At 61.5% G+C, this 49,993-nt stretch carries 45 protein-coding genes (1 of these 45 cut by a window edge); 34 read left to right on the top strand and 11 right to left on the bottom strand.

Going from position 1 to position 49,993, the window contains the following annotated elements:
* The first annotated feature begins 137 nt into the window (after window positions 1–137).
* The 3 genes from FHS49_RS14455 to FHS49_RS14445 all read left to right on the top strand — a co-directional run bounded on the left by FHS49_RS14455 (window position 138) and on the right by FHS49_RS14445 (window position 3,770).
* Window positions 138–1,403, top strand: a complete 1,266-nt coding sequence (locus tag FHS49_RS14455) for a CaiB/BaiF CoA transferase family protein (RefSeq protein WP_184019754.1) — start codon at window positions 138–140, stop codon at window positions 1,401–1,403.
* A complete protein-coding gene (locus tag FHS49_RS14450) occupies window positions 1,403–2,023 on the top strand; it encodes an isochorismatase family protein (protein WP_184019752.1) in 621 nt (206 codons plus the stop codon). The genes FHS49_RS14455 and FHS49_RS14450 overlap by 1 nt, the downstream gene beginning before the upstream one ends.
* 244 nt (window positions 2,024–2,267) lie before the next feature.
* Window positions 2,268–3,770 (top strand): aldehyde dehydrogenase family protein, encoded by a 1,503-nt coding sequence (locus FHS49_RS14445; RefSeq protein WP_184019750.1) that lies wholly within the window; start codon window positions 2,268–2,270, stop codon window positions 3,768–3,770.
* 91 nt (window positions 3,771–3,861) lie between these two features.
* Here the strand turns inward: FHS49_RS14445 and FHS49_RS14440 are convergent, their stop codons facing one another.
* Both FHS49_RS14440 and FHS49_RS14435 read right to left on the bottom strand, forming a co-directional pair.
* The gene (locus tag FHS49_RS14440) at window positions 3,862–4,662 is read right to left on the bottom strand and encodes an alpha/beta fold hydrolase (protein WP_184019748.1); all 801 of its coding nucleotides are present in this window, start codon (window positions 4,660–4,662) and stop codon (window positions 3,862–3,864) included.
* A 10-nt stretch (window positions 4,663–4,672) separates the two neighbouring features.
* On the bottom strand, window positions 4,673–5,914 hold the full coding sequence (locus FHS49_RS14435; protein ID WP_221240510.1) for an MFS transporter: 1,242 nt from the start codon (window positions 5,912–5,914) through the stop codon (window positions 4,673–4,675).
* Window positions 5,915–6,112: 198 nt separating this feature from the next.
* Here FHS49_RS14435 and FHS49_RS14430 point away from each other — a divergent pair, with 198 nt between their 5' ends.
* Window positions 6,113–6,418, top strand: a complete 306-nt coding sequence (locus tag FHS49_RS14430; RefSeq protein WP_184019746.1) for an REDY-like protein HapK — start codon at window positions 6,113–6,115, stop codon at window positions 6,416–6,418.
* 60 nt (window positions 6,419–6,478) lie between these two features.
* Here the strand turns inward: FHS49_RS14430 and leuD are convergent, their stop codons facing one another.
* The 3 genes from leuD to FHS49_RS14415 form a co-directional block, all read right to left on the bottom strand.
* Window positions 6,479–7,111: a 3-isopropylmalate dehydratase small subunit gene (gene leuD, locus FHS49_RS14425; protein ID WP_184019744.1), complete on the bottom strand. Its 633-nt coding sequence runs from the start codon at window positions 7,109–7,111 to the stop codon at window positions 6,479–6,481.
* Window positions 7,108–8,541 (bottom strand): 3-isopropylmalate dehydratase large subunit, encoded by a 1,434-nt coding sequence (locus tag FHS49_RS14420; protein WP_184019742.1) that lies wholly within the window; start codon window positions 8,539–8,541, stop codon window positions 7,108–7,110. Before FHS49_RS14420 ends, leuD begins: the two co-directional genes overlap by 4 nt.
* A 122-nt stretch (window positions 8,542–8,663) precedes the next feature.
* Window positions 8,664–9,866, bottom strand: a complete 1,203-nt coding sequence (locus FHS49_RS14415) for a CaiB/BaiF CoA transferase family protein (protein ID WP_184019740.1) — start codon at window positions 9,864–9,866, stop codon at window positions 8,664–8,666.
* 89 nt (window positions 9,867–9,955) lie between these two features.
* Between FHS49_RS14415 and FHS49_RS14410 the strand changes: the two genes are divergently transcribed.
* The 4 genes from FHS49_RS14410 to FHS49_RS14395 are packed head-to-tail and all read left to right on the top strand — an operon-like array spanning window position 9,956 to window position 13,405.
* Window positions 9,956–10,900: a hydroxymethylglutaryl-CoA lyase gene (locus tag FHS49_RS14410; protein WP_184019738.1), complete on the top strand. Its 945-nt coding sequence runs from the start codon at window positions 9,956–9,958 to the stop codon at window positions 10,898–10,900.
* Window positions 10,897–11,580, top strand: a complete 684-nt coding sequence (locus tag FHS49_RS14405) for an isochorismatase family protein (RefSeq protein WP_184019736.1) — start codon at window positions 10,897–10,899, stop codon at window positions 11,578–11,580. Before FHS49_RS14410 ends, FHS49_RS14405 begins: the two co-directional genes overlap by 4 nt.
* Entirely contained in the window at window positions 11,580–12,476 is an 897-nt protein-coding gene (locus tag FHS49_RS14400; RefSeq protein ID WP_184019734.1) for a polysaccharide deacetylase family protein, read from the top strand. The genes FHS49_RS14405 and FHS49_RS14400 overlap by 1 nt, the downstream gene beginning before the upstream one ends.
* Window positions 12,477–12,478: 2 nt before the next feature.
* A complete protein-coding gene (locus tag FHS49_RS14395; protein WP_184019732.1) occupies window positions 12,479–13,405 on the top strand; it encodes a polysaccharide deacetylase family protein in 927 nt (308 codons plus the stop codon).
* Here the strand turns inward: FHS49_RS14395 and FHS49_RS14390 are convergent, their stop codons facing one another.
* Both FHS49_RS14390 and FHS49_RS14385 read right to left on the bottom strand, forming a co-directional pair.
* Window positions 13,406–13,816 carry a polyketide cyclase gene (locus FHS49_RS14390; protein ID WP_184019730.1) on the bottom strand — a complete coding sequence of 137 codons (411 nt, stop codon included), beginning with the start codon at window positions 13,814–13,816 and terminating at the stop codon, window positions 13,406–13,408.
* A gap of 164 nt (window positions 13,817–13,980) precedes the next feature.
* On the bottom strand, window positions 13,981–15,156 hold the full coding sequence (locus tag FHS49_RS14385) for an acyl-CoA dehydrogenase (protein WP_184019728.1): 1,176 nt from the start codon (window positions 15,154–15,156) through the stop codon (window positions 13,981–13,983).
* Window positions 15,157–15,242: 86 nt separating this feature from the next.
* Here FHS49_RS14385 and FHS49_RS14380 point away from each other — a divergent pair, with 86 nt between their 5' ends.
* From FHS49_RS14380 to FHS49_RS14350, 7 genes are read left to right on the top strand one after another with little or no spacing between them, the layout of a single operon-like run.
* Window positions 15,243–17,546, top strand: a complete 2,304-nt coding sequence (locus FHS49_RS14380) for a bifunctional salicylyl-CoA 5-hydroxylase/oxidoreductase (protein WP_184019727.1) — start codon at window positions 15,243–15,245, stop codon at window positions 17,544–17,546.
* Complete coding sequence (locus FHS49_RS14375; RefSeq protein WP_184019725.1) at window positions 17,543–18,304, top strand: SDR family NAD(P)-dependent oxidoreductase; 762 nt, start codon at window positions 17,543–17,545, stop codon at window positions 18,302–18,304. The genes FHS49_RS14380 and FHS49_RS14375 overlap by 4 nt, the downstream gene beginning before the upstream one ends.
* On the top strand, window positions 18,301–18,795 hold the full coding sequence (locus FHS49_RS14370) for a MarR family winged helix-turn-helix transcriptional regulator (RefSeq protein WP_343052988.1): 495 nt from the start codon (window positions 18,301–18,303) through the stop codon (window positions 18,793–18,795). The genes FHS49_RS14375 and FHS49_RS14370 overlap by 4 nt, the downstream gene beginning before the upstream one ends.
* On the top strand, window positions 18,779–19,594 hold the full coding sequence (locus tag FHS49_RS14365) for an enoyl-CoA hydratase family protein (protein WP_184019723.1): 816 nt from the start codon (window positions 18,779–18,781) through the stop codon (window positions 19,592–19,594). Before FHS49_RS14370 ends, FHS49_RS14365 begins: the two co-directional genes overlap by 17 nt.
* A gap of 4 nt (window positions 19,595–19,598) precedes the next feature.
* Window positions 19,599–20,762: an acyl-CoA dehydrogenase family protein gene (locus tag FHS49_RS14360; RefSeq protein WP_184019721.1), complete on the top strand. Its 1,164-nt coding sequence runs from the start codon at window positions 19,599–19,601 to the stop codon at window positions 20,760–20,762.
* Window positions 20,759–21,175 (top strand): thioesterase family protein, encoded by a 417-nt coding sequence (locus FHS49_RS14355; RefSeq protein WP_184019719.1) that lies wholly within the window; start codon window positions 20,759–20,761, stop codon window positions 21,173–21,175. Before FHS49_RS14360 ends, FHS49_RS14355 begins: the two co-directional genes overlap by 4 nt.
* The gene (locus FHS49_RS14350; RefSeq protein WP_184019717.1) at window positions 21,172–21,573 is read left to right on the top strand and encodes a RidA family protein; all 402 of its coding nucleotides are present in this window, start codon (window positions 21,172–21,174) and stop codon (window positions 21,571–21,573) included. The genes FHS49_RS14355 and FHS49_RS14350 overlap by 4 nt, the downstream gene beginning before the upstream one ends.
* Before the next feature lie 26 nt (window positions 21,574–21,599).
* Here FHS49_RS14350 and FHS49_RS14345 read toward each other — a convergent pair whose 3' ends face one another.
* On the bottom strand, window positions 21,600–22,004 hold the full coding sequence (locus FHS49_RS14345) for a MarR family winged helix-turn-helix transcriptional regulator (RefSeq protein WP_184019715.1): 405 nt from the start codon (window positions 22,002–22,004) through the stop codon (window positions 21,600–21,602).
* A gap of 407 nt (window positions 22,005–22,411) precedes the next feature.
* Between FHS49_RS14345 and FHS49_RS14340 the strand changes: the two genes are divergently transcribed.
* From FHS49_RS14340 to FHS49_RS14315, 6 genes are all read left to right on the top strand, one after another.
* Window positions 22,412–23,875 carry an aminotransferase-like domain-containing protein gene (locus tag FHS49_RS14340; protein ID WP_184019713.1) on the top strand — a complete coding sequence of 488 codons (1,464 nt, stop codon included), beginning with the start codon at window positions 22,412–22,414 and terminating at the stop codon, window positions 23,873–23,875.
* 80 nt (window positions 23,876–23,955) lie between these two features.
* Window positions 23,956–25,623, top strand: coding sequence for an amidohydrolase (locus FHS49_RS14335; protein WP_184019711.1), 1,668 nt, complete (start codon window positions 23,956–23,958; stop codon window positions 25,621–25,623).
* Between the two features lie 92 nt (window positions 25,624–25,715).
* Window positions 25,716–27,905 (top strand): TonB-dependent receptor, encoded by a 2,190-nt coding sequence (locus tag FHS49_RS14330; RefSeq protein ID WP_184019709.1) that lies wholly within the window; start codon window positions 25,716–25,718, stop codon window positions 27,903–27,905.
* A 58-nt stretch (window positions 27,906–27,963) separates the two neighbouring features.
* Entirely contained in the window at window positions 27,964–30,150 is a 2,187-nt protein-coding gene (locus tag FHS49_RS14325) for a S9 family peptidase (RefSeq protein ID WP_184019707.1), read from the top strand.
* Window positions 30,147–30,770 (top strand): FMN-binding negative transcriptional regulator, encoded by a 624-nt coding sequence (locus tag FHS49_RS14320; protein WP_184019705.1) that lies wholly within the window; start codon window positions 30,147–30,149, stop codon window positions 30,768–30,770. The genes FHS49_RS14325 and FHS49_RS14320 overlap by 4 nt, the downstream gene beginning before the upstream one ends.
* On the top strand, window positions 30,760–31,716 hold the full coding sequence (locus tag FHS49_RS14315; RefSeq protein WP_184019704.1) for an alpha/beta hydrolase fold domain-containing protein: 957 nt from the start codon (window positions 30,760–30,762) through the stop codon (window positions 31,714–31,716). Before FHS49_RS14320 ends, FHS49_RS14315 begins: the two co-directional genes overlap by 11 nt.
* Before the next feature lie 197 nt (window positions 31,717–31,913).
* Here the strand turns inward: FHS49_RS14315 and FHS49_RS14310 are convergent, their stop codons facing one another.
* Both FHS49_RS14310 and FHS49_RS14305 read right to left on the bottom strand, forming a co-directional pair.
* Window positions 31,914–32,405, bottom strand: coding sequence for a nuclear transport factor 2 family protein (locus tag FHS49_RS14310; RefSeq protein ID WP_184019702.1), 492 nt, complete (start codon window positions 32,403–32,405; stop codon window positions 31,914–31,916).
* Entirely contained in the window at window positions 32,402–34,174 is a 1,773-nt protein-coding gene (locus tag FHS49_RS14305; RefSeq protein WP_184019700.1) for a DUF885 domain-containing protein, read from the bottom strand. Before FHS49_RS14305 ends, FHS49_RS14310 begins: the two co-directional genes overlap by 4 nt.
* Before the next feature lie 351 nt (window positions 34,175–34,525).
* Here FHS49_RS14305 and FHS49_RS14300 point away from each other — a divergent pair, with 351 nt between their 5' ends.
* From FHS49_RS14300 to FHS49_RS14265, 8 genes are all read left to right on the top strand, one after another.
* Window positions 34,526–35,830: an amidohydrolase family protein gene (locus FHS49_RS14300; RefSeq protein ID WP_184019698.1), complete on the top strand. Its 1,305-nt coding sequence runs from the start codon at window positions 34,526–34,528 to the stop codon at window positions 35,828–35,830.
* A gap of 14 nt (window positions 35,831–35,844) precedes the next feature.
* Entirely contained in the window at window positions 35,845–37,104 is a 1,260-nt protein-coding gene (locus FHS49_RS14295) for an amidohydrolase family protein (RefSeq protein ID WP_184019697.1), read from the top strand.
* 22 nt (window positions 37,105–37,126) lie between these two features.
* A complete protein-coding gene (locus FHS49_RS14290) occupies window positions 37,127–38,437 on the top strand; it encodes an amidohydrolase family protein (RefSeq protein WP_184019695.1) in 1,311 nt (436 codons plus the stop codon).
* A gap of 140 nt (window positions 38,438–38,577) precedes the next feature.
* On the top strand, window positions 38,578–39,051 hold the full coding sequence (locus FHS49_RS14285) for a hypothetical protein (protein WP_246350729.1): 474 nt from the start codon (window positions 38,578–38,580) through the stop codon (window positions 39,049–39,051).
* A 100-nt stretch (window positions 39,052–39,151) separates the two neighbouring features.
* A complete protein-coding gene (locus tag FHS49_RS14280) occupies window positions 39,152–41,401 on the top strand; it encodes a TonB-dependent receptor (RefSeq protein WP_184019693.1) in 2,250 nt (749 codons plus the stop codon).
* An 86-nt stretch (window positions 41,402–41,487) separates the two neighbouring features.
* Window positions 41,488–43,299 (top strand): DUF885 domain-containing protein, encoded by a 1,812-nt coding sequence (locus tag FHS49_RS14275; RefSeq protein WP_184019691.1) that lies wholly within the window; start codon window positions 41,488–41,490, stop codon window positions 43,297–43,299.
* Window positions 43,296–43,553, top strand: a complete 258-nt coding sequence (locus FHS49_RS14270; RefSeq protein ID WP_184019689.1) for a DUF3311 domain-containing protein — start codon at window positions 43,296–43,298, stop codon at window positions 43,551–43,553. Before FHS49_RS14275 ends, FHS49_RS14270 begins: the two co-directional genes overlap by 4 nt.
* Window positions 43,550–45,013 (top strand): sodium:solute symporter family protein, encoded by a 1,464-nt coding sequence (locus tag FHS49_RS14265; protein WP_184019687.1) that lies wholly within the window; start codon window positions 43,550–43,552, stop codon window positions 45,011–45,013. Before FHS49_RS14270 ends, FHS49_RS14265 begins: the two co-directional genes overlap by 4 nt.
* On the opposite strand, the gene FHS49_RS14260 is transcribed toward FHS49_RS14265, so the two are convergent.
* Entirely contained in the window at window positions 44,973–45,893 is a 921-nt protein-coding gene (locus FHS49_RS14260; protein WP_184019685.1) for a LysR family transcriptional regulator, read from the bottom strand. The genes FHS49_RS14265 and FHS49_RS14260 overlap by 41 nt on opposite strands.
* Before the next feature lie 155 nt (window positions 45,894–46,048).
* Here FHS49_RS14260 and FHS49_RS14255 point away from each other — a divergent pair, with 155 nt between their 5' ends.
* The 5 genes from FHS49_RS14255 to FHS49_RS14235 form a co-directional block, all read left to right on the top strand.
* Window positions 46,049–46,972, top strand: a complete 924-nt coding sequence (locus tag FHS49_RS14255; RefSeq protein ID WP_184019683.1) for a dihydrodipicolinate synthase family protein — start codon at window positions 46,049–46,051, stop codon at window positions 46,970–46,972.
* A gap of 4 nt (window positions 46,973–46,976) precedes the next feature.
* Window positions 46,977–48,167: an NAD(P)/FAD-dependent oxidoreductase gene (locus FHS49_RS14250; RefSeq protein ID WP_184019681.1), complete on the top strand. Its 1,191-nt coding sequence runs from the start codon at window positions 46,977–46,979 to the stop codon at window positions 48,165–48,167.
* Between the two features lie 3 nt (window positions 48,168–48,170).
* Entirely contained in the window at window positions 48,171–48,446 is a 276-nt protein-coding gene (locus FHS49_RS14245; protein ID WP_184019679.1) for a (2Fe-2S)-binding protein, read from the top strand.
* Window positions 48,439–49,806, top strand: coding sequence for an FAD/NAD(P)-dependent oxidoreductase (locus FHS49_RS14240; protein ID WP_184019677.1), 1,368 nt, complete (start codon window positions 48,439–48,441; stop codon window positions 49,804–49,806). Before FHS49_RS14245 ends, FHS49_RS14240 begins: the two co-directional genes overlap by 8 nt.
* 93 nt (window positions 49,807–49,899) lie before the next feature.
* Window positions 49,900–49,993 carry the start of a VOC family protein gene (locus FHS49_RS14235; protein WP_184019675.1) on the top strand. Its footprint extends 392 nt past the window's final position, so only the first 94 of its 486 coding nucleotides appear in the window; it begins with the start codon at window positions 49,900–49,902; its stop codon lies beyond the right edge, outside the window.

Raw genomic sequence — 49,993 nt, 5'->3', positions numbered from 1 at the left:
GCTGCGACCACCGCGCTGCGCAATACCCTGCGCACAGACCGCGGCACGATCGACGTGTTCGACTTCGGCCCCACCATGGAAAACCTCCGCGCCAACTGCTCCGAAGAAACCGGTCTCCCAGCCCCCATCCAGCCAAAATGGACGCACAATCTGAACGCCGCGGCGTAACAGACGTGACGGACGGCATTGAAAATAATGGGGCGCTCAAGGATATCCGGGTGATCGAGCTGGGGCAGCTCATCGCCGGACCTTTTTGCGGTCAGTTGCTGGGCGATATGGGGGCCGAGGTGATCAAGGTCGAGCCGCCACAGGTGGATGGCCCGAATGGAAAGACCGGCGGCGGCGATCCGATGCGCAATTGGGGGCATGGGGACGCCAAGCTCTGGTGGGAAGTCGTTGCGCGCAACAAGAAATCGGTTTCCGCCAATCTGCGCGTTCCGCAGGGTCAGGAGATCGTGCGCAAGCTGATCATCCATGCCGATATCCTGATCGAGAATTTCAAGCCGGGCACGCTGGAGAAATGGGGTCTCGGCCCCGAAGTGCTCCACGCCATCAATCCGCGGCTGATCATCGTGCGGGTTTCCGGCTATGGTCAGACCGGGCCTTATTCATCCCGCGCCGGTTTCGGCGGGATCGGTGAAGCCATGGGCGGATGGCGCTATATCGTGGGCGACGCCGATCGCGCGCCCAGCCGTATGGGCGTCTCCATCGGGGATAGTCTGGCCGCGACCTATGGCTGCATGGGTGCGCTCGCCGCACTTCACGCGCGCGAAAGCACGGGCAAAGGCCAGGTGGTTGACAGTGCTCTCTATGAAGCGGTGCTCCAGGTGATGGAGAGCCTCGTTCCCGAATATATGGTTTCCGATCATGTGCGCAGCCGCACCGGATCTGTGCTGGAGGGAATCGCGCCCTCCAACGTCTATCCCTGCAGCGATGGTGAATTTCTGATCGGTGCCAATCAGGATGCAGTGTTCGGCAGGCTGTGCACCGCGATGGGCCGTCCCGAGCTTGCGACCGATGAGCGTTATGCCACGCATCTTGCGCGCGGCGTCCGCCAAAAGGAGCTGGACGATCTGATATCGGATTGGACCCGCACGCTGACCGTGGACACGGTGGAGGCGCTGATGATCGAACACAGCATTCCGGCAGGCGCGATCTATCGCGCGGCGGATATGCTGGCGGATCCCCATTTTGCCGCGCGCGACGCGCTGGTCGAGGTGGACAGCCCGCGCTGGGGCAAGTTCAAGATGCAGAACAGCTTCCCCAAATTGTCCGACACGCCGGGCTCGATCCGCAGCCTCGCCCCCGCCACGATCGGGCAGGACAATGAAACCGTCTATCGTGATCTGCTGGGGCTCAGCGCCGAGGATCAGGCCAGGCTCGCCGATGAAGGGGCTATCTGATGGACGAACTGACTGCCAATTATGCAGGCGCTTTCGATGGCCATCTGCGGCCGGGCCGGAAAGCCGCGTTGCTGATCGTGGATGTGGTGGTCGCCTATCTCGATCCCGCCTCCAATCTCTATGCACAGGCCGAACCGGCGCTGGCATCCAATGAAAGGCTGTTGGCGGCGGCACGCGCTGCGGGCGTCCCGGTGGTGTTCACCAATGTGGAATATCAGGCGGGTGGCGCGGATGGCGGCTATTTCTATCGCAAGGTGCCCGCGCTCAAGGCATTTCTGAAAGGGTCCCCCATGGGTGCCTTTCCCGACACGCTCCAGCCCGACGCCAATGACATCGTGGTCACCAAGCAATATGCTTCCGCTTTCTTCGGCACCTCGCTCGCGGCGACGTTACATAGCATGGGCGTGGATACGCTGTTCATCACCGGCTTTTCCACATCGGGCTGCGTGCGTGCATCCGCGCTGGACGCGCTGCAATATGGCTTCATCCCCTTCGTGGTGAAGGACGCCTGCGCGGATCGTCATCCGGGGCCACATGAAGCCAATCTGTTCGATCTCCAGGCCAAATATGCCGAGGTCGTTGACGAAGCCGAAGCGCTGCTGCTGATCGGCTCGATCTAGGCGGCAGCGGGAAGCGCCGGATGATCTCCTCCGCCGGGCGGACGACGGGGAACCCCGCGCACAGACATCGATTGACCGCTTTCGACTATCCGAGCAGCGGAGAAGGGTACCGCCCGCGATGCCCGTCGTGCGGATCGCGTCTAGCCTGTCATCGTGCCGGACGCATGGTTTATGCGCTCGCCATGGCCGGCGTTGCGCTAAGATCCGGTTCCAGATTTCGGTCATTTCCAGCAGGTGCTTTTCGATGAATAACCCGGTCACCCCGCAACTCAGCCCTGCAACACGCCAATTCCTAAAAGGACCGCTCGAACTGTTCATCGACGGCCGATGGGGGGCGGGCGTTGCGGAAAATTCTGTTGCCAGCCATGATCCGGCGACGGATGATCTCCTGGCTCATGTCGCGATCGGCGACGGTGCGGACATCGACCGCGCGGTGGCAGCGGCGCGCAAGGCGTTCGAAGGGCCATGGTCGCGTCTGTCGGGCTTTGAGCGCGCCGATCATCTGCGTCGCCTTTCCCGCCTGATCGATGAGAATGCGCAGACCTTTATCGAACTCGAAGTGCTCGACAACGGAATGCCGCTCGCCATAGCGCAATTGACCGTGAGCAGCACAGCGCGGCTGTTCGAATATTATGCGGGCTGGGCGGAGCGCATCGAAGGCACCACGACCACGCCGCCGCCGCATGTGTTGGCGGCCGGTGAAGCGCTGACCTATACCACAAGGGAGCCGGTCGGCGTGGTTGGGCAGATCATTCCGTGGAACGTGCCGCTGTCGATGGCCGGGCTCAAACTCGCGCCGGCGCTGGCTGCTGGGTGCACCGTGGTGCTGAAACCCGCCGAGGATACGCCGCTTTCCGCTATCCTGCTGGCCCGGTTGATCCAGCAGGCCGGTTTTCCCGACGGCGTGGTCAATGTCGTCAATGGCTATGGCCGTGATGCCGGTGCCGCATTGGTGGCGCATAAGGATATCGACAAGATCTCGTTCACGGGCTCCACCGATGTGGGGCGCGCCATCATCCGGTCTGCGGCGGACAATCTGAAGAAGGTGTCGCTCGAACTCGGCGGGAAATCCCCGGTGGTGGTGTTCGACGATGCCGATCTGGACCTCGCCGTGCCGGGTGTGGCGATGGCGACATTTTTCCTGCAGGGCCAGAACTGCATGGCGGGGACGCGCATTTTCGTCCACGAGCGTATCCATGATGAATTCGTGGCGCGCCTGGTCGCTTTCGTCGGCGCTTTCACGCTGGGGCACGGCCTGGATCCCGCCACCCAGATGGGGCCGCTCATTTCGAAGCGGCAGCGGGAGCGGGTGCAATCCTATATCGCCAGCGGCATCGAAGAAGGGGCCAAGCTGGTCTTGGGCGGCATAGCGCCGGAAGGCGCGGGCAATTTCCTGCAGCCGACGATCTTTACGGAAACGCGCCCCGATATGCGGATCGTGCGCGAGGAAATTTTCGGTCCGGTCATGGCGATCCAGCGCTTTTCCGATCCCGATCTGGATGTCGTCGCGCGTCAGGCGAATGACAGCGTTTTCGGATTGTCGGGCAGCGTATGGACGCAGAATCTGTCGATCGCCCACCGCATGGCGGCGCGCATCCGATCCGGCCATGTGTCGATCAACTGTCACGGCGCGGTGGGACCGAACATCCCGTTTGGCGGCTTCAAGCAATCGGGCTGGGGTCGCGAGTTCGGCCGCGATGGGCTGGATCTCTATCTCGATACCAAGGCCGTGACCGTCAAACTCTGAGAGCGACCATCTCCTGCCGCGGCCGATGGCGAAATGGGCTGGTCGCGCAAGCCGCTTCCGAACGGATCAGCCGGGATTGCCGCTCGACGCCTTAGCTGCGGAGAAAGGCGCTGACGGCATCCGCCCAGGCTTCCGGCTGCTGATCGACGATATCGATGCCGCCGCCCTCCAGCGCCGCATAAGCGAAATCGGGGCGGATCGCCCGGGCGCGCTGGGCCAGATCGAAGATCACATCGCCGGTGTTGGTCAGGATCAGCGTGCGATGCTCGATCGCGGCGAGCGTTTCGTCATGGCGATATTGGTAGGCGGCATGATGGCCGTGCCAATAGGCACCCTTGCCCACCATGGCCTGGATCACATAATCGCTGAGACGCGCATCCGATATCGTGCCTTCGGCCAGGTCGTCGCGAATGTCGAATAGCTCCACCATATGCTGCGCATGGGGCTTGGCCTTGTAATCCAGTTCGCGGCGATGAAGGCCGTTCATGAAATCCTGCCGTTCGGCTTCGGTGATCGGCAATGGTCCATTGAGAATGAGGGCGCTGAACCGATCGGGAAACTGGAGCACGGCCTCGGTTGCCGCCAGTGCGCCGGTGTGGTGGCCGAGGATGGCGCACGCAGAGATGCCGAGTGCGTTCAGGACCGGCGGCACGGCCTTGGCATAATCGCCGACGCCCGGCACGAAAGGGACGGGATCGGAGAGACCGAAGCCGGGCATGTCGATGCCGATCGCATGGAAGCCGCGCGCGGCCAGCGGCGCATAGACATTGTCGAACTGGCCCGATGTCATCGGTGCCTGGTGCAGCAGAACGACGGGATCGCCCTCCCCCAGATGCTGGAAATGGACCTGGCCGAACGGGCCATCGGCATAGCCGCGCCGCGGTGTCGTCATCGGTATATCCTCAGCTATTCTGGTGGTGGGCCGGATAGCGGCCGAGTGTGAGCAATAGGACGCCGCCAGTAACGAACAACGCCATATCGGCCATCAGCATCGGATCATAGCCGCCGGTGCGATCGCGCACCATGCCATAGACGATGGGGGAGATCGCCGCACCGATGCCAAAGGGCATGTAGAGTACGCCATAGATCCGGCCATAATGGGCCATGCCGAAATATTTGGCGGCCAAAAATGCGATGACATCCGATTCTGCGCCCGCCGCAAAGCCGAGCAGGAAGGCGGCCATCATGATGAAGGGCAGAGTGGTGGTCGTCCCGATCAGGATCCAGCACGCCATCGCGGGCATGATCAGCGCGGGAAAGGCGACGCCCGGAGCCCACAGGCGATCGAACAGAAAGCCGATCAGCAGACGCCCGGTCAAGATTCCGATCGCGACCACGCTCATGATGCCGGCAGCCACATCGGCGGAAAAGCCATGCAATTGGACGATCTGCGCCATATGGATATGGGCGCCGCCATAAGCGAAGGCGACCAGCAGGATCGATCCGAACAAGGCCCAGAATCTATAGGTATTGATGGCTTCGCGCAGCTTCAGTCCCCAAAGCGCGCCGCCCGCACCCGTCATGCTGGCGGGGCGCTCTTCAGGCTTTGGTTCCCTGAACCAGGCAAGGCCGATCGGCAGCGCGATGAGCAGCGGCAGCAACGCGACCACCGGGAAACCCATGCGCCATCCGCCCGCCGCGATCGCCCTTTGCGCGATCTGCGGCACGATCAGCGCCGTAAGACTGGTGCCCAGCAACATGATCCCCAGTGCAAGGCCGCGACGCTTGTCAAACCACATGCTGATCGCGCGGCTCCAGGTGACGGGTGTCGAACCGATGCCGATCAGGCCGAGCGCGGCCCAGGATAGAAGATATCCGGTGGGCGAGGCGGGGATGAAATAGAGCGACGCAAACCCCATTCCGAACATGAAAAGCGAAATCAATGCGACGGGGCGCACCCCGAACTTGTCCGATGCGCCGCCGACGAGAGGCGCCATGAGCGCGCCGAGTACGCCGAAAATGGTCATACCCCCGCTGATCAGCGCAAAGTCCCAGCCATATTCTGCATGGATCGGGCCGATCATCAAAGGGATGACATTCAAAGGAACCGGGGAGGCACCGCAGGCCACGCCCAACAGCGCGGCGAACAGCGGCTTTCCACCTAATTTGAACTCGGAGCGCGTGCGGTGGTTTTCGATGGTCATTCCCCCTTGCGGCGTCGGCCGGGTTCCGGAAAAGCTAGCGCTGCACATCCATGAGGCCGCATCTCGTGTCGGAAATGTTTGCCAGGCGGTCAGAACGCGGCGCTGCGCTCGACGCTGGCGGCGCGGTGAAGTTGATGGGCGTGGTGTTTCTGCCGTTCCCTGACCAACCGCCGGCATTCAATTCCGATGGAGAGCTTGATGAGAATCATCGTGATGTTCAATTTGAAGCCGGGCGTCGACCAGGGCGCATATGAGCAATGGGCAAAGTCCACCGACATTCCCGGCGTGCGCGCTCTGTCGTCCGTCGCCGACTTTCAAGTCTATCGCGCAAACGGCGTGCTTGGCACCGCGGCCAACGCGCCCTTCGCTTATTTCGAAACGATCGACATCACCGATATGGGCGCATTTGGCGTCGATGTCGCGAGCGAGGCCGTGCAAAAGGTCGCGGCGGAATTTCAGCAATTTGCGGACAACCCGCAGTTCGTGCTGACCGAAGCTTTGTAATCCGCTGCTTTCATGGCCAGGCGATCGTCGTGACAAGATCCCGGCCTTGAACAGTAACCGCTATGCGCTCGGACCATGTTGGCCTGAAAGATAGGCCCATGGTCGCCGTTCGGAATCCATTGCCCGGAACGTGGCGATCTCCGGGCGGCGTTGCAGCGTCAGTTCGATCGCATCGAGCCCCTGCATCAGCATCTGGCGCGGCTCGTTGCCCAGTGAAAAGCGCCACTCCTCATCCCCTGCGCGCACCGTCTGCGTTTCGAGGTCGATCGTGATGTGCGGCCGGGTCGCGACGATCGCGGCGATGCGCTCGACGGCGGGCAGGGGCAGAATGATCGGGGCCACGCCGTTGCGGATGCAATTGCCCTCGAAGATGGGGCTGAACGATGGAGCCACGACAGCGCGGAAGCCATATTCGGCTAGCGCCCATACGGCATGTTCGCGGCTCGATCCGCAGCCGAAATTCGCACCGCTGATGAGGACGTTGGCACGGTCATAGGGCGGCTGGTTCAGAATGAAGACGGGATCGGGCGTCCGGCTGTCGATCTCGCTATAGCGCCATCCGGCGAACAGCCCATCGGCGAGTCCGGTCTTGGAAACGGTCTTCATCTCGCGTGAGGGGATGATCGCGTCGGTGTCGATATTTTCGCGCATCAACGGTGCGGCGATGGCGGTAAGGCGGACAAGGGGGGTCACTGGATGGGCTCCAACCGGCGCGGATCAGCGATGTGGCCGGCGATGGCCGATGCGGCCACGGTCTCCGGCGAGGCGAGATGGGTGCGCGTCCCCGGCCCCTGGCGGCTTTCGAAATTGCGGTTGGTGGAGGATATCACGCGTTCCTGCGCGCCGAAGCTCTCCCCCCCGGCAAAGAAGCACATCGAGCATCCCGCTTCACGCCATTCGAAACCGGCTTCGCGAAACACGATGTCCAGTCCTTCTGCCTCGGCCTGCCTTTTGACCTCGGTCGATCCCGGCACGCAGATCGCCCGCACCCCCGGTGCCACCTTTCGGCCGCGCAGGATTGCAGCCGCGCGGCGCAGATCGGACAGGCGACTGTTGGTGCAGGAGCCGATGAAAGCCGCGTCGATCGGCAGGGCGGTGAGATCGCCGCCCGGTGCCAGTGCCATGTAGTCCAGCGCACGATCATAGGAATCCTGACTATCCCGCACGCCAAGCTCATCGAAGCGGGGAACCGGCGCCCCGATCGGAGCCGCATGTTGCGGACTGGTGCCCCAGGTGACCATGGGCGCGACATCCGCAGCGTCGATATGGTGTTCGGCGGCGAAAGCAGCGCCTGGATCGCTGTTCAACGTCTGCCAATAGCCGAGCGCAACATCCCAACCTGCGCCCGATGGCGCATAGGTGCGGCCCTGCAGATAGGCGAAAGTGATCTGATCGGGAGCGACCACCGCGCCGAACGCGGCCAGTTCGGTCGCCAGATTGCACAGCGTCATGCGGGCTTCCATATCCAGCGCGCGCACCGCGCTTCCCGCAAATTCAACGATATGCCCCTTTGCGCCGCCCGAGCCGAGCCGGCCCACGATATGCAGCGCCAGATCCTTGGCAGTGACGCCTGACGGCAACACCCCGTCGATCGTGATCCTCATGTCCAGCGGGCGGGCAATGCGCAGCGTCATCGTCGCCAGCGCATGTTCGGCTTCGGTCGATCCTATGCCCCACGCCAGCGCGCCGAACGCGCCCTGGGTGCAGGTGTGGCTGTCGGGGCAGACCAGAGTGACGCCGGGCAGCACGATCCCTTGCTCGGGCGACGTGACGTGCACGATCCCCTGACGCGGATCGCCCAGATCGAACAATGTGATCCCATGTTCGTGCGCGGCTTCGCGTGTCGCGATCAGGAATGCGGTGCCGGTGGGCATCAGCGTCTTGTCGGTCCGCCCGGGAAAGGTATCGACGATATGATCCATCGTTGCGAACACCTGATCGGGCACCATCACACTGCGGTTTGCCGCGGAAAGGCTTTTCAGGGCCACGCCGCCGGTCCGCTCGTGCAGCAGGATGCGATCGATCAGGACAAGGGTCGTGCCGCCGTCCATCTCGGCGATGCGGTGATCCCACCAGATTTTTTCGGCCAGCGTGCGAGGCGGCGGCGGTGCGGAGTCTGACATGCGGGTGCAGCCTTGATCAGGAGCGGAGAGCGGACTGGCAATAGGGTGCGTAGGCAAAACGACGCGCACGCTGCTGCGCAAATTGTCGATGCTGCACCACAGCGCCCCCGCCAGACCCGAGTCTAGGCTGCATCTGCAACCGTTGCGATAATCGCGCCAGCGCGCAACGCCTGGATTTCCGATTCGGGCATTCCGATTTCGCGCAACACATCCAGCGTGTCGGCACCAGCGCGAGGAATGCCGCGCGCTGCGCCTGCCCGGCGACCGTCCATTTCGATCGGCAATGCGGGAAGACGGGTGACCGCACCATTCTCCAGCGTGAGATCGACCAGGCCACCCGCCGCGTTGAGATGAGGATCGTCAAACAGATCCTCCGGTCGCGTGATCGGTGCGAAGGGCAGGCCTGTTTCTTCCAGCAGGGGGATCAGCGATGCCCGGGTCAGCTTGGCAAAGAGCGCGCGGACATGCGGCAGGATGACATCGCGCGCCTTCACCCGATCATTGTTGCGCGCATAGGCCGGGTTGCTACCGATCTCGCCCAGATCGAAGGCCTTGCAAAAGGCGGTCCACTGGGTATCGCTGACCACGCCCACGAACAATTGTTCGTCGGGATTGGCGGTCTCGAACACATCGTAGATCGCCCATGCGGAGATGCGCACGGGCATCGGCTGGGCGGCGGCTCCCGTGACCGCCATCTGCGCCATATGCTGGCCCACCAGAAAGGCTGTGGTTTCGAACAGAGAAGAGCGCACCTCGCCGCCCGTGCCTGTACGATGCCGCCGTTGCAGCGCCGCGAGAATACCGATCACGCCGAACATGCCGCCGGTCACGTCGATCACTGAAGCGCCGGCGCGCAGGGGCTTGCCAGGCGGCCCGGTCATATAGGCGAGGCCGCCCATCATCTGAGTCACTTCGTCCAGCGCAGTGCGGTTCTCATATGGGCCGGACAGGAAGCCCTTGGCGGAATAATAGATTAGGCCCGGATTGCTTTTGCGGAACTGCTCTGCCCCGAGGCCCATTTTCTCCAGTGCACCAGGGCGGAAATTCTCGATCAACACGTCTGCATTCTCGATCAGCCGTTTGGCCAGGGCCACGCCCTCCGGCGCTTTCAGATCGATGCACAGGCTGCGCTTGTTGCGATTGAACATCGGAAAATAGCCCGCGCCCGATCCCAGCAGACGGCGTGTCTGATCGCCGCCGATCGGCTCGATCTTGATCACCTCGGCACCCAGATCGGCCAGGATCACGCCCGCGGACGGCCCCATGACCATGTGACTGAATTCCACCACGCGGATGCCCGCAAGGGGGAGATCCTGTTCCTGCATCTGCTTTGCGCCTTTTCGAACCCACTCTGGACAACAGTTTTAATTGATATACAAGCATATCAAATCAAGCAAGGCGGGAGTTGACCTGGGTGGACGTGCTTATCAGCGAAGTCGGGCCGCGTGACGGGCTTCAAAGCATCAGCCGGATCATGCCGACCGCAGCCAAGAAAGCCTGGGTCGATGCCGCCGCCGCCGCCGGCGTGACGGAAATCGAAGTGGGCAGTTTCGTTCCCGCCAAGCTGCTGCCCCAGCTTGCCGATACGGGCGAGATCGTGGCCCATGCGGTCAACATTCCCGGTCTGACAGTCGCCGTGCTGGTGCCCAATGCGCGCGGTGCCGAAGCGGCGATCGCGGCTGGCGCGCACAAGATCACGCTGCCGCTCTCGTGCAGCGAAACGCATAGTCTCGCCAATCTGCGGCGCACCCATGGGCAGGTGCTGGAAGAAGCGGCCTCGATTTCACGCCTGATCGCAGCGCTCCCCGTTGAAAGGCGTCCCCATTTCGAAGGCAGCCTGTCCACAGTTTTCGGCTGCACGCTGGAAGGCGCGATCCCCGATGCGCAGATCGCACGTCTGGCGGAATCACTCATGGCCGCGGGCTGCGACGAAGTGGGGTTGGCCGATACCACGGGCTATGCCGATCCCCGCGCCGTGCGCCACATCATCAAATTGGTGCGTGGTGCCGTCGGCGATGCGGCGGTGATGGGCATTCATCTTCACAACACGCGCGGGCTGGGACTGGCGAATGTGCTGGCCTCGCTGGAAGCGGGGCTGACAACCTTCGATAGCTCGCTGGGCGGGCTGGGCGGCTGTCCCTTCGCGCCGGGCGCCAGCGGGAATATCGTGACCGAGGATCTGGTCTATATGCTGGAGGCGATGGGCATTTCCACCGGGATCGATCTGGAGGCATTGTTCGCGGTGCGGAGATTGGTGGGCGCTGCGCTTGAGGGCGAACCGCTCTACGGCTTCACGCCGGAAGCTGGTTTGCCGCTGGGCTTTGTGCCCGCAAATTCGGTTCAGGGAGCATCGGCATGAGCATTGTTGGAACCAGGATGGTCGAGGATGGCCGCACCGCGCGTCAGATTTTCGAAGAAGTGATGGCCAATCCCGCCCGCACGAAATTCGGTTTCGGCGAAAAGCTCGCGATCGTGAACGTGGATTTCCAGAACGCCTATACACGGATTGACGAGTTCAAGACCGCCTATGAAACCGATCCTCGCCAGATCGAATATGTGAACACGATCTCCCGCCTGGCGCGCGCGAAGAACATGCCGGTCATCTGGACCCATGTCGCTTATGCCGAGGATGCAAGCGACGCGGGCATATGGGGCACGCGGACCGATACGCCGGACAGTCTTCAGAATATCAAATATGACAGCCGGCGGCACGCCTTCGATGATCGCTGCGAGATCGATCACGCGCGCGACGCGGTCTACACCAAACGGATGCCTTCGCCCTTCTTCGAGACGCCGCTGCAAAGCCTGCTCGTCTGGCATAAGGTGGATACGGTGGTGATCACGGGCGGATCGACTTCAGGCTGCGTGCGCGCGGCGGCGGTGGATTCGCTCAGCCGCGGCTATCGCACGATTGTCCCCATCGAGACCTGTGCGGACAAGCATGAGAGCTATCACTTCGCGAATCTCACCGATCTGCAGCTCAAATATGCCGATGTTGAGCCGGTGCAGACCGTGATCGACTGGCTGGAATCGCGCTGATGCGGGAAGGTGAGGGGGATCCCGGGCTTTATCCCTACAGCCCTTATCGCGGACGTCCGAAGCTGGAATGGCCGGGCGGCAAGAAGGTCGCGGTGTGGATTTCCCCCAATCTTGAATTTTACGAGCTGGATCCGCCGGCCAATCCCCACCGCAAGAGCTGGGCGAAGCCGCATCCCGATGTGGTTGGTTATGCACACCGCGATTACGCCAATCGCGTCGGTCATTGGCGCATGGCGGAGATGATGGAGAAGCACGGCTTCAAGGGGTCCGTTTCGCTGTCGGTGGCGCTATGCCAGCATGTGCCCGAGGTGGTGGAGCACGCCAATGCGCTGGGCTGGGAATTCTTCAGCCATGGCATTTACAACACCCGCTACAGCTATGGCATGGACGAGGTGCAGGAGCGCGCGATCATCGAGGATTCGATCCGCACCGTGCGCGAGGCCACCGGGCAGACGATCAAGGGCTGGCTCGCGCCCGCGCTCACACATACGCCGCGCACACTGGATCTGATCGCCGAATATGGGCTGACCTATACGTGCGATCTTTATCATGACGATCAGCCGGGACCGGTCGCGGTGCGCAGCGGCACGCTCATTTCCATGCCCTACAGTCTGGAAGTGAACGATCATTACGGCTTCTTCATCTATAATATGAGCCCGCGCGACTATGCGGAAACGCTGATCCGCCATTATGATCGACTGGCAGCCGAAGGTGCGGAATCGGGCACGGTGATGTGCATCCCGCTTCACAGCTATCTGATCGGCCAGCCGCACCGGATCGGCGCATTCGAGCGGGTATTGCAGCATATCGTGGATGATGGCCGCGCGTGGATTACGCGCAGCGGGGATATCGCAGACCATTATCTGGCGCAGCGGTCAAAGACGGCGGAGATTTGAACATGGCGCTCGATCCGGCCTATCTCGACTATCCTCATCGGCACAAGGGCATGGACCATGGTCTGTATCGCTGGTCGAACATCTTCGATCGCCCGGCGATCACCTGGCCAGACAGCCGGCGTGTTCTCACCTGGGTGGTAATCGATCTAGAATGGTTCCCCATCACGCCCACGGACAAGCCGTTTCGCGCGCCGGGTCATATGCAGACCAGCTATCCGGATTATCGCCATTATACCGCGCGCGATTATGGCAATCGTGTCGGAATCTACCGTCTGCTCGATGCGCTGACGAAGGTCGGCGCGCGGGCGAGCGTCGCGGCGAACGGCGCGATTGCGGAGCGCTATCCCGAATTGATGCGCGACATCGTGGATGCCGGGCATGAGATCATCGCGCATTCCACGGACATGAACGGCACGATTGCAACCGGCATCGGGGAAGCGGAAGAGCGCGCGCTGATCGTGGATACGCTCGACTCACTGGAGCGCGCGGCAGGGGCAAGGCCGAAGGGATGGCTTTCCATCGCCCGATCGCAATCCTTTGATACGCCCCGGCTGCTCGCGGAGGCGGGCCTTGGCTATATGTGCGATTGGGTGAATGATGATCTGCCCTACCGGATGGAAACGCCGGCAGGCGCGATCATCAATCTGCCGCTCAATCACGAACTGTCCGATCGCCAGATCCTGACGGTGCAGCAGCAATCGATCGATTCCTATTGCGAGCAGATGCGCGATGCCTTCGCCTGGCTCGATGCGGAATCCGCGCGGCATGGCGGCCGGATTCTACCGCTGAACATCACGCCCTATATCATGGGATTGCCCTATCGCATCGCCGCGTTCGAGCAACTTCTGGCCTGGCTTGCGGCACAGCCGGGGCACGGCTTTGCGCGGGGGGACGAGATCGTGGGATGGGCGGGGGCGCAGATCGGCTGATTATCGCCGGGAAGCCTTATTCTCGATAAGGTTCTTGAGCGCTTTCAGGTCGCGCATGATCAGCTTTGCATCCCGCGAAAAGCGTTCATCGTCCATATCGGGTTGCCGATAGAGCGTCAGCATCACCTCAGCGCCGTCGCCGTTTTCGACGATCCGCAAGGGAACGTGCACGATCTCGCCATCGCCCGCATCCACCCAATGATCCATTACGCCATGGTCGTTATGCGGCGAAAACCGGAATTTCAAAGGCGGATCTTCGCCATCGTCGATCCAGTGCCCGCCCTCTTCCCGCAATTGCGATTCGGATAAGCCGATGGCCCATTTCGAAAAGAAATTCGGGTGCCAGATCTGTTCGTAAAGCGCTTTCCAATTCCGTTCGATCGATACGCTATAGGTACGGGCAGGCAACATCACACTCTCCGAAGGACGCTTATGGCGGAAACTTGCCAGCGCTGTAGCGCGTTAACGGCCGGGAGGCATTCCCTCATGCGTCCTATAATCGATCAAGGCCCATCCGCGATATAGGACGATGAACCGCGACGATCGTGATCATCGCGATCCGACGGCGTAACGCATCAACTGAAGGCCTGTATCCCTGTGATGGCGCGCCCGAGGATGAGGGCGTGGATATCGTGCGTGCCTTCATAGGTGTTGACGGTCTCGAGATTGACGAGATGGCGGATGACATGGAATTCGTCGGCAATGCCGTTGCCGCCGTGCATGTCGCGCGCAACACGAGCGATGTCGAGCGCCTTGCCGCAATTGTTGCGTTTGATCAGGCTCACCATCTCGGGTGCCCATGTGCCGGCATCGATATTGCGGCCGACCGCAAGCGCGGCCTGAAGGCCAAGCGCGATCTCGGTCTGCATGTTGGCGAACTTCAATTGCGGGATCTGGTTGGCGGCGAGCGGCCGGCCGAACTGCTGGCGATCGAGCTGATATTGCCGTGCGCGCGCGAAGCAATCCTCGGCCGCGCCCATCGCGCCCCAGGCGATGCCGTAGCGCGCCTTGTTGAGGCAGCCGAACGGACCGCCCAGGCCTTTGGCATTGGGCAGAAGATTGGCTTCGGGCACGAACACATCGTCCATCACGATCTCGCCGGTGATCGACGCCCGGAGCGACATCTTGCCCTCGATCTTGGGAAAGCTCAGCCCCTCCATTCCGCGCTCCAGGATGAAGCCGCGGATCACGCCGTCGAGCTTGGCCCAGACCACCGCGATATCCGCGATCGGGCTGTTGGTGATCCACATCTTCGATCCCGACAGGCGATAGCCGCCATCGGCCACGATCGCCCGGGTCTTCATCCCCGCAGGATCGGACCCGGCATCGGGTTCGGTGAGACCAAAGCAGCCCACGATCTCGCCCGAGGCCAGACGCGGAAGATAGGTCTCGCGCTGTTCCTCCGAACCATAAGCATGGATCGGGTGCATCACGAGCGACGATTGCACGCTCATCGCCGAGCGATAGCCCGAATCCACCCGCTCCACCGCGCGCGCCACCAGACCGTAAGCCACATGGCTGACCCCCGCACAGCCATAGCCCTCGATCGTCGCGCCCAGCAGACCCAATGCCCCCAGTTCGCTCATGATCTCGCGATCGAACCGCTCCTCGCGCGTCGCGCTGATCACCCGCGGCAGCAATTTCTCCTGCGCATAGGCCTCCGCCGTATCGCGCACCATCCGCTCATCCGCGCTCAACTGCGCATCCAGCAAAAACGGATCGTCCCAATGAAAAGGCGTGAACGCGGCCATGATCGATTTCTCCATCCAAGATTTGTCCCCTCTTGCAACGACTCTGAAAATGCTTCAAGCTTGAAATATATTCAGGAGACAGCAAAATGCGTATCGCGTGCATCGGTGGCGGACCTGCAGGACTCTATTTCGCGATTTCGATGAAGTTGCGAGACCCTTCGCACGAGATCACGGTCTACGAACGCAATCGCGAGGGCGACACGTTCGGCTGGGGCGTGGTGTTCTCCGATCAGACCGTCGATAATATGATGGCGAACGATCCCGTCAGTGGCCAAGTGATCGCCGAGGAATTCATCCATTGGGACGATGTCGAGGTCCATATCAAGGATGAGGCGATCCGCTCTTCGGGTCATGGCTTCATCGGTATCGGGCGCAAGCGTTTGCTCATGATCCTGCAGGATCGCGCGCGCGCGCTGGGTGTCGGGCTGGTGTTCGAGCATGAGGCCAGCGCCGATCTGGCGGACTATGCCGATTACGATCTGGTGATCGCGGCGGATGGCGCGAACAGCCGCATCCGGGATCGCTATGTCGAGCATTTCGGCATCGATATCGACGTCAAGCGCAACAAATTCGTGTGGCTGGGCACGCACAAGGTGTTCGACGCGTTCACCTTCGCCTTTGAAAAGACCGAGGCTGGCTGGATCTGGGCACATGCTTATCGTTTCGACGAAAACCTCTCCACCTTCATCGTCGAATGCGATCCCGAGACCTGGACCGGGCTTGGGCTCGACAAGATGGAGCAACCCGAATCGATCGCTTTGTGCGAGAAGATCTTTGCCAAATATCTGGATGGCAATGCGCTGATGACCAATGCCGCGCATCTGCGCGGATCGGCGGCCTGGCTCAACTTCCGCCGTATCATTTCCAATCAATGGTCCTATGACAAACTCATCCTGCTGGGCGATGCCGCGCACACCGCGCATTTCTCGATCGGATCGGGCACCAAGCTGGCGCTTGAGGATGCGATCAAGCTGGCCGAAGTGCTTAATCGCCCCGGCCTATCCCACAAGGCGGCGCTGGAGGAATATCAGGCGGAGCGCAGCGTCGAGGTGTTGAAGCTTCAGAATTCGGCGCGCAATTCCACCGAATGGTTCGAGACGCTCGATCGCTATCTGCCGTTCGAGCCGATCCAGTTCGCTTATTCGCTGCTCACCCGGTCACAGCGGGTCAGTCATGAAAATCTGCGTTTGCGTGATAAGAACTGGCTCGAGGGCGTGGAGCGGTGGTTCCAGTCGCGCGCCACCGGCAAGGCCGCCAATGATGTGGTGGCTCCGATGTTCGCACCCTACACATTGCGCGAAATGACGCTGGACAATCGCATCGTGGTGTCCCCCATGGCGACCTATTCGGCGACCAATGGCGTCCCCGGTGATTTCCATCTCGTGCATTATGGCACGCGCGCGCAGGGCGGTGCGGGGCTGGTGTATACCGAGATGACCTGCGTTTCGCCGATGGGGCGGATCACGCCCGGCTGCCCTGGCATGTATGCGCCCGTGCATGTCAACGGGTGGCGCAGGATCACTGATTTCGTCCACGCCAATACCAAGGCGAAGATATGCCTCCAGCTTGGCCATGCGGGGGCCAAGGGTTCGACCAAGCGCGGCTGGGAAGGCATGGACGCCCCGCTGGACAACAACAATTGGCCATTGCTTGCGGCCTCCGCACAGGCCTGGGCACCGGCAAACCAGATTCCGCGCGCCATGACGCGCGCCGATATGGATGCAGTGCGCGATCAGTTCGTGGCGGCTGTGAAAATGGCGGTGGACGCGGGCTTCGACATGATCGAGATGCATGCGGCGCATGGCTATCTGCTCTCCAGTTTCATTACGCCCTTGCTCAACAAGCGGACGGATGATTATGGCGGCAGCCTGGAAAACCGGCTGCGCTTTCCGCTCGAAGTGTTCAACGCGATGCGCGCCGCCTGGCCGGCAGCCAAGCCGATGTCGGTCCGCATCTCCGCCAATGACTGGATGGGTGATGCCGGCGTCACGCCGGACGAGGCGGTGCTGATTGCCCAGGCTTTCGATGCGGCGGGTGCCGATCTGATCGACGTATCCGCCGGGCAGACCTGGACGGCGGCCAAACCGGTTTATGGCCGCATGTTCCAGACGCCTTTCGCCGATCAGGTGCGCAATGAGGCGCATGTGGCGACGATGGCGGTGGGCAATATTTTCGAGCCTGATCATGTCAATTCGATCCTGGCTGCTGGGCGCGCCGATCTGGTGGCGCTGGCGCGGCCGCATCTGATTGATCCGATGTGGACCCTGCGCGCCGCCGCGGCGCAGGAGCATGACGATATCTTCGTGCCGCCACCCTATCTGGCGGGGCAGGCGCAATTGACGCGTAATTTGAAGCGCGCGGCTGAAACGGCGGCGGCATTGAAGGCATGAGCAGGCTCGCGGGACGCCATGCCGTGGTGACCGGCGGCGGCAGCGGGATCGGCGCGGCGATCGCGCGCGTTCTGACTGCCGAGGGCGCGCTGGTGTCTGTAGTCGGTCGCCGGCAAGCCCCGCTGGATGCGCTGACCAGCGAGATCGGCAGCTTTGGCGCAGTGGCCGACGTGACGGACCGTGACCAGGTGGATGCAGCCTTCGCCGCCGCCCGCGCGGCGCACGGTCCCATCTCGATCCTGATCAACAATGCCGGAGCCGCGGCCAGCGGACCCTTTGCAAAGCAGAGTGCTGAAGGGTGGCGCAACGCCATGGCGGTCAATCTCGATGCGCTATTCCATTGCACCCAATCCGCGCTGGCGGATCTGCTGGCGGCCGACGCGGGCCGCGTCGTGATGATCGCGTCCACCGCGGGACTTAAGGGCTATGGTTATGTCGCGCCCTATGTGGCGGCCAAGCATGGCGCGATCGGCCTGACGCGCGCGCTGGCGATCGAATATGCCACGACCGGACTGACGGTGAACGCGGTTTGCCCCGGATTCACCGATACCGATTTGGTTGCAGAGGCCGTATCGACGATTCGCGAAAAGACCGGGCGTGATGCCGCAACAGTGCGCAAGGACCTGGCCCAGTTCAATCCGCAAAAGCGCCTGATCGATCCTGCCGAGGTGGCCAGTGCCGTGCTGTGGCTGTGCCAGCCGGAAAACCAGTCTATCACCGGGCAGGCGCTGGCGGTGGCCGGAGGGGAAGTGATGTGAGTATCCGGGAAAAGCATGATGGGCAGGTCGGCGTGGATCGTGTCAACGTGCGTCTCTGGCTCCGTTTGCTAAGCTGCTCCACGGTGATCGAAAAGCGCGTCCGGCGACGCTTGTCCGAGCGAGGTGCCACGCTGCCGCGTTTCGACGTGATGGCCACGCTGGACCGCAATCCCGACGGGCTGACGATGTCGGCATTATCCCGGCTGCTGCTTGTTTCCAATGGCAATGTGACCGCGGTGGTGCAGGCGCTTTCCAAGGAAAGGCTGGTCCAAATGGAGCCCAGTCCGACCGATGGCCGCGTTTCGATCGTGCGGCTGACCGAGCAGGGGCAAGCATCTTTCGACGATCTGGCGCAGGGGCATCATCGCTGGATCGATGCGATGTTCAAGGGAATGGACAAAAAGGAGAGCGAACAGCTCTTCGCGCTGCTTGGCGTGCTGAAGGCGTCAATTGCGGACGAAATGGTAGAGGAGAATGAGCTTGAATCCTGAAACCTATAGCGCTGAGCATTTCCGCTGGGATTATGCGGCGGGTATCGCGACGATCACGCTGAACCGCCCGGAGCGCAAGAACCCGCTGACATTCGAATCCTATGCCGAATTGCGCGATCTGTTTCGCGATCTCGTCTATGCCAATGCGGTGAAGGCCGTAATCGTGACGGGTGCCGGCGGCAATTTCAGCTCGGGCGGCGATGTGCATGATATTATCGGCCCACTGACCAAAATGGCAATGCCCGAACTGATCGCCTTCACCCGTATGACGGGCGATCTGGTGAAGGCGATGCGCGGCTGCCCGCAGCCGATCATCGCGGCGGTGGATGGCGTGTGCGTCGGTGCGGGGGCGATCATGGCGATGGCGTCCGACCTGCGTCTGGCCACGCCCGAAGCCAAGACGGCGTTTCTCTTCACCCGCGTCGGCTTGGCCGGCTGCGACATGGGGGCGTGCGCCATCCTGCCGCGGATCATCGGACAGGGGCGGGCGTCCGATCTGCTCTACACGGGTCGCGCCATGAGCGCCGACGAGGGCGAACGATGGGGCTTCTACAATCGCCTCGTGGCGGCCGATGCGTTGCAGGACGAGGCACAGAAGCTGGCGCGGCGTCTGGCCGATGGGCCGACCTTTGCGCACGGGATCACCAAGACGCAGCTCAATGTGGAATGGAATGTCAGCCTTGAAACCGCCATCGAGATGGAAGCGCAGGCACAGGCGATCTGCATGGCGACTGGTGATTTCCGGCGCGCGTTCGAAGCCTTTGCAGCCAAGCGCCAGCCCGTATTCGAAGGAAACTGAAGCCGTGGCGGATCTGAGCTATCTCGATTGGCCGTTCTTTGATGACAGCCACCGTGCGCTGGCCGAAGGGCTGGAGGCGTGGTGCGTCGCCGAACTCGATCATCACGAGCCGGATGACGTGGATGCCGCGTGCCGGGAATTGGTACGGAAGCTGGCCGATGGCGGCTGGTTGCGCTTCGCCGTGCCTTCGGCCTTTGGTGGTGCGCGCGAGGCGCTGGACGTGCGCTCGCTCGCGATCATCCGCGAGACGCTGGGGCGGCATTCGGGTCTGGCCGATTTCGTCTTTGCGATGCAGGGCTTGGGATCGGGCACGATCAGCCTGTTCGGCACGCCCGAGCAGCAGGCGGCCTATCTCCCCGCCGTTGCGGCCGGGGAGAAGATAGCGGCCTTTGCGCTGACCGAACCGGATTCGGGCAGCGACGTCGCCGCGATCGCGACCAGCGCCGAGGAGCAGGCGGACGGCAGTTACCTATTGAACGGCGCCAAGACCTATATCTCAAACGGCGGGATCGCCGATTATTACGTCGTCTTTGCGCGCACCGGAGAAGCGCCGGGTGCGCGTGGGTTGTCCGCCTTCATCGTGGATGCCGATGCACCGGGGCTGGAAATTGCGGAGCGCATCCGCGTGATCGCGCCGCATCCGCTGGCCCGTATCGTGTTCAATAACGTGCGCCTGCCCGCGGGTGCCCTGCTGGGTGAACGCGGCAAGGGCTTTGGCCATGCGATGGCGACGCTCGATATCTTCCGCACCACCGTGGGCGCTGCAGCCATGGGTTTCGCCAAGCGCGCGCTGGAGGAGGCGACCAGACGCGCGCTCACCCGCAAGCACGGCGCGGGCACGCTATCGGACAATGCCGTGGTGCAGGCGCAATTGGCGGAGATGATCCTCGATATCGAGACCGCATCTTTGCTTATCTACCGCGCGGCATGGCTGCGCGACGTGGCAGGCAAGCGCAATACCAAGGAAGCGGCGCTCGCCAAGCTCCACGCCACCGAGGGCGCGCAGCGCGTGATCGATCAGGCGGTGCAGATTTTCGGCGGTGAGGGCGTCACCCATGGCAGCGTGGTGGAAGCGCTCTACCGCGAAGTCCGGGCCTTGCGCATCTATGAGGGTGCATCCGAAGTGCAGCGCCTCGTGATCGCGCGCCAGCATCTCGCCAATCCGTGATCGCGCACTATCCCGTGCGTTTCGCGCACTGCGATCCAGCGGGAATCGCTTATTATCCGCGGCTGTTCGAACTGTGCGACGGCGCGATCGAGGATTGGTGCGCCCTTGTGTTGCGGGTGCCGCGGCGGATCATGCACCTGGAGCTTGGGCTGGGGATGCCGACCGTCCATATGGAGGCGCGGTTCATTGCACCTTGCCGGCTGGGTGAAATACTTGATATCGAGATCGCCGCGCGCAGGGTGGGAAACAGCTCGATCGATCTGACCGTGCGTGTCGGCTGCGGTGGCGCTCCGCGTTTCGAGGTGGATTATACCCAGGTTCTCATGACGCTGACCGAGGCGCGCGCCACGCCCTGGCCCGACGCCTGGCGAACCATCATTGAATCCGAATTGACTGTGAGGAATGACGCATGACCGTCCATCAAACCCTGCTCCCGCCCGGCTGGCCGCGGCCCAAGGGCTATGCCAATGGCATCGCCGCCAGCGGCCGGATGATCTTCACCGGCGGCCTCGTCGGCTGGGATGCCGAGGAGCGTTTCGCCACAGGGCTGGCTGGGCAGTTTCGCCAGGTGCTGCAGAATATGCTGGCGGTTTTGAACGAAGCCGGGGCGGGACCGGAGCATCTGGTGCGGCTCACCTGGTATATCACCGATCGCGATGATTATATCGCCAGCCTGCCCGCGATCGGCACCGTTTATCGCGAGTTGATCGGCAAGAACTTTCCGGCGATGGCCGTGGTGCAGGTCGCCGCGCTGGTCGAAGCGGCGGCGCTGATGGAGATCGAGGCCACCGCTGTGCTGCCCGAGGCGTAAACCGCCTCGGCTACGTCCCGTCCGGATTATTCGATCGGCAATTTGCTCAGATTCTGGCTGATTTTCTGCAGGGTCTTGAGCAGGTTTGCGATGTCGCGCTCGCTGATTCCCTCGGTGGCGCGCACGAACTGGCGGCCCACGATCGGGGTCAGTTTGCGCAGCGTCTGCTGGCCCGCCGGGGTCAGCGTCACCTCGGTGATGCGATTGTCTTCGGGATTGGCCTCGGTGGTCACCAGGCCTTGCTCGAGCATCCGATCGATGATGCGGCTGACAGTCGAGCGCTTGGTCAGCGCCACTTCGGCCAGCGCGCCGATGCTGGCGGGTTGGTGTTCGCGCAACACAGTCATGATCCGGTAGATCGGCTTGGATACGCCGTGCTTATGCAGCACCTTGTCCATATCCTCGTGATATTTATAGTCCGCGTGGGCCATCAAATAAAACGGAGAGTTATCCAGCCTAAAACCCGGATTGCTCGGGTCATAGGCGCTGCGACTATTGTTGCTATCCTCTGGCTTGCTCATCAATTTCATAACCTGTTCTGGCAACCATCCGTTCCAACTACGCCGACAGAGCCAATAGCAATGCCGATTCCGTTTCCTCCTTAGCAGGAGAGAAGACTTTGTGGAGGCATAATCTGACAAATGACATGTGTCTTTTCACCTATCTCCTTCTTGCAGCGGGCATTGCGGCGTTCAGATTGCCATGCCGGCCCAGCCCATGTCACCCGACAACGCCCTCTCGCCGTTGCGACATTGACAACCTTAATGCGGTCTTGCTTAATCACTGGACCTGATTTGTGCCGGAATCGTGGCATGGATTGATCCAAAGGCGCGCGACCATGTTCATTCCGCCGATCCACATCGATCCGTCCCGCGATCTGCCGCTTTACCTGCAGGTGACGCGCGCGCTGATCGAAGAAATCCAGCGGGGGCGGCTCGCGCCGGCGATGTTCCTGCCCAGCACCCGCTCGCTCGCCGAAGCGCTGAAGGTCAATCGCAAGACGATCGTATTGGCCTATGACGAACTCACCGCGCAGGGATGGCTGGTCTCGCATGGGACACGGGGCACGGCAGTGTCGCCATCGTTGCCCGAACAGCCGCTTGTGTCCGCCGAGCATGTGTTCCCCCGTGAGACCGGCCCGGTAAAGGCAGGATATCGTTTCCGCCCGCCCCCGCCCGAGCCGCTGGCCATTCCCACAGGCCCGTGGCGCAAGATCGACGAAGGCGCGCCAGACGGGCGGCTGTTTCCGGCGGAACTGCTGGGTCGCGCCTATCGATCGGCGGTGGACAGCGCGTTTCGCATGAACCGGCTGCAGTATCGCGATCCCCGTGGCTCGCGCCTGCTGCGCGAAAGCATCGCCAACATGCTGCGCAACGAACGCGGGCTGATGGTGTCGCTCGATAACGTCTGCATCACCCGCGGTAGCCAGATGGGCATTTTCCTGGCGACCCGCATTCTGGCCCAGCCGGGCGAGGCGATCCTGTTTGAATCGCTGAGCTACGGCCCGGCGGTGGCGTCGGCGCAGGCGTGCGGGGCGCAGGCGATTTCAGTGGGGTTGACGCCCGACGGCGTGGATGTGGACGATGTCGAGCGCGCCTGCCGACGGCACCGGGTGCGCGCCATCTTCCTGACCCCGCATCATCAGTTTCCCACCACGGTGTCGCTCAAGCCCGAACGCCGCCTGCGTCTGCTCGAACTGGCGCGGCAATTCGCCTTTGCCGTGATCGAGGATGATTATGATCACGAATTCCGGTTCGGATCGCAGCCGCTTCTGCCCATGGCCAGCTATGCGCCCGATCGCGTGATCTATGTGGGATCGCTCTCCAAATTGCTCGTGCCGGCGCTCCGGCTGGGGTATGTCGTCGCCACGCCGGAGGTGATCGATGCCATTGCGCACGAGATTTCCCTGATCGACGGCATGGGCAACACGCTGACCGAAGAAGCCGCGGCGGACCTGACCGACAGCGGCGAGGTGCGTCGTCATGCGCGCAAGATGACACGAATCTATGCCGCGCGCAGAGACAATTTCGCCACCACAGTCGCAGAGGAATTGGGAGATCAGATCGATTTCCGCGTGCCCGATGGCGGTCTGGCTTTCTGGCTGAAATTTCGGGACAATTCCTTTCTCGATCGGATCGAACGCAATGCGCACAAGGTCGATCTGCGCTTTGCCTCCTCCCATTCTTTCATGACACGGCCCGATGCGGAACGCGGTCTGCGGCTGGGTTTCGCCAGCATGGATGAAGGCGAGGCGCGCGACGCGATCAAGCGGTTGCGAAGGGCCGGTAATATGCCTGCCTGATAGTTGGACCCGTCGATGGGTCCAATATTGGATGTTTCTTGATCCGTGTCTGTCAGGTCAATCCGAGGCACGGAGGAAGAATGATCGACCGGCGTCAATTCATCGGGGCTACCGCAGCCATGCTGCTCGCGCAGCCGCTTCATGCGGCCGGTGGGCCGCTCGACATCGCGCTGATCAATGCGCGCGTGTGGACCGGCATGAAGCCGGATGCGGCCATCACGGCGGTTGGATTGAAGGGCGATCGCATCGTCGCGATCGGCGCCGATGCGGTCCGCGCGGGCAGCGGACGCGGCACGCGCACCATCGATCTGGGTGGTGCCTTCCTGATGCCGGCCTTTATCGACAATCACACGCATTTCTTGCGTGGGTCGGCAATGCTGACGCAGCCCAATCTGCGCGAAGCCCCCAATCGCGCGGCCTTTACCGCGCAGGTGGCCCAGGCCGCGCGGGCATTGTCACCGGGCCAATGGGTCGAGGGTGGATATTGGGACGAGCAATTATGGGGCGGTGAATTGCCCACCCGGCATTGGATCGACGCCGTGACCCCGGATACGCCCGTTGCGGTATCGCGCCTCGATCTGCACATGGTCTTGCTGAATTCGGTGGCGCTGAAACTGGCGGGCATCGATCGCAACACGCCGGATCCGGCGGGCGGGCTGATCCTGCGCGATGCCAAGGGAGAGCCGACCGGCATATTGAAGGACAATGCCGCCTGGCTCGCCGAGCGCGCCATCCCCAGGCCCACCGACGCGCAGACCGAAGCCTCGGTGAAGCGCGGCATCGCGCATGGCCTCTCCAAGGGCGTGGCGCAGGTGCATATGCCGGAAATCGACTGGAGCAGTTACGAAGCGCTGCGCCGGTTGGGTGCCAAGGGCGAGACGGGGATGCGCTTTTATGCCTTCACGCCTCTGGCCGACTGGGAAAAAATGGCCGCGATCGTCGCTGCCGAAGGCCGTGGTGACGATTGGCTGCGCTGGGGCGCGGTGAAAGGGTTGATGGATGGATCGCTCGGTTCGCGCACCGCCTTGTTCCGCCAGCCCTATACCGATGCGCCCAATCAGCATGGCGTGCGCGTCGCGCCGCTCGCCGATGTCCGCAAATGGGTGCAGGCGGCGGATGCGCATAAGCTGCATGTCACCGTCCACGCGATTGGCGACGCGGCGAATGACGAGATCCTCGATATCTTCGCCGAAGTCGCCAGCGCCAATGGCCCGCGGGATCGGCGTTTCCGGATCGAACATGCCCAGCATCTGAGCCAGCCGGCGATCAAGCAATTCGCCGCGCAAAAGGTGATCGCGTCGGTTCAGCCCTATCATGCGATCGATGACGGCCGATGGGCGATCAAGCGCATCGGCGCGGCGCGTTTGAATGGCACCTATGCCTTCAAGTCTCTGCTCGATGCCGGTGCTACGATGACGTTCGGATCGGATTGGCCGGTGGCCCCGCTCGATCCGCTGGCCGGCCTCCATGCGGCGGTGACGCGCGCTACGATCGACGGTGCCAATCCGCAGGGCTGGTTGCCCGATCAGAAGATCAGCGTTGAGCAGGCGCTGTCCGCTTATACCCGCGCCAATGCCTATGCCGGATTCCAGGAGGATCGGCTGGGCGTCATCGCCCCGCATTATCTGGCGGATTTGACGGTGCTCGATGCCGATCCCCGCGCGATCCCCGCCAGCGACATCGCCAAGATCAAGGTGTTGCGCACGTTCGTTAACGGACGCCAGCGCTTCGGGCCTGAAGACCACTGAGGATCAACCAGCAAGCCGTCAAAGAACGGCACCATCCAACATCCCGGCACAAGCTGCGCAACGCGGCAGCCGGGCAAAAAAGGGAAAAGACGATGACCAAGATCATGATCAAGCCATTTGCCATATCCGCCATCGCGATGATGATGGCGGGCGCGACACCGGCCTGGGCGCAGGAAGCGGTGGAAGACAGTGCTTCGAACACCGGCAATGAAATCATCGTGACCGCCGGCAAGCGGCAGGAGCGGCTCGGCGATTTCGCAGGCAGCCTCTCCGCCGTGACCGGTGAGCAGCTCGAGAAGATCGGCGCACAGGATTTCAAGGATTATCTGACGCGCACGCCCGGCGTGGCCTTCAATACCGGGCCGTCCAACAATTCACAGGCAGTGATCCGCGGCATCGGCACCAATGCCGGGCTCGATCAGGGTCAGGGCACCACCGGCTATTTCATCAACGATATCCCGATGAACGAACCCGGCTATACCGTCGTCATCCCCGATATCGACGCTTTCGACGTGCAGCGCGTCGAAGTGTTGCGCGGCCCGCAGGGCACGCTGTTCGGCTCCGCCTCATTGGGCGGCGCGATCAATTTCATATCCAACCTTGCGAACCCGGAGGCGATCGAGGCCGCAGCGGAAGCCGGGATCGGCACCACGCGCTTTTCCGATGGCGAAGTGAATTACCGCGCGAAAGGCATGATCAACCTGCCGATCATCGCCGATAAATTGGCGGTGCGCGCTGTGGTCACCCAGCGCGTCGATGCGGGGTATATCAACAATATCGGCGTGGGCGAAAAGGGCTCCAACGATCTCCACACCTTCGGCGTGCGCGGCTCGATCGTGTTCACCCCCGATGTGGATACCAAGCTGAGCTATCTTGGTCTGTATCAAAAGAGCCGCACGGACGACAACAGCATCGCCAATGCCAATCTCGGCCTGTTGGTCAAGTCGACCGCGATCGAATTGCCGATGATATTCGAAACCGAGCTTCACAGCTTGCGGCTCGATCATGATTTCGGTTTCGCCGATTTCACGATGCTGGGCACTTATAACAAGAAGAGCGGCGACATTTATGACGAGCTCTCGTCCATTCCCTTTTATGGGGCTCTGAATCCTGGCCTCCACAATTTTCTGCAAGCCGGTCAAAGCACCACTTGGTCTTTCGAGGCGCGCTTTGCGTCCCCCAAGGGCGAGACGTTTGACTGGGTGGTGGGCGCGACGCACATCAATACGGAAAAAGGCTTTCAGGAGCATCTTTCCTCTCCCAACTACACCGCAAACCATCCTGCCGAGAATGCCGCTGGTCTGCTGAACGGGGACGAATATTATTTCGGCGCGTCCCGCACCAAGGGCGAAGAAAACGCGCTGTTCGGTGAGGGCAATCTCAATCTCGGCGCGTTCACGCTGACCGCGGGTGGGCGTCTGTTCCAGACCAGCACGGATACCTACACGATCGGTGCCGGCATCTTCTCCGGCGCGCCCTACAGTGCGCCGCTGATCAATCCGCCGTTCGGCGTCAACGAATCCGGTTTCGCGCCGAAGCTCTCGATCAAATATCAGCCGCAGGATGATTTCATGGTCTATGCGCTGGCATCCAAGGGCTATCGCTTCGGTTCGCCCAACACGCTGCCGCCGCTGGCCGGATCGCCCATCCCGCTGGGCACCGAATCCGATAGCCTGTGGAATTACGAAGTCGGCACCCGGTTCGATCTGTTCGACAAGGCGCTGAATCTCAACCTCACGGGATTTTACGTCGACTGGACTAATCTTCAGGTGCGGCTGCGCCGCGCTGGCGATGGTCTCACCTATGGCGCGAATGCAGGCGCGGCGGAAATCTATGGTGTCGAGGCCGCGGCGGCGCTCACGCTGGGGGGCTTCTCCTTCGCCACCAACGTGACCTATCTCGACGCCAAGCTCTCCGAAGCCATTCCCACGGGTTCGCCGCCGCTGCCCGAAGGCAAGAGGCTGCCGTCCGCCGCGAAATGGCGCATCTCCAACACGGCAAGCTACAGCTTTGGTGGTGAGGTCGCGCCCACGGTCATGCTGCTTCATCGCTATGTGTCCCGCTCGCCGGGCTTCCTCACCGAGACGACGAGCTTTGCGCCCTATAGCATTTTCGATGCGCGGATTTCGGCCAAGCTCGGTGCCTTTTCGGCGGCGGTCTATGCCGAGAATATTGCGGATAAGCGCGCCGTGACATTCGGCTATTCCGATTTTGGTTCGGGCGCTGGCCGCTTCATCGTTCGCCCGCGCACCTTTGGGGTGCAGTTGAACTGGGCGTTGTAAAGGTCATAGGTGGCCGGGATCGGTTTCCCGGCCACCAATTTTCTGGGATGATGCGTGCATGATGGACCGCCGAAAGATTTGCGTATCGCTGGGTGCGATGACGATAGCGGCGATGGCACGGCCGGGCGTTGCGCTCGCCGCGAAATCTGCCTGGCCGATCCCGCCGCAGCAGCCGGTGCAGCCGAGGGAAGTCGGCAATTTCGGCCATAAGCGGATCGATAATTACGCCTGGATGCGGCCGAAGGATTGGCACGCGGTGCTGCGCGATCCCACCACGCTCGATCCGCCGATCCGCGCCGCGATCGACGCCGAGACGGCTTATGCCGATGCCATGCTGGCCCCCTCTCAGCCCTTGCAAGCAGCATTGCTGCAGAGAGCGGAAGCCGTCGGCAACAGCGCGACCTCGCCGCTGGAAGTGGAAGACGGCGGCTATCTTTATTATCAGCGCGCTGCACCGGGCAGCGAATATCCGGTCTATGCGCGCAAACCCAAGGCGGGCGGCGCTGAACAGATTCTGCTCGACGCGGGCGCGCAGGCCAAGGGCAAGACCTTTTATGGCCTGCATTGGGCCGGCCCGTTTCACAGCCCTGATCAGAAGATGTTCGGCTGGGCCGAGGATCTGACCGGATCCGGCATCTTTTCCATCCGCGTCCGCGAGATTGCCACGGGCAAGATGCGCGTCACGGATATCGATGCGGGCCATGGCAGCTTTGCCTTCGATGCGGGCGGGCGCTATCTCTTCTGGGTAGGGCGCGATGACAGCGGCCATCCCAATTCGGTGTGGCGGCGCGATATGCAGACCGGCGCGGACGTGAAGGTGCATGCCGAAAGCGATCCCGCTTTCTTCATTCAGTTGCGCACCACGGCTTCCGGCGGGTTCGTGGTGATCCAGATGCTGAACGGCGCGCAGACCGAGGTCATGCTCGTTCCCGCGAGCGATCCCACGGCAAAGCCGATCCTGGTGGAGCCGCGTGCGCCCGATCTGCGCTACGATGTGGATCATTGGAACGATCAGCTTGTCATTCTTACGGATGTCGATGGCGCGATCGATATGAAGATCATGACGGTGCCGGTAGCGACGCCAGGCCGCGCGCAATGGAAACCCTGGGTGCCGCATATCGCGGGGCGTTTCATCGCCGCCATTCATCCGTTCCGCGATCATCTGGTGCGCGAGGAATGGCGCGACGCCAATCCGCGTCTTGTGGTGATGGACAAGAAGGGCGGGGAGCGGGATGTCGGCTTCGACGAACCCGCTTACGCCCTGTTCGCGCCGCATGGTCAGGGTTGGGACGCGCCCGCGCTGGCTTTCACCTATCAATCACCGCGCACCCCGCCACAGCCTTCGCGCCTGATGCTCGCCTCTGGCACCGCAGCGCCGGCCCGCGCAACGACAATCAATCCGGCTTACGATCCCGCGCATTATGTGGTCGAACGGCTTGAAGCCGTGGCCCCGGATGGCGAACGTGTGCCGATCACGCTGTTGCGATCCAAGGCGGCTCGGCGCGACGGGAAAGCGCCGCTCTTCCTTTATGGCTATGGTTCCTATGGCGCGACCGTGCCGGCGGAATTCGATGCCGCGTCGATCGCGCTGGTCGATCAGGGCTGGAGCTACGCCATCGCCCATGTGCGGGGCGGCGCGGAAAAGGGCAGCCATTGGTGGCGGTCGGTGCTCAAGACCGGCAAGAAGAAGACCTTCACCGATTTCATCGCTTGCGCCGAACATCTGATCGCGGAAGGCTATACAGCTAAGGGGCGGATCGTGTCGCATGGCTATTCCGCGGGCGGTCTGCTGATGGGGGCGATCTATACGATGCGGCCCGATCTCTGGGCGGGCGTGATCGCGCAAGTGCCGTTCGTGGATCCGCTGAACACGATGGACGCATTCGAAACGCATCCGCTGGGGCTCACCGCTTTGCCGATCTGGGGCGATCCGCGCGTGCCGGAGGAATATGCGTATATCGCGAGCTATTCGCCTTATGATCAGCTCAAGCCCGCCGCTTATCCCGCCTTGCTCACCACGAGCAGCCTAGCCGATGAACGCGTCGCCTTTTATGAGCCGCTGAAATTCACGGTGCGTGCGCGGGCCGTTACCACCGGCGGCCATCCGATCATGACCAAGATCTCGTCCATCGGCGGCCATATGGGCGCATCCGGCAGCAAGGCCGTGCGTCAGCAGCAAGCGATGTTTCAGGCTTTTGCGATCTGGGCGGCGGACGATAAATGGGGCATTGTCCCGCAACGATGAACAAGAAACAGGAATATGGGGACCAGTTTGCGCCCCGCGATCGGGAAAGTCTCGCGGCCTTCGTCAGCGAACAGGTGCTTGCGATGGTCGTATCGGATGGGCCGGAGGGGTTCGTCTCGACCCCGCTGCCGCTGCTGGCGGACATTGGGGCCGATGGGGAGATCACAGGCTTCTTCGGTCATTTCGCGCTCGCCAATCCTCACTTGGCCGTGGTGGCGGCGCAACCGCGTGCGCTGATCCTGTTTCAGGGTCCGCAAGGCTATATCCAGCCGGGCTGGGTATCGAAGCCGGGCTGGGCACCGACATGGAATTACGCTTTTGCCCAATATGAGGTGGAAATCCGCCTCGTCCCGGACGAAAATGACGCGGCGATCGATGCGCTGGTGTCTCATATGGAAGGCGATGGCCCCGGTGCCTGGCGTCCTGACGCGATGGGGGATCGCTATGCCAAGCTCATTCCCCATATCGTGGCGTTTCGTGCGAACGTGATCCGCGCGCGGTCGCGCTTCAAGCTGGGGCAGGATGAGAGCCCCGAAACGCTGAATGAAATATTGGACGCGCTGGGCGATGTGCCGCTTGCGCGCCTGATGCGCCAGGCCGGGGATAGTGATGATGGATGATGTCGATCCCCACATCCGCCGGTTCCATCATCAGGTGAATGCCGATTATGCCAGGCTGTCGGCCGGCGGCTATGCCGATATTTCCGCGCGGCGCGCCGTGGCCGAAGAGGTGCGCGCGCCATGGACGGCGGGCGGTCCCGTAATGGCGAAGACCGAAGAGTTGATCGTCGGCGCGGGCAAGCTGCGGGTCCGCATTCACCGCCCCAATGCCGATCCCGTCCTCCCGGTGCTGCTCTATATCCATGGCGGCGGATGGATGTTGTTCAGCATCGATACGCATGATCGGTTGATGCGCGAATATGCCGCACGGGTCGGCTGCGCGGTGATCGGCGTGGATTACAGCCTCTCGCCCGAAGTGCGCTTTCCTCATGCGCTGGACGAGATTGTGGACGTGGTAGGCTGGGTGCGGTCCGACGGCGCTGCGCACGGCCTCGATCCCGAGCGGGTCGCGATCGGCGGTGATTCGGCCGGAGCCAATCTGTCGCTGGCGACGGCGCTCAGGCTGCGCGATGCGGGAGAGCCGCCGCTGAACGCGCTGCTGCTCAATTATGGCGCGTTCGATACGGAGATCCGCGACAGCCACAGCCGCTATGACGGCGACGCCTATAATCTGACTGCAAGCGAGATGGTCGATTTCTGGGATGCCTATCTCGGCCCCGATGGAGATCGGCAGAGCCCTTATGCCCGGCCGATGCTGGCAAAGCTCCACAATCTGCCCCCGGCCTTCCTGTGCATCGCCGCGTGCGATATCCTCGCCGATGAAAATCGCGCTATGTCTGCAAAGCTGCGCGACGCGGGGGTGGAGGTTCGCATGACGGTTTACGCCGGCGCTATCCACAGCTTTCTGGAATCCATGAACATATCGGATATGGCCAACACCGCCATTGCAGACGGAGCGGACTGGTTGAAACGTCATTTGAAGTCCGGCGCTTCAGCCGCGGATTAAAGATTGCCGCGCCCGGCTATCAACTCATGCGCGTCACGCGTCCACCGCGGATCACCCATCCATGGCGAGCGAACCGCGGGTTCGTTTTCTGGGCCTCGACGCCATTTTCGACGACAGTTCTGTTAACGCGTCATCGGATGCGCGCGCTCATCCCGCGTTTTACAGCGGAGATAATGGGATCAAAATTTGGTCATCATTCAAGGCATCATTTCAATCGGTCCCGGCTGGCCTTCCATGCTCAGGAAATTGACGAGTGCGATCTTGCCGCCGCGGACTTCCACATAGCCCATCACCATCGAATGGCTCTCCTTGCCATTCTCGATCGCGCTTTCGAGATGGTAAGTGAAGATCCTCTTGCCATCGGGCGAAGAGAAAGCTTCTACGAACGGCACCTTGATCTCGACGGCATCGACGCTGGACTGGATCTTGCGAAAGCGTGCCGCCAGATCGGTCAGCCCCTTCGCGCGGTTCGTGCCGTTGATCCGCATCACCGCATCATCGGTGAAATACTGACCGAAAGCCTCGGGCGTGAAACCTTCTGGATCCTTGAAGGCGGCGTTCCACCAAACGAACATGCGGCTGACGAGATCGCTGGCCACTGGCCTGGAGAATGTGTGCTCCTTCTTCGCGGCCATCGCAGGTGTCACGCTGAGCGATGCGATCGCCAGCGCCGTCAGAATTTTCTTCATGCTTTCCCTTGTCCTTCTTGCTTCTCGGTTCGCGTGGATACGATCCAGTTTTCGATCTTGGCTTCGAGCACATCCATCGGAATGGCGCCGGTATTGAGCGCCTCACGATGATAGTCGCGGACATCGAACTGGTCTTTCAGCGCCTTTTCAGCGCGGATGCGCAGTTCGCGAAATTTGAGTTCGCCGATTTTATAGGCACAGGCCTGCCCAGGATATGCGATGTAGCGATCGATTTCGACAGCGACGTCCTTGTCCGCCATCGACGTATTGGCGCGTATATAGTCGATCGCCTTCTGGCGATCCCATTGCTTGGCGTGCAGCCCGGTATCCACCACAAGACGGACGGCGCGGAGCATTTCCATATCGAGATGGCCGAACCATTGCAGCGGATCGCCGAACATCCCCAGTTCGCGCCCCAGTGATTCCGCATAAAGCCCCCACCCCTCGGTGTAGGCGGTGGATGATCCGAAGCGTAGCAACGGTGGCAGGCTTTCATTTTCGCGTGCCAATGTGATCTGGAAATGGTGTCCGGGAATGCCTTCGTGCAGCGTTAGCGTCTCCAGCGTGGGAATGGGCCGCGTGCCGAGCATGGACATATTGAAAAACAGGATGCCGGGAGAAACGCCATCGGGTTCACCCGGTCGATAATAGCCGGTGCCGCGCTGATCACCGAGCGCGGGCAGCGGGCGGACCTCGAACGGTGCCTTTGGCCGGTCGTGGAACAATTTGGGGATGGAGGGCCAGATCTTCGCCTCGACCGCTTTGAAGCGCGCCAACAATTCCTCCGAAGTCGTGTAATAATATCGGGGATCGGTGCGGATGTGTGCGAAGAACGCCTTGAGATTGCCCTTATACCCGATCTGCGTGCGGACTGCCTCCATCTCGTTGCGGATCCGCGCGACTTCGGACAGGCCGAGCGTGTGGATATCGGCCGCCGATCGCGTGGTCGTCGTGTGCCGCGCGAGTTCGGCGGCATAAAGCACGTTGCCGCCCTTCATCGCCCAACGACCGGGTGCGGCAGTTGCCAGCGGGAGATAGATGTCGCGCAGATAGATCTGCCACTGGCGGTAACCCGGATAGATTTTCTCCGAGATCGTCGTGCGGTAAGCGCCGATCAGGCGCGCCTTGTCTGCGGCTGGGATATCTGCCGGCATACGGCCGATCGCCTTGAAAAACGGACTGTCGTCTACCGGCACGAGCAGCAGCGCATCGACCTGCTTCAGAATATTCTCGACGATGATCCGAGGCTGTACATAGCCGGCGGCCACGCCCTGCTTCAATTTTGAAACCGTATTGCCGAGATAGCCCGCAAAGCCGTTCAACCGGATCAGCCCATCTTCATAATCCTGGAGGCTGGCAAAGGACGCTCCGGCACCGGATACGAAATCGGGAAATTCCACCTGAAGGCCGAATGAAGGATTGAGCGGGGCCAGCCGGGCGGTCTGAAACGCCCCGCTTTCGATATAGGCCATGGTCTGGCGCGTGCGATAAGCGAACACGTCATAGGCGATGCGGTCGATCGGGATCAGCGCTGCGCGATTGATCGCGGAGAGCGCTGCCAGTTCGCGGGTCTTTTGCGCGCGCAGGGCATCGGCGTAGAAATCGGAGAGAGGATCCACGAACAATGGTCCGTCGCCGGGCTTGCCCTTGCGGGTGGCTGACATGGGGTCAAGCCTGTCATCCGCGGCGGCGCTTTCGTCCAGCAAGGCACGAAGCCGCATACCGTCATCGCCCGTTTGGGCGATGACGGCGGTGGCTCCAGCCAGCATTGTTGTGGCGAGCAGGGCGATAACGTGGCGACGGGAAAAGTCCGGAAGAGCAGGCACATGCGTTCCCCATTGAGTTTCGACCAAGATCATGCGCGCGTCGCTTCAAATTGCAAATGCCCATAATCGCGTGAAAAGTGTTGGCATTGAGCGTCATTTGGGAGATCATCCCGCCCAGGTTTCGCGGAAATCCCGCAGAAACATGTGCTTCAAGCGGAACGAGTTTGGAAATACGTTGCGATTTTCGCAACAAAATCAGGGCGTGGTGCGCCTTGCGCGCTACCCTTTATCCATCATGCTCTGGGTGAATGGGTCGAGCCGGCAAAGGCCGCCACACAAGTCAAAGGGGTTGAGATGATTCGCTCGCTATCGGGATTTCTAGCATCGGCTGCGCTCATTTTGGCGACGCCCATAGCGGCGCAGACACCTCAGTCACCGGCAGCCAGAATCACCGCGCTCGTCGGCGGCAATGTCATCGATATCGACAAGGGCGGTGCGCTCGAAAATGCCACCGTGCTGATCGAGGGCGAGAAGATCGTGAAGGTGGGGCCATCGGCATCGGTGACCGTGCCCGAAGGCGCTACGGTCGTCCCGATGCAGGGGCAATGGCTGATCCCCGGCATGATGAACATGCACACGCATCTTGGCCTGAAACTGCCCGGTGCCACCGGCAATAGCCTGGCCGACGAAAGCGACGCGGCGCAGGCGCTCCGCATGGCCGATAATGGCCGCCGGACCCTGCAGGCAGGCGTGACCACCGTGCGGCTGACGCATGAGGATCATGGCAATGATTTCGCGCTGAAGGCGGCGATCGCCGCAGGCCAGACGCTTGGTCCGCGCATCGAAACGGCCGGAGAGATCATCATTCCAACGGGCGGACACGGCTTTCTAGAAGCCGATGGCCCCTATGAATTCGCCAAGGCCGCGCGCACCCAGATCAAGCGCGGTGCCACCTGGATCAAGATCGCCATTTCGGGCGGTATTTCCGATACGCATGGCAGCATCTCCGCCGCACCGATGACGGACGAGGAACTCTCCACGCTGATCGAGGTGGCGCATCGCAACGGCGTGAAGGTCACCGCGCACAACGGATCGACCGAGGCCGCGCAGCAGGCGCTGAAATTCGGCATCGATTGCTTCGAGCATGGCTATCATCTGAACAACGATATTCTGCGCGACATGAAGGCCAAGGGCGTGTGGTTGGTGCCGACCATCGTTGTGACACAGCCCGGCGCGCATGAATTTTACCGCAAAATCGGCTCGCCTGACTGGTATATGGCGCGCGTGGAATCCACCGGCAAGGATCATTGGGCCATGCTGCAAAGTGCGATTAAGCTGGGTGTGAATATCGCGCTTGGCACCGACCAATTTCCCTTCGAGCCCAATGGCGGCACCACCGCGACCGTGGCCGAAGCCGAGCTATATGTGCAGGCGGGAATGACGCCGTTGCAGGCGCTGCAGGCGGCTACGATCCAGCCCGCCAGGATGCTGGGGCTGGATAAGGCTGTCGGACGGATCGTGGCTGGCCAATATGCCGATATCGTCGCGCTGCCCGCCAATCCTCTCAAGGATATCAGCGCGCTCCGCAATCTGGGCTTTGTGATGAAGGGTGGGTTGATCGTCCGCGCCGATACACAGCCCGCACTGATCACGCATTAATCCGGATGGTAACGATGAAAAAATGGCTGCTCTCCAGCGCGGCGCTCGCTGCGTCACTCGTCTCGTCTCCGCTGGCCGCGCAGGTTACGGCGCTGACCGGCGGGACGGTGGTCGACCTCTCCGGGAAAGCAGCGATTGAAGATGCCGTCATCCTGATCGAAGGCGAACGGATCAAGGCAATCGGCCCCGCCGCTTCGACACCCGTACCCGAGGGCGCGACGGTGGTCCCGATGGATGGCAAATGGATCATCCCGGGCCTGATGAACATGCACGTCCATCTGGGGCTCAATCTGCCCGGGGCTGGCCGGCTTTATGGCGAGAAGCCCGAAGCCAAATCGCTTCGTATGCTCGACAATGCGCAAAAATCTCTCATGTCGGGTGTGACGACAATCCGGCTCACCGGGGAGGAAGGCGGCGTCGATTTTGCCGTGAAGAATGCGATCGACGGCGGCACGTTCATGGGGCCGCGCATCCATACGGCCGGCGAGTCCATCGTGCCCACCGGCGGGCACGGCAAATTGGAGGCGGATGGCCCCTATGCCATCGCAAAAGGCGTGCGGGAACAGATCAAGCGTGGGGCGACCTGGATCAAGCTCGGCATATCGGGTGGTATTTCCGATGAACGCGGTGCCATCGCCGCATCACCCTTTACCGACGAGGAAATGAAGATCGCGATCGAAGTGGCGCATCGCAACGGCGTGAAGGTCACAGGCCACACCGGCTCGCCACAGGCTTCCGAATATGCCTTGAAGCAGGGCATCGACGGGTTCGAGCATGGCTATTTCTTCACGCCGGAAATCCTGAAGGAAATGAAGGCCAAGGGCACATGGTATGTGCCCACGATCGTCGTCAGCCAAAAGGGCGCGCTGGAGTTCTACCGTAAGATCGGATCGCCCCAATGGTATCTCGAACGCCAGGCCTCAGTCGGCAAGATCCACTGGCAAACGCTCAAATCGGCCGTGAAGGCCGGTGTCAATATTGCGCTGGGGTCCGACCAATATCCGTTCGAGCCCAATGAGGGCACTACCGCGACCGTGCGCGAGGCGGAACTCTATCAAGAGGCCGGAATGACACCGATCCAGGCGCTGCGCGCGGCGACGATCGAACCAGCGCGGATGCTGGGCATCGCAGGGGAGGTTGGTGAACTCAGACCCAATCTCCTGGCTGATATCGTGGCTGTAGATGCCGACCCCAGCAAGGATATCGCCGCGCTTCGGACCATCTGCTTCGTCATGAAGGGCGGCAAGATCGCCCGCAACGAATGCGCTCGCTAGCCCTGCCTTGATTGGAACACCCATGTCGAAATTAGTGAAGAAGCTTGCCCGTGCCGCCAGTGTGCTGGCGCTCGTGTCCATGGTTGCGTCGCCATCCGCCATCAAGGCGCAGACTGCCCCGACGCCCGTTGAGGTCAAGGCGCTGGTGGGCGGCACGGTGATCGACGTGCTCAACGGAAAGAACATCTCCGATGCGGTGGTCGTGATCGAGGGGGACCGGATCACCGCGGTTGGCCCCCGATCCAGCGTTGCCATTCCGCAAGGCGCGATCATCATCCCCGCGGAGGGAAAATGGATATCGCCCGGCTTGATGAACATGCACGTCCATCTGGGACTCAATCTTCCGGGGGCCTCCTACATTTACAACGAAAATCCGCAGGCTCGGATTTTGCGGATGACAATCAACGGGCGCAAGACGCTCGAAGCGGGCGTAACGACCGTGCGGCTGACGGGAGAGGAAAACGGATCCGATTTCGTCGTGAAAAAGGCATTTGACGAGGGAAGTTTCGATGGTCCCCGGATCGCCACGGTCGGTCAGATCATCGTGCCCACGGGCGGTCACGGCACCCTTGAGGCCGATGGCCCGGACGGGTTCGCAAAGGCGGTGCGGCAGCAGATCAAGGCTGGCGCGACCTGGATCAAATTCTCCATCTCCGGCGGCATTTCCGATACGCATGGCAGCATCGCCGCCGCGCCGATGACCGATGACGAACTCCGCGTCGGGATCGAGGTCGCCCATCGTAACGGTGCCAAGGTCACCGCGCATAACGGAGCACCGGTCGCGGCATTGAAGGCGATGGAATATGGCGTGGATTCTTTCGAACATGGCTATTATTTCACCGATCCTGTCCTCAAGATGATGAAGCAGAAAGGCACCTGGCTGATCCCGACCATGGTCGTCAGCCAGCCGGGGGCGCTGGAATTCTACAAGAGGATCGGATCGCCCCAATGGTATCTCGAACGCCAGAAGGTGGTCGGTGCGGAGCATCTGGCAATGCTGAGGGATGCGGTTCGCATCGGCGTTCCCATCGCCCTTGGCACGGATCAATTTCCGTTCGAGCCGAATAACGGCACAACCGCCACGGTCAGCGAGGCTGAAACCTACGTGCTGGCCGGGATGACGCCGATGCAGGCGTTGCAGGCCGCAACAACGATGCCAGCCAGGATGCTGGGCATGGAGGCCGACATCGGCTCGATCACCGCCGGAAAGTACGCAGACATCCTGATTCTCCCTGCTGATCCCTCCAAGGATATCAGTGCGCTGCGCACGATCGATCTCGTGATGAAGGGCGGCAAAACCGTCTATCGGCGTGCGCCCAAGGCAACGAACTAATCGACGTTCGAAAGCACGACCCTAAATTGCGTTTGACGCAACGTTTATCCCGTAACTAGTCGCTTGATGAAAATAACGAATGGGTGAAAGTTCACCCTATTGGCGATCGCGCCGATCAGGGCTTCCGAAAGGGTCAACGAATGAAAAAGCCTGCCATATTGGCGCTGACAGCGCTTGCCCTCCTCCAGTCCGCTCCCGCTGCCGCGAAGACCGATGTCTTCACGAACATGTTCGCATGGTGGAACACGGCATTCAAAACAGAGGGCGGCTTTAACGCGCCTTCGTTTCGGAAATATTTCACTGAGGACGCAACGCTGACACTCGAAGGCAAGCAGGCCATCAGTGGGATCGATAATTGGGTATCGCATTTCCAGGCCATCCAGGCGAGCGGTGCCGAGGTTGAAATCGTCGTCCCGTTCAAGACGGTCTTTCAGAAGGGCGACAAGATCTACAGTTATCACGTCATCCGCAGCCGTCGCGCAGGCAAGGCGAGTTGTTCGCTCGCGGCCGGCCATGCCGTGGTGAAGGGCGGCAAGATCGCATCGATCACGCTGGTGCGGGCAACGCTCGACGCATCCAAGGCACCGCTCGATCCGCAATGTTGGACTGACTGATCATCAAGCGCCGTGACCCATCAAAATGGGCGGGCAAACCTGTGGGCAGATGCCTTGGTCAAAAACCCAAGGCGCAAAGCAATCAAAAAAGGGGACAATCATGAATATTATCAAGCATCGCGCCAAGCGCTCGGCCATCTACAATCTTTGCGTTGCGCCCATCGCACTGGCGACCGCGTTTGTTTCCATGCCGGCGATGGCGCAGGAGGATCCTGAGGAAATCGCCGTTTCGGGCGATATCGTGGTGACGGCGCAGCGCCGCTCGGAATCCATCCAGGATGTGCCGATCTCGATCACCGCCTTTGGCGCTGAATCCATCGCCAAGCAGAATATTCAGGGTGTGGACGATTATTTCGCGGTTACGCCCAACGTGAGCTTCGTCGCCAATGGTTCGCGCGATCGTCGCGATCTCGCGATCCGCGGCATCAGCAACCAGCTTGGCGCATATGACGATGTCCGCCCCGCGACCTATGCTTTCTACATCAACGAATTCAACGTCAGCGCCGGCACCAGTAATCCCGACGTCGTGGATATGGAGCGCATCGAAATTCTGCGTGGTCCGCAGGGTGTCTATTTCGGCCGCAACGCCGTGGGTGGTGCCATCAACATCCAGACGCGCAAGCCGACAAATGAATGGGAAGGCGCGGTCAACGTCGGCTATTCAAGCTTCGATACCAAGCGCATCGAACTGATCGGCAATGCCCCGATCGTGGATGGCTTGCTCGCGATCCGCGTTGCCGGCCAGTATCAGAAATCAGACGGTAACATCGTCAACATCAACCCGACCGGTGGCGGCAACGATTCCGAATATAAAACCGGCCGGATCATGGCGCGCCTCACCCCGGGCGAGAATTTCACCTGGGACGTGACCTACAGCCGTTCGGAAGAGGAAACCGGTATGCGCGCGGGCGTGCCCACCGGCTTCCTGACGCGCACTTGGCGTTCGGTCTATTATGGCGGCGCTGCCGGCAACGTGGCCTCACCCGACGGCGTTGGCTTTTATCCAGACAATCGCACGAAAGTGAATTTCGACCGGCCTCAGAGCGTCGGCACCACGGTAGAATATATCAGCAGCAACATGGTCTATGAATTTGATACCATGTCGCTGACCGCCGTGGTGGGTGATCTCACATCCAAAGTCTATAACTATGGTGACGTGGACGGCGGCAGCTTCGATTTCTTCTATGAGGATTTTCTGCTCAATCGTGGTTCGACCAGCGGCGAAATTCGTCTGCAATCCACGAACAAGGGTGCTTTCGAATGGAGCATCGGCGGCATGATCGGCAAGGACACGGGTGAGACCGATCAGGCCACTTATTACGGGACACAAAATCCGCTCGGCCAGATTCCCGGTCGGACTATTACGACGCTGATCACCGACTCCAATTCGAAATATCATGCCATCTTCGGGCAGGGCACATGGAATGCCACCGACAAGCTTAGCGTGAGCATCGGCGGGCGCTATTCCTACGAGAAAATTCGCCGTCGCTTGATCAACTCTTCGAACGGCGTGCAGACGAACGACAGCGATCGCACAAGATCGTTCAAGGATTTCTCTCCGCGCTTCAACGTGAGCTACAAAGCGAGCGACGATTTCCTGCTCTATGGCACCGTCTCCAAGGGCTTCAAATCAGGCGGCGTGCAGGTTCAGGAGGCCAATCTGCGCAACGATTACAAGCCTGAGGAACTGTGGAGCTATGAAGCCGGTATCAAGGGCGAATTGTTTGATCGCCGGGTCCGCTTCGATCTCACCGGCTTCTACATGGACTGGAAGGATGTTCAGCAGACCGTTCGTTTCCAGTTCCTTCAGAACGGCGTTTTGGTGGGTGTGAACGGTATCGATAACGCCGGCAGCGCGCGCAGCTATGGTGCTGAAATGAGCTTGGATGCGCGGATCAGCAACCGCTTCAAGGTCGGTGCCACCGCGGGCTGGCTGGAAGCCAATTACGTCAAATTCCCTGTCGCGCTGGTCGATGGCATCACGGTCAACGCCAATGGCAAGCGCATGGTCAATGCGCCCCGCTGGACGCTCAGCGGAAACGCGGAATATACCGTGCCGCTTTCGGATGAATTCGAAGGCTTTGTGCGCGGCGAATGGAATTATCGCGGTGAAACGCTGTCTTCGAACTTCGCGCTGGTTTATCCCAATTCGCCGTTCGTCTCGCCAGGCTTCCATAACTTCAATCTTCGCATCGGTGCGGAAAGCGAAAAGATGAAGGTCATGCTGTTCATCGAAAATCTGTTCGACAACAATTATTACACCAACGCTTATGAAAAGGCTTTCTACAGCGGCGTTCAGGTCGAACCTTCTTTCCAGACCGTTGGTATCAACATCGGCTACAAATTCTGAATGATACAGGGCGGCTCCGGTGGGGCCGCCCTTGCTTTTATGCCCTTCGGTCGCAACGAAGGCCCATGCCCTCCCGGAGATAAAATATGATCCACCGCCGCAGCTTTATCGGGGCCACGGCGGCAGGTGCCCTGGCCGCCACGATGCCGGGTTTCGCATTCGCTACCTCCGGGGCGGGGGATGTCGCGCTGGAAGCCTTGCTCCAGCGCCACGCCCAAGCGTATTTCAAACGATCGCCCGAAGAGGCGACGAGCAATGATTTCGATACCGGGGCCAATGCCGCGCTGCGCGGGATGCTGGACGATCGATCGATGGCTGCGCGCGCGCGCGATGCAGTGGCGATCAAACAGGCGTTGAATGACCTGGCAACGATCGATCGCGCCGCACTCTCGCCGCGCGCCGCGCTCGATTATGATGTTGCGCATTTCGTTTATGATACGCTCGATGATCTGCTCGGCCGCTATGGCTATGTCGACGGCAATCTGCGCCCCAGCCCCTATGTCGTGAGCCAGATGAATGGCGCTTATTACTGGCTGCCCGATTTTATCGGCACGCGTCATCCGATCCAGAGCAAGGCCGATGCCGAAGCGTGGCTGTCCCGTCTGGCGGCCTTGTCCGTCGCGCTTGATCAGGAAACCGACCGCATCCGCCATGATGCGGGCATCGGGGTCATCCCGCCTGCGTTCGTCATTGAAAAGACCATCGCCCAGATCAAGGGTCTGCGTGACGGTCCGCCGCTGCAGTCTGCGTTGATTGCCCCGGCGCTTGTCCGGATTCACGCCAAGGGTTTTGGCGATTATGGCGCGCGGGCGGAAAAGGTCTTTCAGCACCGGCTGGTCCCAGCGCTCAGCCGCCAGATCGCAGCGCTCGAGAAGCTCGCGCCGAAGGCCGTGGATACGGCGGGCGTATGGCGTCTGCCTGACGGTGAAGCTTACTATGCCGCGGCGGTCCGCTCCAACACGACCGCGGACATCGCGCCGGGCGAACTCCACAAGGTCGGTCTGGCCCAATGCGAAGCACTGATCGCCGAAATCGATCAGAGCCTGAAGGCGCAGGGCCTGAGCCAGGGCAGCGTCGGTGCGCGGATATCGGCGCTGAACAAGGACGCACGTTTTCGCGTGTCCGACGATGATGCGGGCAGAGCCAAGCTGCTGTCGCTTGCTGACGGTCATCTGAAGGCTATCATTGCACGTCTGCCTAAGGCCTTCGGCAATGTGTCGGTCGATCCGATCGAGGTCCGCCGCATCCCGCCCGCGATCGAAAGCGGCGCGCCGGGCGCGTTCTACAGCGAGGGGGCCAAGGGGCAGCCGGGGATATATTCGCTCAACCTGAAAAATCCCGGCGAGCATTCAACCTGGCGGCTCCCCACATTGACGCATCATGAGGGTGTGCCGGGTCACCATTTCCAATATAGCGTCCTTGCGCACAGCCCCGCCATGCCGCAGTTTCGCAAGATGGTCCGCTTCTCGGCCTATACCGAGGGTTGGGCGCTCTATGCGCAGCAGGTGGCGGATGAACTTGGCATCTATGAGAATGATCCGTTCGGCCGCATCGGTTATCTTCAGTCCGAACTCTTCCGGGCGGCGCGCATCGTCGTCGATACGGGCATCCATCACCAACGGTGGACAAAGGATCAGGCGGTGGCCTGGATGGTCGACAATGCCGGCGAGCAACCCATTGCGACGGACCGTGAAGTGACGCGCTATGCGGTCTATCCGGGCCAGGCGTGCAGTTTCAAGGTGGGGGCCAATCGGATCGTTGCCGCGCGGGAGGCGGCGCGCGCGGCTATGGGCGGAAAATTCGATGTGCGCGCTTTTCACGATCTGGTGTTGCAATCGGGGCCGGTACCGCTGGCGGTGCTCGAAAAGGCCGTCTCCGATTGGGTCAAATCGGCATGACGGATGAGCCGCCCGTCCCGGTCTCCCGGGGCCATCGCTGGCTCCTGATCATCCCATTTCTTTGGCAGGTCGGTATGGTTCCCCTGGTCAATGATATCCAGTGGCGGCCTCTCTCCCTGCCTTTCCCGATGGTGTGGCAGATGATGGGCATCATCCTCACATCCATTGTCATCGCCATCGTATTCAGGATCGACGAGCGGATCGACCCGGAGATTGATGAAGCGCCCGGCACTGTCAAAGGCGCGGTGCATTGATCCTCGCCCTAACCTTTTCGGTCGTGCTCGGCACGATGATCGGCGCATTGCTTTACGGACGGCGGCAGGCCCGCGCGCAGACCATGGCCGAATGGGCAGTGGGCGGGCGCAGTTTCGGGATGCTGATCTTCTGGTTTCTCAATGCGGGCGAAATCTACACGACCTTCGCCGTGCTGGGCATTTCGGGATATGCCTGGGCGCATGGCGCGCCTGCCTATCTGGCGTTCACCTCGGTCTCGCTATCGGCGACGGTGGGATATTGGCTGATGCCCCGTATCTGGGAAGCGGGTAAAAAATATGATCTCGTGACCCAAGCCGATTTTTTCGCGGCGCATTACCGGGCTACCTGGCTCGGGTGCGTGGTCGGCATCGCCGGCATCGCGGCGCTCATCGTCTATGTGCAAATCCAGATTACCGCGCTCAGCCTGATCATTCAGTTGTCTCTGGGGTCGGATGTCTCGCAATTGACCGCCGCCGTACTGGCGGCTGCCATCATGCTGGCATTCGTCTATTTCGCGGGCCTGCGCTCGGCGGCGTTCGCAGCGGGCGTAAAAGACGTGCTGATGGTGATCATCGTCATCGCGCTCAGCGTCACCGTGGCGTCCAAGGTCGGCGCGGCTTCGATCCTCGATGTTTTTGCGCTGGCAGAGGAAAAGCATCCGGGTTTTGGCCAGTTTCCAGGAATGCAGCCAGAGGCCGGATTGTCCTCCACCTGGCTGATGACGGCTGCGCTCAATGTGGCGCTGGGAAATTGGATCTTGCCGCATATGTTCCAGCTCTGCTTTGCCGCCGGCAGTCGCAAGACGATCCGTCGTAACGCCATATGGCAACCGCTCTATTCGCTCTCCTACTTCTTCATCATCCTGTTGGGATTGGGTGCATTGCTCGCTGGCACGCAGCCCGAAGGCGGAGATTCAAATGCCGTGTTGTTGCAATTCGTATCGGATCGCTATCCTGCATGGGCGATCGGGCTGTTTGCAGGGACGGCCTGCCTGCTTGCACTGGTTCCAGGGTCGGTTCTGCTGCTGACGGCCAGTTCGATCTTCACCCGCAATGTCGTCCGCCCTTTCTACAGCGGGATTAGCGAGCGGCGCATGTTGCTCGTCGCGCGGCTGTCGATGGTGGCGTTCGCTGGCATCGCCGTGTGGCTTACCCTGGGCGCGACCAAATCCCTCGTGGAAATCGGGCTGTCGGCTTATGCCGCGATCGGGATGCTCGCGCCCGGCGTCTATCTGGGGTTCACCTGGAAGCGAGCCCATGCGCTGGGCGTCTTCATAGGGATCGTTGCGGGTTATTGCGCCTTGCTGCTGCCGGCCGCACAACTTGTGTGGAATACCTATTTTCCGCAATGGGATCATGGGCTGCTGGCCATGGCCTTCAATGGGGCAGTAACCGTGCTGGCCTGTGTGCTGATCCCGGCTACGGCGTTTCGGGGTGTTTCCAGTTCGACCAGCTCTTGAGCTTGGCCTCCAGAATCGCGAGCAGCCGCGCGGGTCCGCCATCGAGTTGGCGGCCAACGCGATGAATGAGGCTGATGGTGGTATGCTCCAATTCCGTGGCGATCAGCGGGCGTGCGACGAGCAGCCCCTGATCAAGCTCTGTCTGCGCCGAAAAGGCCGGCAATATAGTCACCATGCGTCCCGCCTTGGCCATCTCCCGCATCATGAGAAGCGATGTGGTGACCATCTTGGCCTCCAGCCAAATTTGTTCGCGGCGTTCGGCTTCGTTCAACATGGTTCTGATCCGAAATCCTTTGGGCGGAAGGCAGAGGTCGAACTCCGCCAGCGTCGCCAGATCGATCGAGCCCATTCGCGCGGCTGGATGATCCGGCGCGCACAGCACCATCAACGGCTGGGCCGCCGTCGCCCGCGTCCTTATCTTGGGTTCGTTGGTCGTGTGCAGGATCATGCCGATATGCGCTTCATCGTCCAGCACCATGCGAACGATCTCCGAACTGGCGCAACTGGTCACCGACAGCGTCATGCCGGGATTGCGGGCGTGGAAACCATCGATGATCGCCGTGAATGCGTTGCCGAGAAATCCTTCGCCCACCGCCAGATCGACGCGGCCGGTCTTCACCTCGCGCAATTCCTGAAGCCGATTCATCAGGGCTTCGCGGTCTGCAATTTGATGGCGGTAAAATTCCAGGGTGTGCTCGCCGGCTTCGGTCAGCCGGATCGAGCGACGGCCCCGCTCGATCAGCGCCACGCCCATTTGCTGTTCGAGCTGCGCGATCTGCCGGCTGATGGAGGATACCGCCACGCCGATCTTATCGCTCGCCAATCGCATCGAACCCATGTTGGCGGCTTCGTAGAAATAATGAAGTGCATTGTCCCACATGGCCGTCTCCCTATCGGGCTTATCATTATCTATTTTGCAAAATCCGCAATGAAATTCGACATCCGTTGCCATTGCTGCGCCAATTACTTGGGCGCATGTGCTGATCACCGGCTGTCGCGTTCCACGCAGCCGTCCATCAACAGGGGTTCAACACGTTGACGAACAAGCGCTCTCGCGTTGGCTGGCAAGGTTATATTCCTGCCATCACGACACCGTTTACCGCAGATCGCTCATTGGACCTGCAGGGACTGGGTGCACTTCTGGAATGGCTCCATGGAGAGGGGATGCACGGCCTGGTGATCGCCGGGACGACGGGCGAATGGACCAGCATGTCGGCGGCGGAGCGCAAGCAGTTGTTCACGGCCGTTGGCGCGCAACTTGGCGGGAAGCTGCCTCTGCTGGCGGGCTCCAGCGCGTTCACCGCGACCGAGACCGTCGATTTTGCGATTCACGCCAAGGAAGCGGGTTTTGACGGTATTCTCGTGACGCCGCCGCCTTATGTGCGCCCGTCCGCCGAAGAGATTATCGGTTTCTACCAGGATGTGTCGCGTGGCACGCCATTGCCGATCTGCGTCTATAACTGGCCGCCTGGCACCGGCATAGACATGCCGCTTTCACTGATCACCCAATTGGCGGACATCGAGAATGTGGTTGCGATCAAGCAATCGACCAGTGATCTGCGCAGCTTCGTCTCAACCTTCTTTGCGCTCAACGACAAGGTGCGCGTGTTCGGCCATTCGATGGACGAGCATGGGCTGGCGCTGCTGCAGGCGCGGGGCGGCGATGGCACCATGGGTGCTGGCGGCGTGCTGGGCCGGATTCAGCCCGATTTCTATAACAACCTCTGGGCGGGAGATATCGAAGCGGCCCGCGCTTGCGGTCTGAAGGATCGCGTGATCCTCGATCAATGGTACACGCCCGATCTGCGCGGCATGTTCGGCTCAGGCCCGGCAATTCTCAAATCGGCACTCAATGCGCAGGGACTGCCCGGCGGGTATGTGCGTCCGCCGCTGCGTGATGTATCGTCCATTGATGCCGACAAAATCAGGGAGACTTTGGTCGCGCTCGGGCGCATCTGAGGGCATGAGCAAGACCGATGTTCTGATCATTGGTGGTGGCCTGATCGGGTGCGCGACGGCGCTTCATCTGGCACGCGCCGGCGCATCGGTGCGGCTGGTCGAGGCTGGCGATATCAACGCTGGTGCTTCCGGCCAAAATGCCGGTTCGCTGCATTTCCAGATGGAGCGCCGCTTCCTCGAAAATGGCGCGGCGCTGGCGGATCAGGCGGCGCGCATCATCGCTCTGAACCGGCTCGCCATCGATGAATGGCGCGGTCTCGAAGTCGATCTTGGCGTCGATCTCCATGTGTCTCAAAAGGGTGGCCTGATGGTCGCCGAGACGCCGGAACAGGTCGCCTTGCTGGAGGCAAAATCGCGGCGTGAGATTTCGGGAGGGCTGGCTACACAATTGCTGGATGGCGATGCCGCGCGTGCGCTATGTCCGGCGCTTGGCCCCGATGTGCTGGCGGCCAGCTATCTTGCCGATGAAGGCCATGCCGATCCCCGCGCCTTGACGCCCGCCTTCGCCCATGCCGCGGCCGAGGCGGGGGCTGTCATCTCCACCCGTCAGCATGTGCTCTCCATCACCCGGCGTTCTCCGGGGGGCTTCGACGTGGCGGCGAAAAAGGGTGATGAGATGGAGACCCTGCAGGCCGATCAGATATTCGTCGCAGCAGGCGCGTGGACGCCCGCGGTCTGCGCGCTGGCCAATCTGCATATCCCGCTTTTTCCGGTTGCCCTGTTGATGAACGCCACCGAGCGCACCGGGCCGATCCTGCCGCAGCTCATTCAGCATGTAGGTCGTCGTCTTTCGATGAAACAAGCCTATGCCGGCAATGTCATTATTGGCGGCGGGTGGCCTTCGCGACTGGCGCAGCGGCCCGATGGCGGCTTCGATCTGAATGCCAGAGCGAGCATCATTCCGTTATCCCGCAGTGGCAATCTTCGCGCGGCGATCGATATCGTGCCACAGATCGGTGCGCTGAACCTGATCCGGAGTTGGACCGGCGTTACCACGATCAGCGCGGATCAGCTCCCGATCGCAGGCGCAGTGAGCCGTGTTCCCGGATTCTATGTCGCCGCGGGCGGGTCGGCGTTCACGCTGGGGCCGACATTCGCCCGGCTGATCGCGCGGGTCATGGGCGGGGAGCGCGTCGAAGCGCTTGATGTGCTCTCGCCGGATCGCTTCAATCACCTCAACAGCTTCATGGGATAGGGCATGAGGATCGAGCAAGACGTAACCAGGGGCGCGGCGATTGAGATTTCGGTTGATGGTATCGCTCTCGCCGCATTCGACGGCGAGACCATTGCCACCGCCATGCTGTCACAGGGAATGGCCATGTTCCGCCGGGACGCACGGGGGCGTCCGCGCGGACTGTTCTGCAATATGGGCACATGTGGCGAATGTATGGTGACGCTGACGGCGGAAAACCGGCGCGTGCGCGCGTGCGTGACCGATGCGCAGAATGGCATGGATATCGCGACCGATGGCTGAGCATTTCGATCTGGCGATCGTCGGCGGCGGGCCGGCGGGACAGGCGGCGGCGATCGCGCTGCAAGGGCTGGATCTGAGCATCGCGGTCATTGACGAGCAGGCGCAGCCCGGCGGACAGATATTGCGTCAGCCGCCTGCGCAATTCGCGGTCCGGCTGTGGCTGCCCGGACGGGCCTATGACCGGCTGAAAGCGCAGACTGAGCACTTTGGACGGTTGGACCGCGTGTCGTGGCTGGGGCGCCATACGGTAATCGAGATCGCGCGCGACGGTGCGCATTTTGCGCTGCTCACTGAAAATGCTTTGGGCGTGCGCGCGATCACTGCGGACCGTGTCCTGATTGCCGCCGGGTGCCAGGATCTGGCGGTGCCGCTGGCGGGATGGACGCTGCCCGGCGTCTATACAGCAGGTGCGATCCAGGCCTTTGTCAAAAGCCAGCAATATGTGCCGGGCGAACGCATCGTGCTCGCGGGCACCCACCCGCTGCAATTGCTGATCGCGGCGCAGATCGTGGCGGCGGGGGGCACGGTTGCGGAAGTGCTTTTCGCGCAGCCGATATCGGCGATGTTCCGCGCGGTCCTCACCAAGCCGCTGGTCGGGCTTCGCGGCAGCGGCAATATGCTCGCGGCCGCTGCGGCGCTTCGCATCCTCCGCCGCGCGGGTGTGCCGGTTTCATTTGGTTCGGCACTGCAACGGATCGAGGGCGAAAGTCGCGTCACGCATGTCATTCTGGCGTCGGGACGGCGCATCGCCTGCGATACGGTGGGACTGAATTACGGCTTCGTGCCGCAATCCCTGTTGCCGCGCATGATGGGTGCCAAGGTTCGACCGGCCGGTGCCGCGGGTGGATTTGCGGCGGTTCATGATGAATGGATGCGCTCGAGTCTTCCCGGTCTTTACGTGGCGGGCGAAACCACGGGCGTCGCAGGCGCGCCCGCGTCTCAGGCTGAGGGCGAATTGGCCGGGGTCGGGATCGGGCTGGACGCGGGTTGGATCGACATGGCCGAGGCTGGACGCCAGACCCGTCGGGCGCGGTCGCGGCACCGACACCTGCAGGCTTTCGCACGCTTACTCGATACCGTAGCAAATCCGCTGCCGTGGTTTCCCGTTCCTGAGGACGATACGATTATTTGCCGCTGTGAAGATGTGGATTACGCGACATTGGCTGCACAATCAGGTGGCGGTTCGGCGAACGCCGTCAAGCTGATCACGCGCTGTGGCATGGGGCCGTGCCAAGGCCGCAATTGCGAGCCCAGCCTGCTCAGGATGCTGGACGATCGAGGCCTGACAAGTGATCCCGGATTTACCCAGAGATTTCCGGCGCGGCCCATTCCCGTCTCGGAACTGGCTGACCCTGGTTGATGTGCGCCAGGCGCAACGAAGTTTGCGATTTCGTTGCGTTGAATGCTGCTTCCACGCGTATCACACTGCGGCCAACTTTTGCTGGAGACACTCATGGCGCAAACGCCTTTCAAGCCGGTATTCGCGGTCGATCATATTTCCTGGACTGTGCCCGATGTGGATGCGGCGGTGGCATTTTACTGTGACG

Source organism: Sphingobium boeckii, assembly GCF_014199215.1.
Lineage (GTDB): Bacteria > Pseudomonadota > Alphaproteobacteria > Sphingomonadales > Sphingomonadaceae > Sphingobium_A > Sphingobium_A boeckii.
The sequence above is the reverse complement of the archived record's forward strand: the minus strand, read 5'-3'. Positions and strand labels throughout refer to the sequence as shown.

Bases quoted from the DNA above. Each gene is read 5' to 3' on its own strand.
- FHS49_RS14325 (WP_184019707.1), top strand. From the start codon at position 27,964: ATGATGGACCGCCGAAAGATTTGCGTATCGCTGGGTGCGATGACGATA.
- FHS49_RS14365 (WP_184019723.1), top strand. From the start codon at position 18,779: ATGAGCTTGAATCCTGAAACCTATAGCGCTGAGCATTTCCGCTGGGAT.
- FHS49_RS14285 (WP_246350729.1), top strand. From the start codon at position 38,578: ATGAAAAAGCCTGCCATATTGGCGCTGACAGCGCTTGCCCTCCTCCAG.
- FHS49_RS14275 (WP_184019691.1), top strand. From the start codon at position 41,488: ATGATCCACCGCCGCAGCTTTATCGGGGCCACGGCGGCAGGTGCCCTG.
- FHS49_RS14335 (WP_184019711.1), top strand. From the start codon at position 23,956: ATGATCGACCGGCGTCAATTCATCGGGGCTACCGCAGCCATGCTGCTC.
- FHS49_RS14445 (WP_184019750.1), top strand. From the start codon at position 2,268: ATGAATAACCCGGTCACCCCGCAACTCAGCCCTGCAACACGCCAATTC.
- FHS49_RS14245 (WP_184019679.1), top strand. From the start codon at position 48,171: ATGAGGATCGAGCAAGACGTAACCAGGGGCGCGGCGATTGAGATTTCG.
- FHS49_RS14320 (WP_184019705.1), top strand. From the start codon at position 30,147: ATGAACAAGAAACAGGAATATGGGGACCAGTTTGCGCCCCGCGATCGG.
- FHS49_RS14295 (WP_184019697.1), top strand. From the start codon at position 35,845: ATGAAAAAATGGCTGCTCTCCAGCGCGGCGCTCGCTGCGTCACTCGTC.
- FHS49_RS14305 (WP_184019700.1), bottom strand. From the start codon at position 34,174: ATGCTGGCTGGAGCCACCGCCGTCATCGCCCAAACGGGCGATGACGGT.
- FHS49_RS14450 (WP_184019752.1), top strand. From the start codon at position 1,403: ATGGACGAACTGACTGCCAATTATGCAGGCGCTTTCGATGGCCATCTG.
- FHS49_RS14280 (WP_184019693.1), top strand. From the start codon at position 39,152: ATGAATATTATCAAGCATCGCGCCAAGCGCTCGGCCATCTACAATCTT.
- FHS49_RS14250 (WP_184019681.1), top strand. From the start codon at position 46,977: ATGAGCAAGACCGATGTTCTGATCATTGGTGGTGGCCTGATCGGGTGC.
- FHS49_RS14260 (WP_184019685.1), bottom strand. From the start codon at position 45,893: ATGTGGGACAATGCACTTCATTATTTCTACGAAGCCGCCAACATGGGT.
- FHS49_RS14290 (WP_184019695.1), top strand. From the start codon at position 37,127: ATGTCGAAATTAGTGAAGAAGCTTGCCCGTGCCGCCAGTGTGCTGGCG.
- FHS49_RS14385 (WP_184019728.1), bottom strand. From the start codon at position 15,156: ATGGCCGCGTTCACGCCTTTTCATTGGGACGATCCGTTTTTGCTGGAT.
- FHS49_RS14350 (WP_184019717.1), top strand. From the start codon at position 21,172: ATGACCGTCCATCAAACCCTGCTCCCGCCCGGCTGGCCGCGGCCCAAG.
- FHS49_RS14330 (WP_184019709.1), top strand. From the start codon at position 25,716: ATGACCAAGATCATGATCAAGCCATTTGCCATATCCGCCATCGCGATG.
- FHS49_RS14345 (WP_184019715.1), bottom strand. From the start codon at position 22,004: ATGGCCCACGCGGACTATAAATATCACGAGGATATGGACAAGGTGCTG.
- FHS49_RS14315 (WP_184019704.1), top strand. From the start codon at position 30,760: ATGATGGATGATGTCGATCCCCACATCCGCCGGTTCCATCATCAGGTG.
- FHS49_RS14435 (WP_221240510.1), bottom strand. From the start codon at position 5,914: ATGACCATCGAAAACCACCGCACGCGCTCCGAGTTCAAATTAGGTGGA.
- FHS49_RS14375 (WP_184019725.1), top strand. From the start codon at position 17,543: ATGAGCAGGCTCGCGGGACGCCATGCCGTGGTGACCGGCGGCGGCAGC.
- FHS49_RS14405 (WP_184019736.1), top strand. From the start codon at position 10,897: ATGAGCATTGTTGGAACCAGGATGGTCGAGGATGGCCGCACCGCGCGT.
- FHS49_RS14340 (WP_184019713.1), top strand. From the start codon at position 22,412: ATGTTCATTCCGCCGATCCACATCGATCCGTCCCGCGATCTGCCGCTT.
- FHS49_RS14380 (WP_184019727.1), top strand. From the start codon at position 15,243: ATGCGTATCGCGTGCATCGGTGGCGGACCTGCAGGACTCTATTTCGCG.
- FHS49_RS14390 (WP_184019730.1), bottom strand. From the start codon at position 13,816: ATGTTGCCTGCCCGTACCTATAGCGTATCGATCGAACGGAATTGGAAA.
- FHS49_RS14300 (WP_184019698.1), top strand. From the start codon at position 34,526: ATGATTCGCTCGCTATCGGGATTTCTAGCATCGGCTGCGCTCATTTTG.
- FHS49_RS14440 (WP_184019748.1), bottom strand. From the start codon at position 4,662: ATGACGACACCGCGGCGCGGCTATGCCGATGGCCCGTTCGGCCAGGTC.
- FHS49_RS14310 (WP_184019702.1), bottom strand. From the start codon at position 32,405: ATGAAGAAAATTCTGACGGCGCTGGCGATCGCATCGCTCAGCGTGACA.
- FHS49_RS14400 (WP_184019734.1), top strand. From the start codon at position 11,580: ATGCGGGAAGGTGAGGGGGATCCCGGGCTTTATCCCTACAGCCCTTAT.
- FHS49_RS14420 (WP_184019742.1), bottom strand. From the start codon at position 8,541: ATGTCAGACTCCGCACCGCCGCCGCCTCGCACGCTGGCCGAAAAAATC.
- FHS49_RS14395 (WP_184019732.1), top strand. From the start codon at position 12,479: ATGGCGCTCGATCCGGCCTATCTCGACTATCCTCATCGGCACAAGGGC.
- FHS49_RS14455 (WP_184019754.1), top strand. From the start codon at position 138: ATGGACGCACAATCTGAACGCCGCGGCGTAACAGACGTGACGGACGGC.
- FHS49_RS14240 (WP_184019677.1), top strand. From the start codon at position 48,439: ATGGCTGAGCATTTCGATCTGGCGATCGTCGGCGGCGGGCCGGCGGGA.
- FHS49_RS14415 (WP_184019740.1), bottom strand. From the start codon at position 9,866: ATGCAGGAACAGGATCTCCCCCTTGCGGGCATCCGCGTGGTGGAATTC.
- FHS49_RS14430 (WP_184019746.1), top strand. From the start codon at position 6,113: ATGAGAATCATCGTGATGTTCAATTTGAAGCCGGGCGTCGACCAGGGC.
- FHS49_RS14270 (WP_184019689.1), top strand. From the start codon at position 43,296: ATGACGGATGAGCCGCCCGTCCCGGTCTCCCGGGGCCATCGCTGGCTC.